The sequence below is a fragment of the Leptolyngbya sp. FACHB-671 genome (assembly GCF_014695745.1).
Taxonomy (GTDB): Bacteria; Cyanobacteriota; Cyanobacteriia; order Elainellales; family Elainellaceae; genus JAAUTN01.
This window is the reverse complement of the sequence record NZ_JACJOV010000165.1, coordinates 1-46,021: the sequence shown is the minus strand read 5'-3', so window position 1 is coordinate 46,021 and position 46,021 is coordinate 1. Positions and strand designations below refer to the sequence as shown.

Here is a 46,021-nt window from a genome sequence, read left to right as displayed (position 1 = left end):
GGGCAGAGCTTGGGCTGCTTGCTTGACCCAGTTGATTACCGTGTTGTGACACACGCCTGTGACTCGTTCAATCGCACGAAAGCCCATGCCATTGAGATAGAGGTTCAAGCAGTGTGCCTTGACTTCCAAGGAATAACCCTGAGGGGTGTGAGTTTCACGAAATTGACGATTGCAACTGCGGCACAGATAGTTCTGGATACCCTTGCGTCGTCCGTTCTTGACGGTTTGGTTGGATTGACAGTGTGAACATTGCATCATACTTCTATTTTGCAACGCCTAGAGAGGGAGCGATCGCTATTTCTTTGTAGCGATAGCTTGATAACCTATGGTTATTACCGTTTTTGCAAAGTGAGTTCTATGGAGTTTCGCCAACTTAAATATTTCATTGCAGTTGCTGAAGAGTTACACTGCGGACGGGCAGCCGAATCCCTACACTTAAGTCAGCCTGCACTGAGCAAACAAATTCAGGCATTGGAAGACAGCCTAGAAATCCAACTGTTGGAAAGGACAAAACACTGGGTTAAATTAACAGCGGCTGGACAAAAATTTCTAGAAACTGCCCGTCGGATTTTGCGCGACGTAGAGGAAGGCGTCCAAGTGACACGGCAGGTTGCCGACGGACAAATCGGTAAAGTGAGAATTGGCTTAACGGAAGCAACTCTGTTTTGTTTAGGGACAAGTATTCTAAAGCGTTGTCGACAATACCCGCAAGTTGATTTGATCCTCGTTAGCGGTGGAACCGAAGCACATGTTGAGTCTCTCCGCACCCACCAAATTGACATTGGATTTGTCTATCTCCCCATTCGTGAACCTGCTCTCCAGGTAGATTTGCTCTACGAGGAAAATTACGTTGCGGCGTTGCCTACCGCTCATCGACTAGCTAAACAAAAGCAAATTCCACTTCAGGCTTTGGCTGACGAACCACTCATTTTTTACCCGCGATCGCTTGCTCCTGTCCTCTATGCCAATTTCATCAAATCTTGTGAGCAAGCTGGATTTGTCCCCAATGTTGTACAAGAAGCCGAACTCGCTCAAACTCGACTGGGGTTAGCAGCGGCTGGAGCAGGAATTACATTTGTGCTGGAAGATATGCAAAATCTCACTGCAAAAGGTATAGTCTATCGACCGCTAACTGGTGATTTCCCAAGATTAAAATTGGCGATCGCACGACGACAGACAGAAACTTCTCCGGTTGTGCTTGAGTTTCTTAAAGTTCTCAAAACTATAGCCTTATCAACCCGGAAATAGATGTTGCCGAAAAAATTGTGACAGTTTTTCCCAGGAATCTTCTGCGGCTGCACGATTATAGGAAGACCGCTCATGACAGAAAAATCCGTGATCTGCTTCAGGATAAATTCTTAATGTGTATTCTTTGCCAATCTCTTGAAAACAAGACCCAATTTGTTGAATCCGTTCAAGTGGAATGAAGGGATCGATTCCTCCAAAAAACAGATATATTGGCGCTGTGATATTGGGTATTGCGTCAATCCACTCGTCTAGCACCATGCCATAAAAAGGAGCAGCAGCAGCAATTGCCCCTGAAAACTCACAGGCAGTAAAAAAAGTGAGTCCACCACCCAAACAGAACCCAGTTACCCCAATCCGGTCTGGATAAACCTGAGAGCAGAATTTAAGATAACTCAATGCTGCCCTGATATCTTCCTCCACTGGCTGACCAAAATCGAGGTTCCACATCATTGCCATTGCTTGCTCAACTTCGTCATATCCAAACTTGTTGAGGCAACTCACGATAGTATAAATCTGGCGTGAGTACCACATAGCCTTCGTTAGCAAGCCGAATCGCAATCTCTCGAATGTGTGAAGTGAGTCCAAATGATTCCATCAGCAGGAGAATAGCTGGATGGCGATCGCCTTCCGCTGGCTTCGCTAAAAATGCAGGCATTTGTCCGTCAGGTGTGGGAACCGTTACCTCTATTTGTTCAATCTGCATCTTTCTTCTCCATGAGAGTTTTGCTGTTGATAGCTTAAAAAGCCGTCTGTGCAGAACTCTAAAAAAAAGTTGCGGAGTTTTTGAATATTATTGCGATCGCCCCTGCCATTGCTTAGGAGTCATGCCAAGGGCACGTCTAAAGCATCGTGTGAAGTGGCTCTGATCGGAAAAACCGAGCCGAATTGCAATTTGGGCGATGCTAAGTTCACTATGTTGCAATAAAGATTTGGCTCTCTCAATCCGAAGCTGCAAAGTGTATTGATGGGGTGTGAGCGTTGTGCTTTGCTTAAACAGTCGCAGAAAGTGATAAGGACTGAGTTGGGCGATCGCTGCCATCTCACTCAGCTTCAGGTCTTGATGTAACTGTTCGTTGATGTAATCTGTTACCTGCCGCAGCTTTGCTTGGGATAGGCTACCAGAATTGTTAGAAAGGTTAGGTTTTGTGGTGCAATAGTGTCGCAACAGGTGAATTGCTAGTGTAGTTTTGAGACTATCCATCAATAAATGGCTACCTATACCCCCTATTTCTGCTTCTGCTTTTAAGGTATAAATAATACTTTGAATTAAAGCATCCGGCCCAGTTGCAAAACGTGGAGTTAATTCAATCTGATCCGGGTTAACCCAGTCCTGACCGACCTGTTGAAGTAGTGTAGGCTCCATCGCCAGAACAACGAATTGCACTGGAGTGTCCCAACTACAGCGATGGGCAGTTCCCGCTGGAATAATCGCAATGTCACCTACATGGCGGGGTTGTTGCTGACGTTTGCCATCCAACCATCTTGATCCCGCTCCGGTTAGTTCATTTTCACGTTCAGCCGAGTATAAATATTACCAGGGGCTACCAATCAGGGTAAATGCTGACCAGTAGTAGGGAGCAGATAAATCGAGGTTTTGAAACTGCTCCAGGTCTTCGGGCAAATGTAGTACTCCTGCTGAGGTGAAAATTTGTCCATCCTCAATTCTCACGTCTCCTCTTAGCATGGCAATTTGTGTTCTTCGTAGGGCTTCTGTTTTGGTCGTGACTTCTGAGTTCGCCAACTGCCAGTAAAACTCTCGCATCAATGCCAAGGTACCCAGATCGCTCACCTGCCACAGGCTTGCAACGGAAGACTTCACCCCTGCCTGAAACGCCAGTCCGGCAAATCCCAGCTCTGCCTGGCGATCGCCCAAGGCAGTCTGGCAAGCACTTAACACCAGTAGCTCAACGGGCAACTCACTCCAGTCTAACTGGCGCAGTTGATCTAAAGTGAGTTTATCATTTTGCCAAAGTTGAATGTATGAGTTTTCTGGTGTTCCGGGTCGAAACTGAGCATGAGTCGCCAGGTGAACGATGCCAAATTCCCCTGATTCAAGCTGCTCAGCCAGATTGCTCAACGTAAACTCTTGGTTCAAAAACACTTCACTTTGCCAGATATCTTGTGTGATAGTGGAAAGCTCTAAAGGAACAGCATGAAGTGTAGGCATTGCCTGAAACTCAGAGGCACCCATTGCCAGTACTTTCTCGTTCCTAAAGTTGCTGTGCTGCTGGTTGATCAGGTTGAAAGCTGGCACCAGTCCAAGATTGTATTTCTCTACTAAAAACTGTTGTCCATCATGGAGGGCTGCGAAGGGAAGCGATCGCAAAATTGCCCCACCACATAAAATTAGAGTATCAATATTTTGGGCTTGAAGCTGCGGTTCCAGAGGCGCAATCAGCCAATCATAAAGCTGTTTTGCAGAAGTTAAGTCCCTTCTTGCACCAGTTGGTCGAGAGACTGCTGTCTTAAATTCATTTGCCACTTCTAACAATTCTTGCTGTCCAGCTTCTGGCACTGTTACCCGCACGGATGGTGTTTCAGGAATGACTAATAACAGCTCTAACTCTTCAGGCTGGGGGAAGGCATAGATCAACGCGAAGTTTTTGTCCGTCTCACTGTTAAGTCGTCCTAACGTTGCTGAAATTTGCTCGGCTGTTAGAGGAGTACCAACAAGCTGATTGCCGAAATAAGTTTCGTACTGTCCGCGCCAAAGCTGCTCAACTTCTGCAATGCGATCGCCCGCTTCTGTAGAGTAAGCGGGTCGAGATTGACTGCTAATCCCAACGATTAAGATAAAGCCGAGTATAAACAGACATATTCTGCGGATGGAGACTTTCATGGTGCAGCGTGAAGTGGCGATCGATATTTACATCCACAGTAGATCACTCCTTCCCCTTGATCTGCATGAAAAAGTAGGAGAAAGTCAGGAGCTATAGAAAAGGTTACAAATAGAAGGGCAAACCGCGACGCGGCTTGCCCTTCTATTTGTAACCTTAATCTCTTGAAATGGAGCTGAGAGGGTTAAACGTTATCTGTGCTTGCCCATCCATTTTGCAGCAACCGCCCCCAGCGCAGCCCCAACAACGGGGTTACTGAGAAACTTAACGATTGCAGGTTGGTCTGCCAGAACCTCATGGAAAATATCCGGGTGGCTGTGGTAGGAAAACGCGATAAGACGACTCACATCATCAGCCGACATCTTGCTGGCGTGGTGAGTTGAGAGTCCTAACTGACGCTCTAGATCGCGGTCGTGCAAACCACGCTCTTTAAAGTGCTTAAGCAAGTCGCGTGCCACATCATCCCGCTCGTTTGGCTTGATCTGAGCGATCGCCTTTTGCAGTTCAGGTTCCATTTGGCTAGACGGAACCCGTTCCGAATTAAATGAACGGCTAAACAGTTGCCGTCGCTCATCCCGGGAAGAGCGCTGAGCAAAATCGTCAAAGCTTTGATAATTATCGGCAACTTTTTCGGAGTCACTGTCTAAGGGCTCTACATTGCCCTTCGCCAAATCATTCATGATCTGACGCTTATATTCATTGCTACTTGTCATGCAAATGACCTCTTTTTCAAAACCTGTTTGAACAATTCCTGAAGGATTGCCCTCTCAAATGGGTTGACCTAATGATCAACCCCTTAAACTACTGATACTCAATCTGATGAGATTGGTTATCGTACTTTGCAGTCAAGATCAACTGCTTGTCGGGGGCATACATCAAGACCGTCAAATTGCGATTGGGGAAGTTATTGTGGAACCCCTGCGCGAGCGATCGCGCTAAAGTACGAACTTCGTTGGGACGAACATCGGGCGAAATTACTGCGCCTAGCTTGTCGTTATCCCGCACATAGGCATCCCGGATCAAACCTTGACTGGTTTGGATTACCCAATCCCCAAAGCTCTGACCGGAGGTCGTATTGCCCCGCTCAAGCTGAGAATATGCCACGTTTGGCTGGGTAGCAGATGGGCTTTGGCGGGCTTGAGTTGCTGTTCCGCAGGCTGTCGTAAAAGTAAGTACTAGAGCGAGCACCAAAGCTGTAAAGACTTTCCGACCATGTTGAAGAAAGCTCATCAACATCTCCTATTAAAAACTGACTTCAATGTTGTTGTATGAAATTGCGTAAGAAGCTCAGATGATAGATTCAGAACTTAATTGGGTAGGCAGAGCACCTACCCAACGTCCTAAAGGCTAAGCTTCAAACTGATTAAATTCGCGTTTAGTCAATATTGCGCTTAACAGCGTCTTTTACATCTTCCACAGAGTGGCGAGCTTCGGATTCGGTTTGCTTTGCTTTACCTTCAGCTTGATCTTTGGGGTCGCCACTGATGTTTCCCATTGCTTCTTGGGCTTTACCCTCAATGTTTTTGCCAGTTGCTTTTGCTCTATCTTCTAAACTCATAACATTTCCTCGCTTTTTGTTATTTTGCCTGTGAAGTCAAGAACGCCTGCAATTAAATGCCTGGACATCTGAAACTTCTAGCTTGGTCAAGGCAACTTTATTTACCTTGTTACTTACTAACTTATCGGACGCGCTTCGTTTAACCCTCTACCCCAGGCCATAATTCAAAGTTTTAAGTCCTTCAAGAAATTTATTAGATTCAAGTATTTCTAAAGAGCTAATTAAATAGATGGACTTAATTAAAAGTAGTTCATATTAAAAATAGTAGAACCCAGATTGGCAAAGAGCTTTGCACTTCAACCCAATTCACCAAGCCCTTCACATATTGCAAGCTTTTTGTTAAAGAAGGATAAGGTGAAAATCAAAAACTAAAAGCTTTTATCTCACAGAAAATTTTGTTTCTCACAAAAAGAAGTTTGAAGAGACTAATAGGTTCCCCTCCTACGTGTAGAGGCATCCTAGCAGAGCAAGAATTATTGATTAATTAAACTGTTATCTCATTAGTTGTAGAGCTGCCGTTTTGAGCAGCAGGCTGGTTTCAAAATGAATTTAACTGAATGCAAATCTACAGATTTGTATAAAAATATTTCTTTCCTGAGAGCGATGAGGGCTCAGCATGAAACTCCTACCCTCTTTAATGAGGAACGGTTGGTAGTGTCTTAAACCCCGATAAAAACAATGTTTTCTACAAAAAAAGGGCAGATCGCTCTCATTTCTGTTCACGGCGATCCTGCTGTGAAGATTGGAAAAGAGGAAGCTGGTGGACAAAATGTCTACGTTAAACAAGTTGGAGAAGCATTAGCTAAACAGGGTTGGCAGGTAGACATGTTTACCCGTCGAGCTGAGCCAACCCAGGAAGCAATTGTTGAGCATAGCCCTGGCTGTCGCACAATTCGCCTGACGGCTGGGCCACAGAAATTTGTGGGACGTAATAAGTTATTTGATTATTTACCAGAGTTTGTAGAAGCGTTTTTGAGTTTTCAGCAGCAGGAGGGCATCGTTTATCCGCTGGTTCACACAAACTATTGGCTCTCTTCCTGGGTCGGAATGGAATTAAGGAAGCGGCAACCTATTAAACAGATTCACACTTACCACTCTCTAGGAGCGGTAAAGTATCAGGCTTCCACGACAGTTCCTTTAATTGCCAGCACTCGTTTATCCATTGAGAAAACTTGTCTAGAAACGGTGGATTGCGTGGTGGCAACCAGCCCTCAGGAGCGAGACCACATGCGATCGCTTGTTTCTACTAAAGGCAACATCGACATCATTCCCTGTGGAACAGACATTCGTCGCTTTGGTGCAGTCGATCGCCAAACTGCTCGACAACAGTTAGGCATTTCACCCGAAACTAAAGTAGTGCTTTATGTCGGACGCTTTGATCCGCGCAAAGGCATTGAAACCCTGGTAAGAGCGGTCAATTATCCTGAAGTCCGGCAGCACTCTGACTTTAAACTCATGATTGCAGGTGGCAGTCGCCCCGGACAAAGCGATGGAGATGAGCGGGAACGGATTGAGGGAATTGTGAATGAGTTGGAGTTGGGCGATCGCACTGAGTTTGTCGGTCGCCTTGACCATACTCAACTCCCCACCTACTATGCCGCCGCAGATGTCTGTGTGGTGCCCAGTCACTATGAACCATTTGGTTTAGTGGCGATCGAGGCAATGGCAAGCGGCACGCCCGTTGTTGCGAGTGATGTGGGTGGGCTACAGTTTACCGTTGTACCAGAGGAAACAGGATTGCTGGCTCCTGCTCAGGATGAAGCTGCGTTTGCAGCGGCGATCGGTCGCATTTTGGCTGACCCAACCTGGCGCGATCAGTTAAGCAAAGCCAGTCGGCAGCGGGTTGAGGCGCGCTTTAGCTGGGATGGAGTCGCCAGTCAGTTGAGTGAGCTTTATCTCTCTCATCTCAGCCAGCTTCACAATGAGTTCTTCTCAGCCAGCGTGAGCTAGAAAGCGTAGACAAACTGTAGGGGCACGGCAATGCCGTACCCCTACGAAAATCATTTGTCAAATATGAAAGGCGCAAATTCGTATCAAGCATCCTTTTATATGCAACAGTGACCTCAGCACCTCATGAATGCTACACAAGAGTGGACAACACCCATTGGATTATGTTTATCTAATCCTTTGAGTAGTATTCATGTTCTGATTCTGAAGTCGTACTCGTGCCAGACCTGCCTCTTCCTGACCTGACCTCATCGGCTCGCGCCCAATCTGCTCGTGCCAGACAGCCCCAGTCACAGGCGATTCGGGCGCTGCGGCGATGGCCCATTCCTCAGCAGCGATGGCAGATTGCAGCACAGCAGGCAGAGCAGGCGGCAAGGCTAGCTCAGATGACGCAACTCTCGCCCCTGCTGGCACAGGTTTTAATCAACCGGGGAATTAAGACAGCAGAGGCGGCTCAGACGTTTCTCAACCCGGAGGCCCAACTGTTGCCTTCACCGATTGAGGAGTTTCCCGACCTGACGATCGCCCTGGAACTGCTGATGTGGGCGATCGCCACCCAACAAAGAATCGCGATCTGTGGCGACTATGACGCAGATGGCATGACCAGTACAGCACTGTTGATGCGATCGCTCAAATTCCTCGGTGCCGACATAGACTATGCCATTCCCAGCCGAATGCAGGAAGGCTACGGCATCAACCAGCGCATCGTCGAGGAATTTCACGAGGAAGGAGTGAAGCTCGTTCTCACCGTAGACAACGGCATCGCTGCCTATGAGCCGATCGCTAGAGCCAGAGAACTGGGGCTAATCGTCATCGTTACCGACCACCACGACATTCCAGAACAACTGCCGCCCGCCAACGCTATTCTCAACCCCAAGCTGATCCACGAAGAGTCGCCCTATCGAGGCGTTGCAGGTGTGGGTGTGGCTTATATTTTGGCAGTTTGTCTAGCGCAATGCTTGAAAAAAACGCAGGACTTGACCACGCCACTGATTGAGCTTTTCACCCTGGGCACGATTGCTGACCTAGCTCCGCTAACGGGAGTGAATCGCCGCTGGGTGAAGCGAGGGCTAAAGCTATTGCCCAAATCTAAACTGACGGGCATCCGGGCGCTAATCCAAGTAGCAGGGCTGAGTAATGAGAAGGCACTGAAACCAGAAGCGATCGGGTTTCGGCTGGGACCCCGGATCAACGCGGTCGGGCGTATTTCTGATCCCCAGATGGTGATTGAGTTGCTGACTACGGACGATGAGGGGCGATCGCTCGAACTAGCGATGGCGTGTGAGCAGGTCAACCAACTGCGTCAACAGCTATGTGAACAAATTGAGCAGGAGGCGATCGCCTGGTGTGAGCAAAGCCAGTTTGAGCCGCAGCGCGATCGCGTACTGGTAGTTGTGCAACCTGACTGGCATCACGGCGTAATCGGCATCGTCGCATCACGGCTAGTTGAGCGCTATGGAGTGCCCGTCTTCATTGGCACCTATGAGGATGACGAGCGAGAAAAGATCCGGGGATCAGCCCGCAGTATTCCCGAGTTTCATGTGTTTGAGGCGCTTCAGTTTTGTGGGAATGTGCTGGAAAGGTTCGGTGGACATCGGGCAGCGGGTGGCTTTTCCATGAAGGCAGCGAACCTGGACGAGTGGCGATCGCGCCTGCAACTTTATGCCAGCCATCAGCTTCAGCCCGAACATCTAAAACCGCTAGTCTCTGTTGACGTACAGGCTGACCTGAGCCAGTTAAACCTGAGTCTGTATGAGCAAATTGACGCACTTCACCCGTGCGGCATTGAAAACCCTGACCCGATCTTCTGGACACCCAACTTGCGCGTGGTCGATCAGCAGACAATCGGGCGAGAGCAAGCGCACCTAAAGCTAACGGTTACTCAGGACGGACAAACTCAGGGAAAGAAGATGAAGGCGATCGCCTGGCGCTGGGGCGAATATTACCCACTGCCAGAGCGACTTGATGCCGCTTACCGACTGCGCCTAAATGAGTGGAATGGCGAAAAAAACGTTGAGCTAGAACTGGTTGGAATCAGGCTGCCTGAGGGTTCTGACTTGCCCCCAGTGCTGCCCCATAGAACAGAGGGAAATGGGACAGGGGGAAGTGGAAATGTAGGAAATGGAAATGGGGCGACCTCAGCAGTTTCTCCCGCCCAGGCACTTTCCAGGAAGCTAACCGAAGCTTTTTCTCGAAAGCAACAGCCCCATTCCAACAACCCCGAATCTCTAATTCGCTACACGATTGAGTCTCACATTCACAGGGAAGCTCAATACACGATTGAGCCGCTTGACCCAGCAGTTCCGTCAGGTTTTTTTCAACCTGCAAATGAAAATTCTACCGATTTAGACAGTGAGGCAGACTCAGAGTCGGATGAAGCAGATTCAGCTTTACCCAATCAGGTTGAGTTTTACTACAGCAAGCGCAAATATAGCTGCATCATTTCTCGCACTAGTGACTTCAAAGAGTTAAGAATCAAAAACTCCGAAGGTCAAGTATTAGCCGTTCAGCCCCGTCAAAGAATTGGATTATTAGGCAAAAGACGAGAGGAAGCAAAAGAAGTAGACGTTTCTTTACCGCACTATTTCAACTTAATTAGAGCCGCTTTAAGCGCATTAGAACTATCCGAAAAAAGCCAGTTAATTCAAGGAAAAGATCAGCTTTTGATTGAAAAGAATCGGCAAATCGAAACACTCCATCAGCAGGTCGAATTGCTCAACCAGGAACTTAGCCAGCTTTCCAGCGAGCAGCAGCACCAGTTTCAAACGTTGCAAGCCGACTTGCAGGCAAGGGAAGCAGCAATTCAAGCACACGAATCTCACATTGCTCGCTTGCAAACGGAACTGAGCCACTCCACACAGCTTGACCTGGAACACATTCGCCGTCAGGTTAAATCAAAAGTAGGAGAACTGATCTGGTCTTCTCTCGATCAGCGCAGCCAAAAAGATCTCTACTTTGCGTATAAGAATCACGAAATTATTCGCTCAGAAGGCTTCACTGCACAAATTGCCGATTACTCAGAAGCAGGATTGCGCTTAGGCTTTGCTGTGGAGCGAGAAATCATTCATCCCTTCTTCAAATCTCTACACCAGTTTCTCTTAACTAATGGTGGCTCAGATGAAATTGGTGGTGTGGTATTGGGTAATCGCAAAAAATACACATTGGGTATGTTACCCCCTCTAATTGCCGCTCAGTGGTACTCCTTTCGAGACGATGCACTAAAGCGCAGTAGTGAGTCTGAAGATGATGACTTGTACTGTATGGTGTCCTTTGGTAAACAAGTGAGTCAAAGCGATCGCCAAAAACTAACAACCTTTCTCACCCGCTGGAAACATCCTTTAGCAGAATGGTTCAATGCCGGGGCGATCGCTGCTGCATCTGCCATTGACCAGATCAACAAGTTGAGAAACATTGCTGCTCACGCTGAAAGCTCTCTCTATCAGTGGCAGTTTGAAATCTTGGACGCACTGGTGATCGGCAGCGAAACCAAGAACGGAATTTTTAGAGAAATCTATTCCAAAAACCAGAAGTAGTCGGCGATCGCCACTCCTTCTGCCGAGTCCTCATTCACCAGATCTTCGGGTGGGTGAAGTAGGAGCGATCGCTGGCTAAACTCCGCCCCTGCAAGCCGACGCGCCACCCGATCTGGAATCCCATAGCCGTAAACAATGTGTCCTCGCCCCGCCAACACTACCACCTGATGGTCTGGATTTTCTGCCACAAAGTCGGCAACTCCCTCCGCCATCGTCTCATCCCAAAGCACCTGCGCCAAAAAGAAGTTGTCAAAGCTGCCACCATTGCCGTGCCCATGATGAACGCCTGCAAAAACCTCCTGGAGCATTTGCCGATACTGATCATTGTCCGTCCGAATCTCTGACTCAGGCGGAATCCACTGGCGATCGCTTTCCAACAATCCACCCAAACCTTTGTCTGCAACACGACGCGTAATTTCGGTAGGCGTATTCAAAGCAATCACCGGCAACCCGTTAGCCCGAGCAAATTCCAGAATTGGCTCATAGTACCCCCAGGAGAACCCCCACCGCTGATCAAACTCACTCTGCTGCCGCAACTCCTCTGCTGAAATTTCTCCCGCTAGATACTGATTCAGCACCAATTGATAAGGACGCTGAAACATTTCCAGAGCGATCGCCATTCGCGGATTCTGCTCATGCAGCGATTGAATAATCTGCAACTGTGCTTCATGGTCTGCCGCACTATCATGCGTTTCCCCTAGATACACCACGTCTGCCTGAGACAGATCTTGCAAAACCGCCTGCACATCACAAGGCTGTGCCGCCGAAACAGTTTCCTCAGATACAAGCTGCGGACTCAAAACCCGCTGAGCATTAGCAGGCACCGCCAGAAACAGCAGCAGTCCCAAAGACCAGACGCAAACAGCAGTTTGTACAGATTGTTCAGTTCTCATGCTCACCATTATGACGAAACTTAGGCAACGGTACTAGATAACCTTCCTCAGATTACCTGTCATTAAGATAAACCCAGTCACACAAACGTTGTGGCTTGAGTAACGAACGTTGTGATGCCTGCAACTTTGATGTTGCTCTATGACAGCAAAGGAAACCATAGACGACTTAAAAGAATGCGCGATCGCACTAAAGGGTCGTCGAAGCAATGGAATGTTTGTGGCGATCGCACTAAAGGTCTGTCTCAGCAAACAAAAGGATTAGCTGCTGACAATAAAGGAGTGCCTCATGACAACAAAGGAGTGTCAGCAAACAGGAAAGGTTGAGCCTGACACAACAAAGCTGTGAAGAGACAACACAGCAAAATCGATCGCAAAATTAAAGAAATCAGCATGTGATGACGTTGGAGCAGAAGAATCCAACAGACTATCTGCTGCGATATCAACATTAAGCTGCTGCTGAAATAACCTGATGGGGAGAAGGGGCGATCGCTGCTAAAACTGAAGACAGGAGTATTTCGTACGCTTTCGACGCGGCGGCTATTGCTTTGAAATCGCTGCTTGAAAATCTTACGATCCTCGGAAGATGGCTTTGCTTTACGTTACCGATAGAAATGAAGCTGCAATAAAACGACACAGAAATTGGTGATTGGGTCGCTGAATTTGAAGAATCTGAACGCTGCGATCGTTCCATCCCCCTACGACGATAATGTGGGTGAAAATTCAAGCAAAACGACGTGAGCGATTAGCCACTGGCGATTGTCAGAGATCTAGGAGGGGATGTGGGCGGACAGAAGCGAATTGGTATTTTAACTAGCGGTGGCGACTGTGCTGGATTAAATGCAGTCATTCGAGCAGTGGTGCATCGAGCAATTTCGGCATACGACTGGGAGGTGGTAGGTATTTGCAAAGCCACACAGGGATTGATGCAGCGCCCGCTAGATGTGGTGATGCTAGACATTCCCCAGGTGGATTCGCTGCTGATGGTAGGAGGGACGGTGCTGGGCACTACCAATAAGGGCGACCCGTTTGCTTTTCCCACGTCAGAGGGAACGGTGTGCGATCGATCCGCCGAAATTGTCGAGGGCTATCACGAACTGAGACTGGATGCCATGATTGGCATTGGTGGAGACGGCAGCATGGCGATTTTGCGGCGATTGGCGCAACAGGGCGGCTGGAATTTGGTTGGTATTCCCAAAACTATTGACAATGACCTGGGAATCACAGAGCGCTCGATTGGCTTTGATACAGCGGTGAATATTGCCACAGAAGCGCTCGATCGGCTGCACTTTACCGCAACCAGCCACTCGCGAGTGATGATTCTGGAGGTGATGGGGCGCGATGCTGGACATATTGCAATGAGTGCTGGAATCGCAGGCGGCGCGGATGTGATTCTCATCCCAGAGATTCCCTACAGTATCGAAAGAATTTGCGAAAAGATCCGACAGCGGCAGGTGCGGGGACAAAACTTTTGCCTGATCGTCGTGGCAGAGTCGGTGAAAACAGAGACAGGTGAGCCGGTAACTAAACTAGAGTGCCTGGGGCAAAAGCGATATGGTGGCATTGGGCAATACCTTGCCGATCGCATTTCGGCGGGCAGCAATGCCGAAACCCGCGTAACGGTGCTGGGACATGTACAGCGGGGTGGGGTGCCGTCGCCACTCGATCGTCTGATTGCTGCTGCCTTTGGCGTGGCGGCAGTGGATTTGATCGCCGAGGGCAAATTCGATCACATCGTCACCTGGCAAAATCGTCAGGTGGTCAGCGTGCCCATTCTAGAAGCCATCAGCCAGTACGGCACAGTTGATCCCGACGGTACACTGGCGAAGACGGCACGAGGACTAGGAATCTGCCTGGGATCGTGAGAAAAAAGTGTTGGAGTAACGGACTGGCAGGTCTTGGTTTCGGGGTTTCTTCTTCGGTTGAACCGTTATTACTTCTGCTGGTTGATATCGCCTCAATGGAAACGACGGGAACCAGACAGAAGCGTCATGATTGACCGCTTGCTGTTAGAGAAAACTTCTCTGGCAGGCATTGCTCGTGTGCTTACGTTGTCACAATCGGGGTTGCAACAGTATGTCAAAGACGGCTATGACAAGGTGCTCCGAAGTGTGCAGGTGACTGCCAAACCCAAAGCATCGTTACTGCTTTGCCTTCTCACTAAAAATTAAATAAGCGACACCCGCCAGCAGCATGGCTGCCAGTCAATAGTTGTGGGTGACAGGCACTTTCATACAGCCAACGCTAAACCCAGCGAAGACCAACATCGTAATCACTTTCTGCAATACCTTGAGCTGGGCAGACTAAAATACTGCACGCTAATACAATTTTTTGGCATCTGAAAGCAGTATTCAAAAAAGGTGATCGCCCAACTTGCAGTGCGATCGCCATCTCGTACGATGCATCATGACGCACCTTTGATGATGTGCAGCCATAACTAGAATAATTGTCGAACATTCAAACACTATGAGTTGTTGCATTGGCTGTCAGCAATACACTCGCATAAGGGAGGAGCGATCGCATTAGATAAACTTCCTAGCGTACTTGCCATGAAGATAAACCCAGTCGCATGAATGTTGTGATTTCTGTAACTTTGATGTTGCTCTATGACAGAAAAGGGAACATAGACCACATTAAAGATTGTGCGATCGCACTGAAGGTTCGTTGAAGCAAAACAATGTTTGGAGCGATCGCACTAAGGGTTTGCGTCAGCAAACAAAAGGACTCACTCGTCAAAACAAAGGTGCGAATAAACAACACGACGGAATCAACCGCAAAATTAAAGGATCAGCATGTGATTACTTTGAAACAGAAAAATCCAACAGGCTATCTACTGCAATATCAACTGTTAGACTACTGTTGGACTAACCTGATAGGGAGAAGGGGCAATCGCACTAGGAGGATTTAGACAAATCTACAAAACCTCGCTGTAGATTCACTCGGATTGAGGGAGATAGACAGCAGCCTTACTGTAGATCCAAAGATCCAATTAAAGTCGATTAGAGCTACAGCAATGAATTCGTTGATCATGAATTCATTGATCCAACTGAACTTGAATGGATCAGCAGCAAAGCTCTGTACAATAAATTGCTAGGCCTCAAGTTGTCAAGAGGGACGATGTGTTCAGAGTATCTGTTGGTGTCAGATTCTAAATTTTTGTTTTATTGCGATGAAACGGCGATTCAAGGTTGTCTGTTAAAATTCAGCATCAACTTAGACAATGTTCATTTCGTAAAGTCCAAGTGTCATGAACACGACATTGCTATTCATCGAACTGCTGATTACGGGTCTACAGGGTAGCACCTGGGTCTTTTTGCTAGTTCTAAGTATTTCAGGATATGGTTGGTTACAGACTCAACAGCTACAAGACCTTGGTGATTGGTCTGCTTTGCTCACAGTGTTCGTACTTTCCTTTGCTTATGCAATTGGCATAATTATTGATAGACTTGCAGACACTATTTTTAATAATTGGAGTAAACAAATTGGTAAGCAGATACTTCCAGATATAGCTCGTCCTTCTATCAGAAGATTTGCATTAGGTAAGGAAAATGAGTATTTAAACAATCAGTTTGAGTACACACGCTCAAGAATAAGAATTGTCAGAGCTTCATCTCTCAATTTTGCTCTCATCGCCATGTTCGCGACTATATTTATCTGGATACAACTTCAATTTTTCAGCATTGGGCAGAAATTGATATATACACTAATTATTTTAGTAGGGGGAGGCTTACTTTCAGGTTTCTCTATATATGCTTGGCTTAAACTAACCCAAACTTACTACCGCTTGATACAGTCAAACTACAGGGAGTTAAGCTGAGGTTTATGCTCTGAGCAGAGGGCTAACATCCCTTTGCACGCCGACTATATCAAGGTTATGGTTGTGCCAAAAAGTTACTAGCGGCGGGTGAACGGGAACATTAAGCGGCTTTCCATTTATGAACGACCATACTCGCCAGTTAAATGGCAGGTTACGCGCTCTCAAGGTGCAGCCCCCTCCTGAACCTTGGGAGCGTGTATCCACTCATGCCGTTAATGGACTCACAGAGGTTGGGTACGCTGAAGGCTCGGACTGGCTGCTTGTGGTTTCTTCTCAAGGTAGAGGTCTGTTCGACTGCCTGAGCGGTGAGCGAACGGATAGGGATTATGCCGAGCCTGCCAGCGCCGTTGATTGGTATGATGATGTCCGCTTAGTAGCCTACGGCATCGGTGCTATCGAGAGGCAACTCGTGCGTTTGTCCGGGCTACATGGCGGCGGGCTACCGCGCTGCACGTCTGACAGATAGAGCTTAGAGTTGGTCGCACCGGATTGGCCGATTACCGGCGTTGTCCTTTCGCCTCCGCATCAATCGGTGTACATTGAGTCTCATTCAGCGGGGTGCGTTAAGGTGGCGGAGGACTACGAGATTCGGGCGTACGGGTTTTCTGACACGGGGCGTAGTTTCGCCGTGGCTATGAATCACACCCTAGAAATCTACGCCCGACCAGACGTTAGCCAGCTTAAGTTTCGAATTGAGACGTAATTGCAAAGTTACTTGTCGACATTTAGCAACAAGAAAGATATGAAAAAAGATATGTCAGTTTCAATGAGCCAGGGTAACCGTTATGTCCTAATTTCTGCTTTGCCGTTTGTAGTAGTGCTGTTTGCAATCTATATTTATAGGTGGGGATGGCAGCATTTTCTCGTTGGAATTAGTGACCTCTCTAGGCATCCTATTCTTTGCCTTATGGGTTATTTTGCAGGGCTTATCGTACATGAATTGATTCACGGATTGACTTGGAGGTTTTTGGGAAATAAGCCTTCAAGTGCAATCAAGTATGGTGTCAACTGGAAAGCACTCATGCTATACGCCCATTGTAAAGAGCCGATGGACGTAGGAGCTTATAAGCTAGGAGTAGCTATGCCGGGAGTACTCTTAGGTCTATTACCTGCATTTTTGGGAATATTGACAAGTAATAGTTTGTTCCTGTCCTTTGGCTTATTTTTTACGCTGGTAGCGGGTGGAGATGTTTTAATATTATGGCTATTAAGAAAAGTAGAAGCTGGGATGCTTGTTGAAGACCATCCAACGCGAATTGGCTGTTATGTTATTAATCCAAATGACCAATAGTAGTTCATATAAGCTAATAAATCGCTAAACCGGAACAGTGCGATCGCTATCTTGTAGGGTGCGTCATGACGCACCTTTAATTATGTGTAGTCATAACCAGGATAATTGTTGAATATTCAAACATGATGAACTAGTGCGTTTGCTTATCCGCAATGCACCCTACCCTAATTTGAATCTCGATTGTCTACCCAACCACCTGAACAGGCGTGTTATACAGGAAGTCCCTGCCTAATAGTAAGTAGCTTGCTGAATTGGCTATGGGACAATCACAGCAAGCTCAGTTGTCAGCATTCAAAGACAGAGTCCTTCCAGGATATGTAGGAGCGAGCGCATAATTCAATGCAACATACGATTAAAGGGTGGTTGTTTGAAGATATTCTTCTAGAGTTTTATCGCTATGCTCCGTGTCCTCCAGAGTGGTTGCCGGAACACTGTCACGACGAATACCAGTTTTGCTTGAGTCTTGACTGTCCTGGCGAGTATTACTATCGAGGCACTCACTATTGGGTGCCTACCAATAGTCTTAGCGTGATCCATCCAGGAGAAATGCACACAGGGCGTGACATCGAAGATCGTCAGACTGCTGCTACATTTCGAATGTTGTACATCAGCTCTAATGCTGCCACGTCGATCGCTTCAGACGTGGCAGAAAAGGAAATAAACACCCCCTTTTTCGCAGAGCCCATTATTCTGAATGTCGAGCTTGCACAGCACTATTTAGAGTTTCATAAAGCGACACAAGGGCTGACTTCAAGATTAGAACAGGATTCGTTGCTGCAATCGTTGATAGCGCAATTAGTTGTCAATCATACTAATGCTGCAGTGGAGTTAAGACCGACCGGCAGCGAACGGAAAGCTACCCAGCGAGTGCGCGAATATCTACAAAACCAGTATGGGGAAAATGTCACCCTCAATCGTTTAGCAGAAATTGCAGGTTTAAGTTCGTATTACCTCAGTCGCGTGTTTAAGGCTGAGGTTGGTATCTCTCTAAAACAATATCAGTCTCAAATTCGGATCAACCGTGCCAAGATTCTGATTTCCCAAGGAATTTCACTTCAGCAAGTTGCGACCGATACAGGGTTTGTCGATCAGAGCCACCTGACCCACCACTTTAAGCGTTTCGTTCAAACCACACCAGGGCAATATCGTTTACAAGATCGCAAAAATCTACAAGACAGGTCTGATTAGATTGAGTATCCTGCGAAAGGGAAAGTTTAGAAAAGCTTGGATATCTTGTAAAAATGGCAAACCAGTTTGTGAATTCTGATATTAATGCAGGCGATCGCCACCCAAAATCCACAGAAGGACTGACTCGCCGACAGATAGTAATCGGTGGTGCTGCCATTGCTGGGTGACAACAGCAGTGGTGAGCGGAAAAGCTCAGGCAAACACACAAACCCCACCTGAACCTGCATCAGCTACCAACCCTAACGGTAGGTTTGCAGGCAAGGTTGTGTTAATTACGGGAGCTACATCAGGAATCGGTGAAGGAACTGCCTATGCCTTTGCTAAAGAAGGTGCCAAAGTCTTCTTTTGTGGTCGGCGTGAGAATCTAGGAACCCAGGTTGAAACCCGCATCAGGGAGTTTGGTGGTGAGGCAACCTACATGCGGGCTGACGTGAGACGTGAGGAAGAAGTTAAAGCCTTTGTTGATAGCTGTGTCCAAACCTACGACCGTTTGGATATTGCATTTAATAACGCAGGCATTGTGAATCCAGAACTCGTTAGGTTGCATGAACAGTCAACCGCAGATTTCTTAGATACGCTGAATACAAATGCGGTTGGGGTATTCTACTCACTCAAATACGAAATTCCTTACATGCTGGAGCAGGGCGGCGGATGTATTATTAACACCGCTTCAGTTTCAGGTCACAAAGGGTTCACAGAAATTGGTCCTTACAGCGTGAGCAAACATGCTTTGCTGGGACTCACAAAAGTAGCAGCCTTAGAATATGCCAGAGACAACATTCGGATCACCTCCATTTCTCCTGGAGGCGTAGATACACCAATGTTGCGCTTTGCAAGAGAACAGCGTGGTATCTCGTTTGAAGAAGGATCAAGAGCAATTCCAATTGGACGCACTAATACGGTAGAAGAAATGTCCCGGGCAGTAATGTTTTTAGCATCTGATGACGCAACTGCATTTCACGGCTCACTGGTTGATGTGACGGGTGGATTCTTAGATTAGTGCGATCGCCTTCCTGCAAGAATATTGCTATCAGCAGTAACGCTTATATTTCTTTAGAGAGTCTCCATAAGTATTAACAGTTGTTACGATTTTGAAGTCGGTGAGTAACGAGCAGCACATGTTCAACCAGGCTTCAACGTCACAATCTCTACTGAGCAATCATCACGTTGATTTGAATGATTGCAGAATTTCCTATACACAAGGTGGGTTAAAGTCGAATTCAACACCCATCGTGTTTTTGCACGGTTGGGGAATCTCCGCTGAGCCTTATCACGAAATTCTACAACTGCTGGCGCAGCAACACGCCGTGATAGCTCCTGACCTGCCTAGTTTTGCCCGCTCATCCTATTCAAAGCTTATTCCAGATTATGACAGCTACGCTCAATTGCTGCTTTCGTTTCTTGACGCCCTAAATCTTCAACAAGTGCATTTAGTAGGACACTCACTTGGAGGAGGAATTTCAATTACTTTATCTACTCTTATTCCCAATCGGGTAAAAAGTTTGGTTCTTGTGGATAGCACAGGTGTTCCCTCTGTATCTATCCTAGAAATCATACCGCGTAGAGCTTTTGAAATGACCGCTCAGTTCCTTCTGCCAAAGCTAGAATTGAAACTGTTTGACATTCCTCAAGTCTTTTCACACAATCTTCTGTTCAATACAGGCAACGTAATTCAAGCATTACTCCTTTCATTACACGGAGATCTCAAACATCTGTTGCCGAAAGTTCAAGCGCCTTGTCTGTTGTTGTGGTCGGAGAAAGACTTAACTACACCACTTGATGGAGCCCGAGAGATGGCTGCAACGATTCCAGATGCCAGCCTCACTGTTGTAGAAGAAGGTTTTCATGAATGGGGACTCTGGTATCCTGAAAAATTTACATCGATTGTGCTTGATTTTATTCATCAGGTTGAGCATAAAGAGGCGATCGCAACTAGCCCTATGTGAAAATTCTCAGCCAACATAGGTTGTGTTACAGCAGTGTAGGAGAGACCCCTTAACTAGAATCTTTCTACATCTGGAAACTGCCCCTGCGCCTGTACTCTTGCCGCTTCGCCACAGGTGCGAGGAGTGGGGAAGATTTTCTCAGGGTTTGCCAGTCCTTGCGGGTTGAATACTTGACGTACCCACTGCATTGTTTCTAGATCGGTCGCGCTGAACATATTCGGCATATAGCACCGCTTGTCGGCTCCAATACCGTGTTCTCCAGAGATGCTGCCGCCGACTTCTACACAAAGTTTAAGAATATCGCCGCCCAATTCTTCTACCGTTTCTAGCTGACCGGGGATTGAGTTGTTGTAAAGAATTAGCGGATGTAGATTGCCGTCGCCCGCATGAAACACGTTTGCCACCTTGTAACCATGTTTCTCGCTCAACTCCTCAATTCGCTTGAGCACATACTGCAATTTGGTGCGCGGAATTACGCCATCCTGAACGTAATAATCAGGGCTGATTTTACCCATCGCAGCGAAAGCGGCTTTGCGCCCTTTCCACAGCGTTAGGCGTTCTGCTGGGTCAGTGGCAGTGCGAATGCTGCGAGCTCCGTTGTGGCGGCAGATAGCTTCGACTCGTTCACTGTTTGCAGCGACTTCTACCTCTAACCCATCTATTTCGATTAACAGAATCGCTTCGGCATCGCGGGGATAGCAGTTTGTGGCGACGACATCTTCTACCGCGTTGATGCTGAAGTTGTCCATCATCTCCATCCCAGCGGGAATAATTCCGGCGCTGATGATGTCCGAAACGGCTTGTCCAGCAGCTTCAACACTGGTGAAGTCTGCTAGCAAGACGTGAATGGCTTCGGGTGCTTTGAGAATTCTCAGGGTAATTTCGGTGGCGATGCCTAGTGTGCCTTCGGAGCCAACGAATAGTCCTGTCAGGTCATACCCCGGCATTTCAGGAATTTTGCTGCCCGTATCGATGATGGAGCCGTCAGGCAGGACAACTTTGAGTCCCAGTACATGGTTGGTCGTAACGCCATATTTGAGGCAGTGAACGCCACCAGAATTTTCAGCAACGTTGCCGCCAATCGAGCAGACAATTTGGCTGGAGGGATCGGGGGCGTAGTAAAAGCCGGAGCCGCTAACTGCCTGCGTCACCCAGTTGTTGATCACACCGGGTTGAACGACAACGCGCTGGTTTTCCAGGTCGATGTCGAGAATTTGGCGCATCAGGGCGGTGACGATGAGGACGCAGTTTTCGATGGGCAGAGCACCACCTGATAGTCCTGTGCCAGCACCTCGCGCAATGAAGGGAACGTTGTACTGAGTGCAAATTTTTACGGCGGCGGCGACTTGCTCGGTGGTGCGAGGCAGGACGACCACGGCAGGGCGCTGGCGATAGCTGGTTAGCCCGTCACATTCGTAGACCAGCAGTTCTTCACGCTTCTGAATTACGCCGCTTTTACCGATCGCCTGCTCAAAGGCTTTAATGATCGGTCGCCAATCTTGGGACGTGACTTGAGTAACCATGACCTACACCTCTAGAGGATCTGACAGCTTTTCAGGTCCCTATTCAGATTGTAGGCTTACATTTGCGCCTAATTCATATCGTTTAACGCGATCGCCCCATCGCAGCGATACCAATTCCAGCCCAAATGCCGCCTAACAGCATCCAGGTGCCGTCAAACCCGACATTGATTCGATGAGTGTTTTCTCGATGCGCTGCGACAAACAATTCTTCCTGAGTAGCTGATTGACGAACCAGCCGATCGAACTGCTGGTTTGCTTCCGTCAAAGCTATAAAATCGTTAACGCCCCACCAAGCCCCCAGACCAAAGCTGGCAACTCCAGGAACGACCAGAAGCAACAGCAAGTTTCGGACATTCACGCGATCGCTTTCCATTGAAAAAGCCCCCGGACGTCTTGCCATGTTTCGACTCCAGGGGCTTCGTCATTCAGTTCACTCCTCACAGTTACTAATATAGAACCCTGCTACGGGGAGAATGGCGATCGCGTGACACTTTGTTCAAGTGTCCCTTAAGCGATGACACTTGAAAGACACACACTGTCGCCGCAAAGCCATATTGCAGTAAGAGAAACAGCAGATTTGTCTCAGAGCTGTCACACTGTTTTCACACCTACGGACTAAGCTCTGGGAATAGTTGAGGGGCAAAAAGGTTTAGAAATTCTGCTCAATCACCCGATCAGATGAGACGGAGGAGGGAGGTGCGATCACCCTTACCCCATTTAATCTGATAGCATCCTGCACTCCGACTCAGGGAGTCGAGCTAAAGCGATGAAACCGACGTTGCGAAACCGATTGATTCAGTTCCTCCAGGAAGAGTTGGCAATTCCTGCGAATGGAATTGCGATCGCGCTGCGCCACGACGAGGAAATTCCTAACCTGTTGCCAATGGTGCTGTGGCAATATGGGCTAGTGACGCTAGAGCAGCTCGACAAAATTTTTGACTGGCTGGAGACAGCATCGACGACGGTGTAGGGAGTCAGGGGGCACTCATCCTTTTGAAAGCCGCTGCAATTCGCTAATCTGCTGAAGATCGACATTGCCACCGCTGATAATTACGCCAATACGAGAATCTTTTGCTTTGACAATGCCTTCTAACAGAGCAGTGGTGGCTAAGGCTCCGGTGGGTTCGATGACGATTTTGAGCCGTTCCCAAAGGAAAAACATAGTTCGTAGGAGCGCTTCGTCAGGCACAGAAACGATATCGTGAACGTAGCGCATCACTAACGGAAAGGTAATTTTGCCGAGGGAAGGAGTTCTTGCTCCGTCCGCGATCGTGGCGGGGTTGTGAACAGTTTGCAAGGTTTTGCTGTGAAAGGAACGGACGGCATCGTCGCCCAAGGCTGGTTCAACCCCAATCACTCGACAGTTGGGAGAGAGGGTATGAGCCGCGATCGCCGATCCCGACAGCAAGCCACCTCCCCCACAGCAGACCAGTAGCAGATCCAGTTCGCTAACGGTTTCAAGCAATTCTTTGGTGGCAGTGCCCTGTCCAGCAACAACGTGAGGATGGTCAAAGGGAGGGATGATGGTGAGTTGGCGATCGCCTGCTATTTGTTGAGACAGTGCCTCTCGTGTTGTTTCATTTCGGTCGTAGAGAATCACTTCTGCGCCATAGCCACGAGTAGCAGCTTGCTTCACGGCAGGAGCATCCTGAGGCATCACGATAGTTGTGGGAATTCCCAGAAGTTTGCCAGAGAGGGCGATCGCTTGAGCATGATTGCCAGATGAGTAGGCTAGAACCCCTCGCTGCTGTTGCTCTGCGGGAAGCTGCGACAGAGCAGTGTAGGCTCCCCGAAACTTGAAAGAACCCGTCCGCTGGAAGTTTTCGCACTTAAAGAAAACCTGATTTCCGGTAAGTTGGTTAACTGTTCTAGAAGTTAGCACGGGAGTTTTATTGGCTGTGCCCTGCAAACAACTGGAAGCCTTTTCGATATTGGCGTAAGAAACTTCACTGATATCTGGCATCTCAATCACGATCCTCAAATGAGTGGTCGGCTTATCGAATTTGTGACAACACACTTGCAGGAATCAATACCTGATCAATGACGTGGATGACTCCATTGGAAGCTTCAATATTTGCCTCAATGACATCAACGCCGTTCACTGAAAGGCTGCGTCCTCTTCTGCTCACGGTGATTTCGCTGCGTTCCAACGTTCTAAGTGACTGTGAGCCAGAGAAGTCATCCATATAATAAGGCTCTCTTTCCGCCACAACGTGATAAGTCAAAACCTGTGCCAACAGTTCGCGATCGCCTGCCAATGCTTGCAAAACGTCATCAGGAATTGCCTCAAAGGCAGCATCGGTGGGCGCAAACACAGTGAATCGTCCGTAGCCTCTTAAATCTTCTGCCATGCCCAGTTCTGTCAGCAATCCTATTAAGGTGCTAAACGAGCCGCTAGCTGTAGCTACATCAACAATGTCATTGCTAGACTGAGCTACTTGTATTTCAGACTGAAGTGTAATCTCAGAATAGTGATCGGGTTGGGGAGAGTGGGCGATCGCTGGGGTCACCAGCGCTACACTTATTCCGGCAAACCCAACTAGACCGATCGCACCCAGACAAAACCTGCGATTGTTGGCTTTCATCACATTCCCTCTGTTGAAGTTGCAAAACCTGCCTCATTCAATCAGATATTTCTGTCGCTAGACCTCCTCCAATTGGGGCTATAGCAATCTGTTGAAATAAAAAATCAGCCGTATTCATAACCGAATAAGCTACTTTTTCTTTTTACCTTTTTTGTTAGATTTTGCCTGCCCAAATCCCTGAACTGGTTTAGCGCTTAGTTTTAGCACTTCTAAAAATCCCTCACCGAATTTAGCAGGTGCTTCTGATGGAACTCCCCAATTTGCAGGGGCTCTGAATGGACCTGAATCTTCATAGGAGTCATATTCAGGATTCCGAATCAAGGCAGCCGCATGGATATTTTTGACAAATTGAGGGCGAAAGTCTTCTTCTGAGAAATCTGCTTTTGACTTCAGCCCCAAATCAACCTGAACTCTTGCCCAAGTGCCTGCCACCATATCATCAATCTTTTTGTCTGCGTAAACCTGCTCCATCAAAGGAGCTGCCTCTACTGCCTTTAACTTGATCAATGCCGACACCAGCATACCGTTCAAGGATTGCCCGTTATCAGCATACTGTTCGAGTTGTTTAACCAACACATCAATACAGTTCTCCCGGCATTCGGGATAATGTTCCGCAATATGCCCGATCCCTTCGGCGATCGCAAAGCGAGTCCACTCCTGATATGAAGCATCGGCTAAAGATTCCGTTAACTTAGGTAATGCCGCTTCACCCATGAGTTCAAATACTTTGGGTGCATCAGCGTGTAGCCAATCGTCATCCTCATATTTCTCTAATAAAGATAGAAAAGGGGCGATCGCCTCTACTGCCTTAAGCTGCGCCAATGCTCGCCAAGCATGAGCAACACCCCAAGACTCGAAACCCTCAAAGTCGCTCTCCCAAAGCTCAGCATCTGTCATCATCCGAATCAGCTCAGCAATGTGGGTTTCGGTTAATCCGAGGTCTGCCACATAATCTGCCCAGGGCTGATTGGCTGGTTTGAGTTCCCCATAGCTAAGCAAATTGGCAACAGGGGGCTGGTAAACGCTGGCGGTTTTCTCTGGCATAGCGATAACGATAACTCTCCTGACTTCAGCCTATAACAACATACAAAGCTAAGGCTGAGCAATTGATGATGGAATGGGATCAGGAGGTGCAACCTGAAGCAGCGATCGCATTTTCCGAAAGCCAGTCTCAGGAGTCAAAACCAGCCCTACAGATACAGCAGCCATGCTGCTATAGATTTTTGAGCTATTGCGATCGCCCCTGGTCCACAAAACACCTCTACAAAAATGGTTATTTTACTGCCTCTGCCATGTTGTGCTCGTCACTACTTTCGAGCGTAGTGCAGTCTCACTCTTTGGCGGGATAACTGCCTGAAACTACAGACAGACCGCAACTATAAAACGCCTGACTAGGATGAGAAGCATAACAAGCTATGAAAGAGGTCATTGGTCATTGGTTGCGGGTCAATGGCTATTGGTTATGAGTTGACGACCGATAGTTCTTGATGTGACGGATGACTTGTGTTTCAACTTATGTTTCAACAATCTGAAATCACTCATTTAATCGTTAACCTGTCTTTAGCACAGGTGGTTACTCCAGATGAGTACTCGGCGCTCACATTTCTTTCAGGATCACAGTTTTTCATTGCCCTGATTGCAGGCGTGGTCATGGCGTTTGCCTTTCAATTTTTGCTCAGCAACCTCTCTATTGCGGCTGGAATTTCTGCTGGCATCAATCCAGCGGATACAGATGACGATCAGAAAAGTTGGGGAAAGAAGATTCGCAAAGTTGAAGCAAAGGTTGGCAGCGCCACAGTTTTTATTGTCAATACAGCTCTGTTTGCTGCCTGCTTTTTAGCGGTGAAGCTGACGTTAATTCATCAAGCAGGGTTAGGGGCGATCGTTGCAGTGGTGATCTGGTCGGTCTACTTTTTACTGCTGCTGTGGTTGAGTTCGCAGGCGATCGCCTCTCTCTTAGGAACCGTGGGAAACACTGCCAGTGCTGGTGTACAGGGTGTAATGGCAACTGTGGCGACTGCCTTGAGTGGTCAGGCAGCGAGTAGCCAGATCACCAATACGGTACAAGCCTCGGTCGATGCCGTTAGTAAGGAGTTGCGATCGACCTTGTCTTCCAATCAGCTACGCGAAAACTTGGAGAACTATATCTCGACACTACAGCTACCTCAGCCCAATCTGAAGAACCCACCCAATCAGGCATTGAGTTTATTAGGTGGCTCAGGTTTGTTATCCGGTGCAAGTTCAGAATTAGTTGATTTAATCCAATCGGCAAGCTCAGAAGATTTGGCATCAGGTAAGTTGCGCGATCGCCTGACACAGATTCTAGGACTCAAACCTGCCGAAAACGGCAATGGACACCAGAGTGATGAATCAACCTCTGAGCAACAGTCTCATAGAAATGAGCAACCTGAAACTCAGCAAGGTGCTCAGCAAGGTGTAGGCTTACGGGAACGCACTTTAGAACTGGGAATGAGTGCGTTGGTAACAATGCTGACGGGACGAGGTGGTGTTTCGGGTCTGAGTTCTGAAGCCTTGAAAAAGTCGCTGAGTTCTCTTAGTCAGCAGGTGGGTAATCAGGCTCAGCAGGTAGCTGCTCAAGTGACTCAATCCACCCCTTCCCTGGTGATTCGGTCAGATGTGGAACACTACTTGCTCCATTCTCCAACCTGGTATCTCCAGCCGGACAGCCTCGATCGCGGTTTCCGAGAAGTGTTGTTTGATCCAGAGGCAGATGCAGAACTGGTGCATCAACAGCTTGCTCAGCTCAACCGCCCTTACTTTGTGGAAGTGTTGAATCGTCGAGAAGAGCTAAATCCTGAGCAAATTAATAGCATCGCTGATGGGCTAGAACTAATTCGTCGAGAAGTTTTGGATCAGGTTCAGGTAGCAGAAGAACAGGAGCGATCGCAAGCATTGCGCCATCAGGTTGAAACCTATCTCAGTTCTGCTCCGAAGGAAGCGCTGAATTCAGATCAGATTCAACAGGACTTTACAGCACTGTTGGCAGATCCAGATGTAACTTATGAAATGCTTGGCAATCGGCTGCTTCAGTTTGACCGAGATACGCTAACACAACTGTTGTTAGCAAATCGGCAAGATCTGAATCCAGACGAAACTGAACAGATTCTAAATGACCTGGAAGGGGCACGCGATCGCTTCTTAAATCAATCCCAGGAAACCTGGAATCAGTTGCAAGCGCAAGCTGGTGAGTTTCGTCAACAGGTTGAGTCCTATCTGCGAGAAACTAATTCAGCAGAGTTGTCGCCTGAGTCCATTCAGCAAACGTTCCAGATGTTACTGGAATCTCCTGGTGGTGGTTTGCTAGCCCTGCGAACCGGACTGAGACAGCTTAATCGCAGTTCGTTAGAGCAGATCCTTTCTCAGCGGCAAGACCTGAATCCGCAACAGGTCAATCAACTGGTTGATCAGATTGAAACCATTCGAGATGGCATTCTACACGCTCCACAAGCGCTAACTGAGCAAGCAAGAAAACAGGTTGATCACATTACTCATCAACTTGCAGATTACTTGCGCGGCGTTTCGCAAAATACAGGTTTAGGAGAACTCGACCCAGAACAGCTACAGCAGCAGCTACAGCAGCTTTTGGACGACCCACAGGCAGGAATTTCAGCCTTAAGAACCTGGCTTTCTCACTTTGATCGAGAGACATTGGTGAGACTGCTCAGCCAGCAGCAAGGAGTGAGTGAAGAGCAAATTAATAGAAGGATTGATCAAGTCCTGAATGGAGTGCGAGGGATCGCTCGTTCTCCGCGTGAACTCGTCAATCGTGCCCGCGATTGCGTTCAGGATGTATCTCGTGATGTTTCTGATAACACTCGAAATTATCTCAACTCACTAGAGCAGCCAGAGCTCAACTATGAGGGAATCCAGCGCGATATTCGCAAATTGTTTGACGACCCCGAAGCAGGACTAGAAGCACTGCGCGATCGCCTCAGCCAGTTTGATCGCGACACACTGGTTGCTCTGCTCAGTTCCCGACGAGATATCTCTGAGGAAAAGGCTAACAAGATTGTTGACCAGATTGAGGCGGCACGAGATAGCGCACTGAGCCGGGCTGAACAAGTGCAAACAAAAGTTCAAGAGCGAATCAGTGCTCTCAAACATCAGGCAAAAGAACAGGCAGAAGAAGTCCAAAAAACAACGGCTGCTGCCGCCTGGTGGGTGTTTGGTACTGCCATTACCTCTGTCGCAACAGCGGCGATCGCAGGTGTCATCGCCTCTAGCGGATTTCACCTGATCGATTAAACATCGAAGTGCTGCGTAGGATGCGTTACCGACAGCGTAACGCATCTCCCTTTCCTCCAACACAAGCAAACTTATCACTCACAAAGCAAAGTAAATCATGGAACCACAACAGCTTAGTAAAGAGCTTCGCGAAGGCACCAGTCCCGATCTAGAACGCCGTCGCTGGATTGTTGGACTCTCAATGCTGGGAGGAACAATGGCCCAAATCGTCACCCTCTATCAGAGTGGCGTACTGAAAGAACTCCCCGATCTGCCCATTCCATTTGTAGATTCCGATCGCGTTGATGCTTCTAACTATGCCTACAGCCGGCTAAACACTCCCGACGGTCCACTCATGATGATTAACTACGGCATCACAGCTTGGTTAGCTACAACTGGTGGCGAAAACCGTGCCAAAGAAAATCCGCTTATACCGATCGCGATGGGTGCCAAAATTTTGGTTGATGCGATCGCATCGGCTGAGTTAGCGCGTGAAGAATGGAGTGAAAACAAAGCTTTTTGTGAGTATTGCCAAGTTGCAACCCTCTGCTCCTTTGCCTCTTTAGCACTAGCAATGCCTGAAATAACAACCGCCGTTCAGACATTAATGGGGCAACCTGAAATAGAGCCATCTAAATAGATTGTTGTTGTAGGGGCGGTTCGCGAACCGCCTCTACCTACTAGGATTACTACCCAACCTTGGTGGCTTCAAACTGAGCATAACGTTCAATGTAGAAGTTTTGGGGCTGGGCGATCGCTCGTACCGAGTCACGAGCGGCAATAGCTTTCCACCATTGCTTTAAGCGATCGAGTCCCGTAGGAAATTCAAATCCTCGGTACTGTTCCAGCACAGTCCATTGCTCAAACCAGGGATAATAAGTCAAATCAACCAAACTCACCTCTGACCCTAGCCAGTAAGGTCCTGTCGATGCCATTGTTTGTAGTCCAGCTTCAATAAACTGTAGGTGCTTAGTGAGTTCCTGTAGTGCTTCTGTTGGCGGTTGCGAAGCATGGGTATATAGTACTTTGCCAGTAGTAGCAAACAATCGGGTATCGGCAAAATTAATCCAAATCCTTGCTTGGGCGCGCTGAATCGGTGCTTGGGGTAACAAAGGACGCTCTGGAAAGGTTTCCTCCAAATACTCGTTAATGATGGCAGATTCCCAGACGCGATTCTTACCATGCTTGAGTACAGGCACCTTACCATAAGGAGAAATTTCCTTGAAGTTTTCAGGTTTATTGCGCAAGTCGATCTCGATTAGCTTAAACGGCAATCCTTTTTCGATTAGAGCCAAGCGTGTTCGATGGGCAAACGGGCATAGAGCCGCGCTATAAAGTTCAATTTCAGTCATGGAAGAAGCCCCTTTTGATTGAGGGTTGGATAATTGTTGTTTGAAAGTTGGGCTAGGGAATGTGGCGATCGCTCCCCTCATTCCTAAACTGCCACAGGTTGAATCGGCTGACCTAAAATTTGCTCAATCACTTCGGGTTGCATCGTTTGCAAATATTGGGGTTCAAACCCTGGTGGCAAAAACTCAAACAGGATGCGATTCTCTACCCAAAACTCGACTAGCCGGAAAGGACCATCTCCCTGCTCACGAGTCAAAACACGCCATCCTTCCCGTTGTCCAATCTGCTCAATCTGCTGCTGGGTTGTAGGAACTGAGATCGCAGCATGAACTGCAACTAAGTCAGTGACTAAGTCGGTGACTAAGTCAGTAGATACAGCGGGGAGCAGGTGAGCTGACTGAGTATCAGCACCGGGAACCCATACCGTTCCTTTTGGGAACACTACGATACCAGTACCATAGCGATCGCAGGGCATCACGTGATAACTGTTGGGATAAAAGAATTGATAGGCTTTGCCATTCCAGATTTCTGCAAGAACACTAGCAACCCGTAGTGAATCGTGAGCATCGATCGAAATATGGTGGATCATGAAAGTTACTCCGTTGAATTAAACAATCAACTAAATAGTGGGTGAGAATGCTTGCATCAGCATCATGAGTGTGAGAAAGGCAGAACCCATGATGCTAAAGGTGCGGGGCCAGTTGTAGCGAATCAATTCTCGGATCACGTCTTCCTGTTTGCCACCTTTTTCCAGGCGATTATGACGCGGTATTTCTAATGCCACTGTTACAACAAGGGATAATAGTCCACAAGCGGCATTAGCCAGAGCAAGTCCCAGTGATACAGGCTCAGGACGATAGAAAATTAGGGCGATCGGTAACAGAAAGTGAGCGAATCCTGGAAGAATCACCGGAAGTGGTATTTGGCTTGAGTAAAATGTGTGATAAGTGATATATTCCTCTGCACCGACTTTAGCAAAGAGAGGATAAACTACAATTTGCCCAAACCAGATGATACCGAGGTTGTAGAAGGCGAGTAATGTACAAAACAATAACAACCAGTGGGAAAAGTCCATAAATGTGATTCCAATTTTCAACGAATTGCTGAGACACTCTATTTAGCGGCGAGGATAGCCTGCAAGTTTTCTGGACGGGTTGCAGTCAGGTATTGCTCACTCATAGTTGGCGGCAGTAGCTCCAACAAAACTTCGTTTTCCACCCAAAATTCAATGAGTTCAAAATCGTCAGATCGCTTGCACCGAACGGCACGCCAGCCTTCTCGTTCGGCGATCGCATAAATTTGCGCCTCACTGATTGGCACCATAAGGTTTGCATGGGTTGCAGTGTGAACTGGCACCTCGGAGGACAGATCAGCGAACTGTACACCTTTACCAACTGAATTCGGCTGGAGAACAGTCTTTTTGGGTAAAAACTCAATCAAACTACCAAAGGAATCCATCGCAAAGGTAATGTAATAGCCAGGGTGATTGGGGAATGGAACCGCTTGTCCCTGCCATAATTCTGCAACGACTTCAGCAACGTGAGAGGGATTATGGACTGCAAGTGAGATGTGATTAATCATGATAGAAGTTTCTCAAAAATAGGGTTTTGAACGTATTCAAGCTGACGAACAATTTCTCCTGAATGATAAAGATAATGATGTCTGCACTCTATTTAAGGAGTCGGTCAGACATCATCATTACAAGTGATAATTGTTTGACACAGCGAAATAAGTTGTCTTTACCTATCACTAGAATAAATAGTGATTCCAAGATTGCCAGCCAGAAAAAGTCAGAAAAAGTCTGGAGCTGATATCGTTTCTGCATGAAGTTACACAGTTTGGAGCTTACCCGTGTATGTGGGGTAGGCTCCAAACTGTATAACCTTAAAGAGAGTTGGTGTCAGTTAGAAAAGATTTAGAGTTGGCGATCGCCCTTACATCAGGTTGCTCCAGCCTTTTCTTTCAAAGGTTTTAACTACAATTGCAGCGATGTATCGAGCATTGTCTGCTTTATCCATTTGGTTAAAAACACTAACCATTCTTCAAGAGCCTAGTTGTAAGAATAAATTATGAGAGGCGCACCCTGAAGGGTGCGCCTCTCATAATTTATTTAGATTGCCACATCTACAAGGATTCTGGTTCTTGTCCTGCTACGACGGGGGCGATCGCATTCAGCTTCAACTCCGGATGTTCACCCTCAACCTGCTGACAGTTCCACTCATTGCGGAACAGCAGCACCGGACGACCCCAACTGTCTTTTACTGTCACCGTGTTGAATAGGCGACCGACTTTTTGCAGCGCCTCCCAACCACCATCCACCCAACGGGCAACGCTGTATGGCAACAGTTCTATCGTGGTTTCTACACCATACTCATTCTGTAGGCGAAACTGGACGACTTCAAATTGCAGTTGCCCTACCGCTGCCAAGATTGGGTCACGTTTGGCTTCGTCCGCCGAGTACATGATTTGCACTGCACCTTCTTCGCGTAGCTCCGTTACACCCTTGCGAAACTGCTTGAACTTGGAAGGGTTAGGATTTCTCAAATAGGCAAACAGTTCTGGCGAAAAGCAGGGAATGCCTTCATATTCCAGCTTTTGACCATTGTAGATCGTGTCACCGATCGCAAATACGCCAGGATTGTTCAAACCAATCACATCACCAGGGAAGGCTTCGGTCATCGACTCGCGCCCCTGCCCAAACAGCTTTTGCGGGTGCGAAAGGCGCACGGTCTTACCAGAACGGGCATGGCTCACCACCATGTCTTTCTCAAATTTGCCAGAGCAGACGCGGATAAAGGCAACGCGATCGCGATGCTTTGGGTCCATGTTCGCCTGTAGCTTAAACACGAATCCAGAAAACTCTGGATGGGTTGGGTCGATGTCTCCCTGGGTGCTGCGCCGCGCCCCAGGCTTGAGCGCATAGTCCAGAAACGCATCCAAAAACGGCTCTACGCCAAAGTTGGTCATGGCGCTGCCAAAGAAAACTGGGGTCATTTTTCCCTGATGCACCAGATCCAGGTCCAGCTCAGTGCCAACACCTTCCAGCAGTTCCAGGTCTTCCTTGAGCTGGTAGTACAAATCCTGGTCAAGCAGGTCTTCGATGCGGGGATCACCCAATTCCACAACCGTATCGAGGGCTTCGCGACTACCGTGAGCGCTGCGCTCAAACAGGTGAATTTGCCGTTTGCGGCGATCGAATACGCCTTTGAAGCGATCGCCCATGCCAATCGGCCAGTTCACCGGGTAAGTCTGTAAGCCCAATTCCTGTTCAATCTCGTCTAAAAGCTCCAGCGGATCGCGCCCCGGTCGGTCGAGCTTGTTGAAGAAGGTGAAAATCGGAATGCCGCGCATCCGGCAAACCTCAAACAGTTTGCGCGTCTGCGGTTCTAGACCTTTTGCCGCGTCTTCCAGCATCACCGCATTGTCTGCAGCCGCCAGCGTGCGGTAGGTGTCTTCACTAAAGTCTTGGTGCCCCGGCGTGTCGAGCAGGTTAATCCAGTAATCGTCGTACTCAAATTGCAGCACTGTCGAGGTAATGGAGATGCCCCGCTGTTGCTCCATTGCCATCCAGTCCGAAGTGGCATGACGCTGTGCCCGTCGCGCCTTGACCGCACCTGCCTCGTGAATTGCGCCTCCGTACAGCAACAGCTTTTCGGTTAGCGTCGTCTTACCCGCGTCCGGGTGCGAAATAATCGCGAAATTCCGTCGCTTTTCAACCGCTGTTTGCAATTCTGCTTGAATTTCTGTGGACATGCGAGGATTTGGTGAATAGTCTCAGTATTCTATGGTAACGGGTATTGGGGGTTGGGGGTTGCGGGAAGTACCCGATTCTAGAGTCTGATTCCCGTACTGCTTCACGAAAGCTTCCTGGTTCCTAAGCTGCCCCTACGAAAACCATTCGTCAAATGTACAACGCCTAACTAACGTTCTAAAAATTCTTGGATGAAGCTTGCTGTAAAAATTTAAGTTTCCATAGTTTTAAAGCCTTAAAGAAAAACTTGAACCTGTTTGGAGTTACTCCTCGCTGGCAAACGAATACTAAAAACACTGCCTTTGCCCGTTTCACTTTGTACCTGAATTGTGCCTTGATGAGATTGCACAATTGCCTGTGCGATCGCTAAACCTAAACCTGCTCCTCCAGTTTGACGAGAGCGATCGCTATTGACGCGATAAAAGCGATCGAAGATACGCGCTTGTTCTTTAGGTAGAATGCCGATTCCAGTATCTTCGACCTGAATCAGTGCATGATGATCGTCTCGCTTGAAATGAACGATGACCTTGCCGCCACTAGGAGTGTATTGAATGGCATTCGTGATGAGATTCGCAACGAGGCGATAAAGTTGCTCCTCGCTGCCGAATACCGTAATCGGTGTGTTTGTCTGAACGTCTGCAATGAGTGAGATATGTGAAGCAAGCGCGAGTGCCGAGAACTCTTCCACTAAATCATTCACTAAATCATTGAGATTACAAGGCTCCTGTTTAGCAGAAAATCCTTGTAAATCCATACGCGAGAGGAGCAACAGATCATGAACAAGCCCAGATAAGCGATTGTTTTGGCGTTCAACAGTACGCAGCGTATCCCAGGCATCCGCATCAGTTGCATCGGGTGTGAGAATTGATTCTAAATTTGCCTGGATCGCTGCTAGTGGTGTTCGGAGTTCATGAGCAGCATCGGCGGTGAACTGCTGCATTTGACGGTAAGACCGATAGACGGGTTGCATCGCTTGTCCAGCAATCCACCAACTGGCAACAACAACAAGAAACATCGCACCGGGCAAGCCAATTAGCAGAATCAACCGAACCCAAACCATATGTCCATCAATGTCAGAGAGCGATCGCCCGACCTGCATATATCCCCATGCATCTTGGTTAACCGTTTTCAGCAGCAAAGATAATTGCTTATAGCGAGTCCCGTCAGAAGCTTCTAATGTTTGCCAGGGTTCCGTTTCGACGCGCACAGGTAAGTCAGTTGTGATCTCACCGGCACTGGCTAACAACTGCCCAGATAGGGTGACAAATCGAATGTAATATCCATGTTCTTGAAAGACCCCCAAATAGTGAACGGCTGTGGATTCATAGGCACAAGTTGTTCCAGCGACACAAAGCAATGGAATAAACTTTTGCACAATCGGTTCTAGCTTGCCCGGTTGTTGCAACGAGGCTTCTAGCCCATCATGCAGTGTGCCAGCTACTGACTCAATTCGGTGGCTTAACTCAGAGACATGGCTATGTGCCATCGCTTCGTAGAAACCTACAGCACAAAGGGTGAGAATAAACCCCATCGTTCCGGCATATAGCCCTGCTAAGCGCAGTCGAGTGGTATGAAAGACTCGGCTATGTTTCATAGGTGTTGAGCTTGTAGCCCATGCCGTATACGGTTTCAATTAGGTGATCGTAACCATACTCAGTTAACTTCCGTCGCAGTAGACGCATTTGAGCCGCGACTACATTACTGTTAAAGTCTGCTTCTGTTTGCCAGATACGGCTAATAATCTGGTCACGCGAAAGAATTTGGTTGGGGTGCTGCATAAAGTATTCCAATAGTTGAAATTCTTTGGCAGTGAGAGGAATGTTTTGCAGTTTTCCTGTATTTGTAGAAATTGAAACGGTTGATGTGGCGTAATCAAGAAGGAGATTGCTAACCTGAAGTTGAGGAGGTTGAATCTGAAGCGATCGCCGCTGCAATGCTCTGAGCCGTGCTAATAATTCTGCTATACCAAAGGGTTTGATCAAATAATCATCGGCTCCGGTATCCAGTCCCATTACGCGATCTTCCATGCGATCGCGGGCTGTTAACATCAAGATGGGAAGAGGATTTTGCTTTGCTCGAAGCCGTTGGCAGAGTTCAATCCCTGACAATCCTGGAAGTAGCCAGTCAAAGATGGCAACCGTGTATTGGTTCCAGCCGTTTTCTAGGAATTGCCACGCTTCCGTCCCATCCTTCACCCAATCCACGACATATTTTTCGCGCTTGAGCGATCGCTCCAGTGCAGCACCCAGATCAGGCTCATCTTCAACTAATAGAACGCGCATGAGGTGTCAGTTCCTCTGGGGCAACGGGTGGAACAGATTGCGATGGATGCAATTTGGGCATTAACATCTTACCGAATCGGGCATAGAGAGCGGGCAGCACAACCAGCGTCAGAGCTGTGGAGGTGAACAATCCACCTAAAACGACGATCGAGAGAGGCTGCAAAATTTCTTTTCCGGGTCCTCCGGCAATGACGAGTGGCAGTAATCCTAATGCTGAAGTAAAGGCAGTCATGAGAATTGCGTTCAATCGCTCCATTGAGCCTTTAACCAATGCTTGTCGGAAGGGCACTCCTTGAGCAAATTTGTTGTTGTAGTTATCGACTAACAACAAGCCATTGCGCGTCGCAACACCAAACAGGGTGACAAATCCGACTAACGAAGCGACAGAAATAACCCCGCCTGTTAACGCAACAGAGAAGACTCCACCCACCAGTGCCAACGGCAAATTGATCATGATCATGGCAGTGGAGGCGACGGATTTCACTGAGAGATACATGATCACGGTGATGACCACAAAGGCGATCGCACTAAACACCAAAATGTTTTGCGTTGCCCGTTGCTCTGCCTCAAACTGCCCACCATAGTTCGGAAAGTATCCAGCAGGAAATTGGACTTGCTCTGCCACTTTCGAGCGGATTTCATTGACCACCGATCGCACATCTCGCCCATCCGTATTAGCGGCAACCACGATCAGTCGAGACACGTTCTCTCGATTGATCGTATTTGGTCCTGTTCCTGTGCGAATTTGAGCGACCTGCGCCAAAGGGATTTTCTGCCCTGTAGGGGTGTCAATAAGTAAATTGCTGATCGTATCAAGATTGTTCCTGGCTTCTGGTTCCAGCCAAACCACCAGATCGAAGGTTTGTTGCTGCTCTAAGACCTGGGAAACGACTTTGCCGTTGAGTGCTGTTTCGATCGTATTGGAGAGTTCACCCACGGTTAGCCCATAGCGACCCGCAGCAGCGCGATCGAACTGAATTTGAATTTGCTCGATGGGAATTTGGGGTTCCAGTTGCAGATCCACTACTCCTTCAACGGTTTGCATGATCCGCTCTACCTCTTGTCCAAGGGCATGGAGTTGCTCCAGGTCAGGACCAAAGATTTTGACGGCGATCGCGCTACGAACGCCCGACAACACTTCATCCATCCGATGTGAAATAAAGCCACCAATGTTTGGGGCTACGCCTGGCAGCTTGGCAAATTCTTCCCGCAGTTTCTCAATACTGCCCTCTCGGTCTTTTAGCCCTTCTTCGCTTAAATCCACATCCAGGTGGGCTGTATTCACCGCAGCCGCATCACTGTCTCCGGGGGCACGTCCCGATCGCAACTGCACATACCGAAAGCGAGGATCGTCTTTGAGAGCATCTTGAATCGCAAACCCGGCACTATTGGTTGCCTGCAAGGATGAACCGGGATAGAGCATCAACGTGTTGACCAGATTTTCTTCCTGAAACTCTGGCAAAAACTCTCGTCCTAGCGAGGGTACGATGACCAATGCCGCAACGAGAGTCGCCGCCGCGACGGTCAGAATCAGGCTAGAACGACGTAGGGAGAAGTCGATCAACGGTTGATAGATCCGCTTGAAAAAACGGGCAACCCAGGGTTCTGTTTCTGGTAAACGACCATAGGGCAGCAAAATCGCACACAAGGCAGGCGTAACGGTGAGGGCAGTCACGCTGGATGCCAACACTGCCACCATGTAGCCCAATCCCATCGGGATAAAAATGCTGCCTTCCACACCGCCCAGCGCAAACACAGGAGAGAAAACAACAATGGTAATGATCGTCGCTCCGAAAACGGAGTCCCGAACTTCCTGGCACCCTTCCAGAACGACCTCTAACACTGGACGGGGATGGGCAGAATGCTTGTTTTCTCGTAAAGCACGGTAGACGTTTTCTGCATCAACGATCGCATCATCCACAGCAGACCCGATCGCAACGGCTAGTCCACCTAGTGTCATGGTGTTAAGTCCCTGACCTAACCAATTCAACGCTAGTACACCGATCAGCAGAGACAGTGGTAGTGCCACCAGACATACCAGCAAATTCCGCCAGTTCATCAAGAAGGGAATCAGAATCAGGGCAACAATGATGCTGCCTTCAATCAGTGCGGCTCGAACATTTTCGATCGACGCATCAATGTATTTGTCCTGACTAAAAGTGATATCCGCTTTGATATCTTGGGGCAACCCTGCCTGAATCTCCTGCATTGCAGACTCAATTCCACGAGCAACCGTGGGGGTATCGGCAAGCGGCTGTTTGTTCACCATCACGACGACAGCCGGTTTGCCATTCAGACTGCTATCGCCTCGTTGAAGAGCTGCCCCAATCTGCACCGTCGCCACATCTGACAGCCGAATCGGTGTACCATTGCGAGCCGTGATCGCAGATTGTCCCAAATCATCAATGGTTTCTAACCGTCCAATACCCCGAATTAGGGTTTCTTTGTCTGGTGTGGTCAGGAATCCTCCAGGTGCGTTGACATTCGCTGCTTCAACGGCTTCTGTCACGTCTTGCAACGACACATCAAATGCTTGCAGCCTTTTGGGCTCAACTAACACCTGATATTGCTGTACCTCGCCGCCATACACAACGACCTGAGACACACCGGGAACTGCCAATAGCCGATTTGTAACTTGCCAATCTGCAATTCGTCGCAATTCCATTAAAGAAGTGCGGGATTCCTCTGGTGCTGTTTCATCCACCGTCTCGTCCACTGTAAAGGCAACCATCATCACGGTGCTAATCGGTGATGTGATTGGAGAAATTTGAGGCGTTTCAACGTTTTCAGGAATTTTGTCCTGCGCCTGCTGCAAGCGTTCAGTTACAAGCTGTCGTGCTTGGTAGATGTCGGTATTCCAGGTAAAGATGACTTTGACAACCGAAATTCCAGCGGCAGAGGCAGAGCGAACATCAGTCACGCCAGGAGTGCCATTAATTGCGCTTTCAATCGGCAGCGTCACCAGAGATTCCACTTCCTCTGGAGCTAATCCAGGCGCTTCGGTTTGAATTTCGACCTGGGGTGGAGCAAAGCTGGGAAACACATCCAGCGGCATCTGCATCACGGTACGAACGATCCAAATCGTTAGCACCATTGCGCCTAAGATGACTAGCCACCGACGCGCGATCGCCCACTTGATAATGGCATTGAGCATAGCAGTTTAATTTTTAATAGCGGTAGCAACCATCAATCCCCACACCCATCCAAATCGCAGTTTCTTTGCAGCCTGAATGTTGAATTGGGATGAGGTGAGAAAGTTGTGAAACTCTTGTTGCGTGTAACACTGTTTGTGGGCTGGATCAAACACCTTCAGTGCAACATCACAAAAGCGACACAGCAGAAAGTCTTTGCACCAATCTAGGATGATTAATTTGCCCCCTGGTTTGAGAACTCGGTTCATTTCTGCTAGCGCATCTAAGGGAGCGTCAAAATAGTGGAAAGAACTGGCACAAACGACAACATCAAAGGATTCGTTAGCTGAGGGAATCGCTGTTGCGCTGCCCTGATGAAAGGAAACAGAAGAATAAGATTGGAGCTTTCTTTTGGCAATGGCTAGCATTGCTGCTGAAATATCGATTCCCACAATCTGCTGATTTGGGTGATCTTGTAGCAGCAATCGCTCAAACTCCCCTGTTCCACACGCTACATCAAGAACGATCGCCTGCGGAGAAATCTGCGCCCACTGCTTTAAGAAATTGAGAGTGTTTGTAACGTAGCCACGCCAACGTTGATCATAGATTTTGGCAAGGTGATCATATTGCTGCTGAACAACTGCTTCAATCATGTCATTCGTTCCTGTTTAACTGGCGATCGCCTCTCTAGCCCAACTATTGATTGAAGTTGAAACGCCCGTTTACCTTTTCACCATTGATATCCGTCAAAACGGCAACGTTGTACTCTCCAGGTGCTGTATCAGGCAAGGTCGCAACGTAATGTTGTCCCGCAGCATCGTATTCAAACTCAACTGTTTTTTGTGTTCCATCGGGTAGTTGAACCTGTCCCGTTACAGTCGCATCTGGAATCGCTTCGTGAGTATCTCCCTTTTGTAAATAGAAATCGAGATGTACGCCACTGGATTCTTTTAGAGTGACCAGTTCCAGGTGATACGGACCTGCTTCAACCACCTGTCCACCTTGTGAAGCACTTGTATCGTGAGCGGTGTCAGCTTGAGCCGTTGTTGTAGGGCTGGAGGATTCAGCAGCAGGAGACGTTTCTGGGGAAGCAGCAGGACTCTCTGAAGTTGTCGTTTGCTCTCCGCCACTGGCACAAGCTCCTAGGACTAATCCCAGGCTAATTAGAGCGATCGCAAGAGATTTGTTGAGTTTCACGGTTTGATTCCTCTCAAATAATTGGTTGGTGAAATAGAAGGCGACTTAATGATGCTGGTGCGGCGGTGCAGGTACTTCAGCATCTCGATAGTGTGGGTCTGCCGAATGCAGCAGTGCAGACTGGTTGTCAGGTGTGGCATGATGCCCGTTGTGGGAATTTTCTAGATGTTCCAGGGCAGTGATTGTCGATGGGAGTTGTCTGCAGTTTCGCCGATTTGACCAAAAAGCTCCTGCAGCAAAGGTGCCGATCGCCAGCAATCCCCCTGCCGGCACAACAACCCACCAGGGTAATGCTCCACCTGTAGCACTGGCTTCTGTAACTTCCGTTGCTACTGCCTCCTCTGTTGCACCTCCTCCACGCAACGATTGAGCATAGAGTTGATTGGCCCGTTGAGTGACGACGCGATCGCCTTCAAACAATCCACTTTTGACTTCGACTAAATCCCCGGCTTGCCGACCCAGCACTACCTCAACAGGTTGAAATGTATTGCCATTTTGGACAAAAACAAGTTGCTGACCATTTGCCTCAACAAGTGCTGACTGAGGAATCACAACAATGGGTTCTGGGGTGCGATCAGTGAGCACTTCCAGTTCGGCAAACATTCCCGGTTTGAGTGTTCCATCCCCATTGTCTAGCTCTGCTTTAACAGGCACGACTCGGCTCTCTCCTTCCACAACTGAGCCAATGGTAATGATGCGTCCTTCAAAGACTTGCTCCGGAAGGCTCGATATCGTCACCCGTACTCGCTGACCCTGAGAAACCTGACTCAAATCTTTTTCATAAATGTTGGCAGTTGCGAGGACGGTGCGATCGTCCACAATGGTCATCAGGGTTGCCCCTGCGTCTTCAGCCGATTGCCCTAATGTGACTTCGCGATCGGCGATCGTTCCTGCGATGGGAGCCTTGATAGTAATCGTGCCGTCTGAATTAGGAGATGCTCCTAGCTGTTGCAATCGAGTTCTGTACGTTCCTGCACTGAGTTGAGCGCGAGATTGAGCCACTTGAAGAGCAGTTTGGGTACGCTCTACTTCGGTTCGAGCCTCCAACACTTCTAAGCGACTTTCGGCTTCGGTTAAGGCTTGTCGTGCCGATGCTAAATGTGCTTCTGACTCTAAGAACTCTCGTCTGGGGATGGCTCCTTGCTCTGTCAGTTCTTGATCGCGATCGTATTGCTCCTGAGCAACTCTCAGTTCGGTTCTTGCCTGATCGATGGCAGTCTGGGCAATCTGCTGCTGGCGATCGTAGCTTTGTTGAGCCAAGCGTAAATTGGCTTGAGCCTGCTGCACATCTCCCTGTCGCTCTGCGGAATTTTCTAACGCTGTAACGCGCAATTCTGCCAGTTCACCGCTTGTAATCACTGCCAGAGGTTGTCCTGCTTCAACCGTATCTCCTGGCTCTACAAGTAGCTTGACAACTGTTCCACCCACAGGATTCGTGACCTCTACTCTGCGGCTCGGAGAGGCTTCAATTTGCCCAGTTGCTTGCACACCAAATGCTAGAGATTGACGAGCGACAGGCTCTACTTTCAGCTCGATCCGTTCTGCGGTTGCATTATCGACCTCGATCGCACCTGCGGATTGAGCCGACTGATTTTGGTGGAACTCGTCACCATGACCTGTATGAGCCAATACTTCGGCTGGGGTCATTAGCAGCAGCAGTCCAAGGCACGTTCCAGCGACGCGGTCTCTTGCTAATCGATTAGAGCATTTCAAAGTAGGAGCCATCGATAGTTCTGGGGCAGGGATAATGGTGCAAGCCTAGGACTTAACAAAAGTTGAAGAGCAGTATTGCAGGCAAATATAAAATGAGGATGAAATTTCTAGCACAAAACTCTCCCTGCTAGCGGTTAGGCTGAGGTATAAGGCTTTTATTTCCCGCTAGATTCAGATTTAGACCGAGATCAACAGAGCGATTCAAGGATAGCGAAACGTAAGACAAGCCTCATTTCTATTTCACTTTTGGATATCGTCAACTTAACCTTTTCAGGATTGGCAAGAGATTATTGGGTTGAAACCTGCCGCATAATCTGAGCAACCCTCACTGCACAGGCATTAGTTGTGCTTATTGTTTCATCTGCTGTTTTAAGTCGACAGTACCGTTGACAACATCTGATTTACCTGCCGTGAAAATTCCTGGTGTTTATTCTTTGCCTGAACTGGTACAGGCGATCGCCCTTCACCCCGACCACTGGCGGCCGCTGGTGTTTACCAATGGCTGCTTTGACCTGATTCATCCAGGGCACGTGCGCTATTTGCGGGCAGCGAAGGAATTGGGGCGATCGCTCGTCGTTGGCTTGAACAGCGATCAGTCAATCAGAGCCATTAAACCCCAGACTCCAGGGCGACCTGCCCGTCCAATTGTGCCAGAAATGCAGCGGGCAGAGGTGCTGGCTGCGCTCAAGCCCGTGGATGGCGTGGTAATCTTTGCTGAAACAACTGCCTGTCAACTAATTCAGACCCTTCAACCTGACATTTACGTCAAAGGTGGCGACTACAATTTAGAAACTTTGCCCGAAGTGCCTGACGTTTGGGACTATGGAGGAGACGTTAAACTGATCACGATCGAAATTTCAAGCTCCACGACTGCCATCATTCAAAGCATTTTGCAATCTGTCTGGGAGTAGAATAGTTCTGATGGATGAACCGCAGCCGCTAACATGAGTCGCTCAACTACCGATCCCACTTCCGCCCCACTACCCGGTTCAGACCTTGTGACTGATCTGCGTCGTCTCAACACTGAGTCGGAGAAAACCCAATTGCAATTGGTTCAACAACTGGCTGATTCAGGCGATTCAGGCTTAGAGACGTTGATGGAATTTTTGCTAGAGCGATCTCAGCAGCCCTCTGCGACGGTAGGAAAGGCCTATCGGCTGTTGCGAACTGCCGACACAGCAAAAGCTAAGGAATTTTGCCAGACTCACTTTCCTCAAGGCGTTGTGCCTTTGCAGTCTGCCCAGGCGATCGACTATTCCCCCCTTCAGGATTTGCTCATTCGGCAAGACTTTCAGGCAGCCGATCGCCTCACGCTGGAGAAGCTCTGTGAATTGGCAGGCGAGACGGCAATTCAAAGGAAATGGATTTACTTTACCGAAGTCGACGGTTTTCCCGCAGTTGACCTAAAAACGATCAACTCGCTCTGGCTAGTCTATTCAGAAGGCAAGTTTGGGTACTCGGTGCAGCGAGAGCTTTGGCTGGGCACGGGCAAAAATTGGGAGAAGCTATGGCCGATGATTGGCTGGAAGTCAGGAAACAACTGGACACGCTATCCGCAGGAGTTTACCTGGGATTTGTCTGCTCCCAAAGGTCATCTACCGCTGTCAAATCAACTGCGGGGAGTACGGGTGATTGCTGCAATGCTGATGCATCCAGCTTGGACAGAAAAGTAAGGGCGAATGGGCGTTTGCCCTTACTTGGGGGGTCTTTGAATCAAGCTGTTTGTGGCGATCGCTTTCTAACAGCAAATGCTTTAATCCAAAGACTTCTTCTGATCGTTCAACACCTAAGTTCTGTAAATTTAACCTGTTTGAAGGTTTAATCCATTGAATTGATCTATCTAAGTAGACAGATTTTGCATCTTTTAATCGTGTCTAAGATGGGTTTACGTATCATTTAATCCCGACTGGAGTTCGTTAATGCAAGCGTATGATGTCGTGATCATCGGTGCCGGACACAATGGTTTGGTCTGCGCCTCATATTTGCTGAAGGCAGGATACAGCGTGTTGCTGTTAGAAAAGCGATCGGTGCCTGGTGGAGCGGCAACGACCGAGGAAATTATGCCTGAGGAAGCTCCTGGGTTTAAGTTCAATCTTTGTGCGATCGACCACGAGTTCATTCACTTGGGTCCAGTCATCGAGGAATTAGAGCTAGGCAAGTACGGGCTGGAATACCTCTTTTGCGATCCAGTTGTGTTTTGCCCTCACCCAGACGGCAAATATTTTTTGGCGCACCGTTCGGTCGAGCAGACTTGCGCTGAAATCGCCCGATATAGCGATCGCGATGCCCAAAAATACGCTGAATTCACTGCATTCTGGCAGCAACTCACCAACGCGATCACGCCGATTTTTAACGCTCCTCCCAAATCCATTCCTGACATCGCAGGCAACTACAACATCAAAAGCTTGCAGGATCTCTTCTCAGTGGTGGGTGGAATCGACCAAAGCCTGGACATGCTGCACATGATGCTGACCAGTCCAGAAGACCACTTGAACGAGTGGTTTGACTCGGAATTTCTCAAAGCACCGCTGGCAAGACTCGCTTCAGAACTGGGTGCGCCACCTTCACAAAAAACGATCGCCATCGGCGGCATGATGATGTCGATGCGCCACAACCCCGGTATGGCAAGACCCAAAGGAGGCACAGGCGCATTGACCCAAGCATTGCTCAACCTGGTCAAGCATGAGGGTGGAGAGGTGCTAACGGATCAGCACGTTAGCCAGGTCCTAATTGACGATGGACGAGCCGTCGGGGTGCGAGTAGCAAACGGTACGGAGTATCGCGCCAAGCATGCTGTAATTTCTAACATTGATGCGAAACGGCTATTTTTGCAGTGCATGGATTCAGCCGATGTGGATTCAGCCGATCCAAAATTGCGTGAGCGTTTGGAGCGCCGCATCGTCAACAACAACGAAACGATTCTCAAAATCGACTGCGCCCTTTCAGAAGCTCCTCGATTTGAGCATCACAACCACCAGGACAGCAACCTGATTGGCTCCGTACTGATTGCCGACTCTGTGCGTCATGTGGAACTCGCCCACAGCCAACCCACCGCTGGCGACATCCCTGACTCTGATCCATCCATGTATGCGGTCGTGCCCACGATGCTCGACCCCTCAATGGCACCTGATGGCAAACATACCTTGTGGATTGAGTTCTTTGCACCCTACCAAATTGCTGGAGCTGAAGGAACCGGGTTAAACGGTACTGGTTGGACGGATGACTTGAAAAACAAAGTCGCCGATCGCGTCATCGACAAACTAGCAGACTACGCTCCCAATCTAAAAAACTCCATTATCGCCCGTCGCGTTGAAAGCCCAGCAGAGCTAGGTGAACGTCTGGGAGCCTACAAAGGCAACTACTATCACATTGACATGACGCTCGATCAAATGATCTTTTTGCGTCCGCTACCCGAATTGGCAAACTACAAAACACCCATTCAGGGACTCTATCTCACGGGTGCAGGGACTCACCCAGGTGGCTCGATTTCTGGAATGCCAGGACGCAACTGTGCTCGGGTTTTCCTTAGTTCACAGCGACCGATCGCCCAGGCAGTCAACAAGGTTAAAGACTCTTTTGCGGCTGTAACTCGATCTGTTCTGGGGACTACCTAACCTATCCCTTCACCAGTTTTCACAAGGTGTTTGAGAACTGGTGAGGGAGGGGCGATCGCCAGCTATCTAGAATACTGTAAGGACAAGAGTATTAGTCAACCCTCACCGGTTTTTGCTTAGGTTGCTTGATGAGGGGCGATCTTCCTATTTGTTTCATGTTACGAATGGCGATCGCGGCTTCTACTGTTGCAGGCCTTTCCTTCAATGAAGCTTGGTTGTCATATCTATTGTTCTTTTTGTTATGTCCACTGGCCTTGACGAGTATAGCTCTACGGGAGCACGTTAGGACAGGTTTTGAAAGCTGCATCTATACAATTGTGAAAACTCTCAAACTCACTCCATCGTTGTCGCATCCAGTTCTTGAGCACAAACCAC

General features: G+C 48.3%; 44 protein-coding genes and 2 pseudogenes. 18 read left to right on the top strand and 28 right to left on the bottom strand.

Translation table 11 applies throughout. The annotated features are described in order from the left end of the window. Positions 1-255, bottom strand: a 255-nt coding sequence (locus H6F93_RS31920; protein WP_524537875.1) for an IS1/IS1595 family N-terminal zinc-binding domain-containing protein, incomplete at its 3' end; no start/stop codon positions are given. Positions 256-357: 102 nt separating this feature from the next. Between H6F93_RS31920 and H6F93_RS31915 the strand changes: the two genes are divergently transcribed. After that, positions 358-1,248 (top strand): LysR family transcriptional regulator, encoded by an 891-nt coding sequence (locus H6F93_RS31915; RefSeq protein ID WP_190690000.1) that lies wholly within the window; start codon positions 358-360, stop codon positions 1,246-1,248. Here the strand turns inward: H6F93_RS31915 and H6F93_RS35540 are convergent. The 7 genes from H6F93_RS35540 to H6F93_RS31885 all read right to left on the bottom strand — a co-directional run bounded on the left by H6F93_RS35540 (position 1,234) and on the right by H6F93_RS31885 (position 5,643). Further along, positions 1,234-1,749: a dienelactone hydrolase family protein gene (locus H6F93_RS35540; RefSeq protein ID WP_199314276.1), complete on the bottom strand. Its 516-nt coding sequence runs from the start codon at positions 1,747-1,749 to the stop codon at positions 1,234-1,236. The two genes, H6F93_RS31915 and H6F93_RS35540, sit on opposite strands and share 15 nt — an antisense overlap. Continuing rightward, positions 1,721-1,951, bottom strand: coding sequence for a dienelactone hydrolase family protein (locus H6F93_RS36020; RefSeq protein ID WP_199314274.1), 231 nt, complete (start codon positions 1,949-1,951; stop codon positions 1,721-1,723). The genes H6F93_RS35540 and H6F93_RS36020 overlap by 29 nt, the downstream gene beginning before the upstream one ends. Positions 1,952-2,038: 87 nt before the next feature. After that, complete coding sequence (locus H6F93_RS31905) at positions 2,039-2,725, bottom strand: helix-turn-helix domain-containing protein (protein WP_190689998.1); 687 nt, start codon at positions 2,723-2,725, stop codon at positions 2,039-2,041. A gap of 54 nt (positions 2,726-2,779) precedes the next feature. After that, positions 2,780-4,087, bottom strand: a complete 1,308-nt coding sequence (locus H6F93_RS31900; protein WP_190689995.1) for a CHAT domain-containing protein — start codon at positions 4,085-4,087, stop codon at positions 2,780-2,782. Positions 4,088-4,276: 189 nt separating this feature from the next. Then, positions 4,277-4,798, bottom strand: a complete 522-nt coding sequence (locus H6F93_RS31895) for a hypothetical protein (RefSeq protein ID WP_190643866.1) — start codon at positions 4,796-4,798, stop codon at positions 4,277-4,279. Between the two features lie 88 nt (positions 4,799-4,886). After that, on the bottom strand, positions 4,887-5,315 hold the full coding sequence (locus H6F93_RS31890; RefSeq protein ID WP_190689992.1) for a hypothetical protein: 429 nt from the start codon (positions 5,313-5,315) through the stop codon (positions 4,887-4,889). A gap of 145 nt (positions 5,316-5,460) precedes the next feature. Then, a complete protein-coding gene (locus H6F93_RS31885) occupies positions 5,461-5,643 on the bottom strand; it encodes a CsbD family protein (RefSeq protein ID WP_190643864.1) in 183 nt (60 codons plus the stop codon). A 678-nt stretch (positions 5,644-6,321) separates the two neighbouring features. On the opposite strand from H6F93_RS31885, the gene H6F93_RS31880 reads away from it, so the two are divergent. Together H6F93_RS31880 and recJ are read left to right on the top strand one after the other, a co-directional pair. Further along, the gene (locus tag H6F93_RS31880) at positions 6,322-7,593 is read left to right on the top strand and encodes a glycosyltransferase family 4 protein (RefSeq protein WP_190689989.1); all 1,272 of its coding nucleotides are present in this window, start codon (positions 6,322-6,324) and stop codon (positions 7,591-7,593) included. A gap of 215 nt (positions 7,594-7,808) precedes the next feature. Further along, complete coding sequence (gene recJ / locus H6F93_RS36015) at positions 7,809-11,123, top strand: single-stranded-DNA-specific exonuclease RecJ (protein ID WP_524538051.1); 3,315 nt, start codon at positions 7,809-7,811, stop codon at positions 11,121-11,123. On the opposite strand, the gene H6F93_RS31870 is transcribed toward recJ, so the two are convergent. Further along, the gene (locus H6F93_RS31870) at positions 11,102-12,016 is read right to left on the bottom strand and encodes a ChaN family lipoprotein (protein WP_190689986.1); all 915 of its coding nucleotides are present in this window, start codon (positions 12,014-12,016) and stop codon (positions 11,102-11,104) included. The two genes, recJ and H6F93_RS31870, sit on opposite strands and share 22 nt — an antisense overlap. A 111-nt stretch (positions 12,017-12,127) precedes the next feature. Here H6F93_RS31870 and H6F93_RS31865 point away from each other — a divergent pair, with 111 nt between their 5' ends. From H6F93_RS31865 to H6F93_RS31855, 3 genes are all read left to right on the top strand, one after another. Further along, positions 12,128-12,340: a hypothetical protein gene (locus H6F93_RS31865; RefSeq protein WP_206755798.1), complete on the top strand. Its 213-nt coding sequence runs from the start codon at positions 12,128-12,130 to the stop codon at positions 12,338-12,340. Positions 12,341-12,795: 455 nt separating this feature from the next. Then, a complete protein-coding gene (locus H6F93_RS31860) occupies positions 12,796-13,878 on the top strand; it encodes an ATP-dependent 6-phosphofructokinase (RefSeq protein WP_190643858.1) in 1,083 nt (360 codons plus the stop codon). A gap of 126 nt (positions 13,879-14,004) precedes the next feature. After that, positions 14,005-14,184, top strand: a complete 180-nt coding sequence (locus tag H6F93_RS31855; RefSeq protein ID WP_190689980.1) for a hypothetical protein — start codon at positions 14,005-14,007, stop codon at positions 14,182-14,184. Positions 14,185-14,217: 33 nt separating this feature from the next. Here the strand turns inward: H6F93_RS31855 and H6F93_RS36010 are convergent. Both H6F93_RS36010 and H6F93_RS33715 read right to left on the bottom strand, forming a co-directional pair. After that, a pseudogene (locus tag H6F93_RS36010) lies at positions 14,218-14,378 on the bottom strand (DMT family protein). 239 nt (positions 14,379-14,617) lie between these two features. Beyond that, positions 14,618-14,773: a hypothetical protein gene (locus tag H6F93_RS33715; RefSeq protein WP_206755797.1), complete on the bottom strand. Its 156-nt coding sequence runs from the start codon at positions 14,771-14,773 to the stop codon at positions 14,618-14,620. 487 nt (positions 14,774-15,260) lie between these two features. Here H6F93_RS33715 and H6F93_RS31845 point away from each other — a divergent pair, with 487 nt between their 5' ends. The 6 genes from H6F93_RS31845 to H6F93_RS31820 all read left to right on the top strand — a co-directional run bounded on the left by H6F93_RS31845 (position 15,261) and on the right by H6F93_RS31820 (position 20,255). Continuing rightward, positions 15,261-15,830: a hypothetical protein gene (locus tag H6F93_RS31845; RefSeq protein WP_190689977.1), complete on the top strand. Its 570-nt coding sequence runs from the start codon at positions 15,261-15,263 to the stop codon at positions 15,828-15,830. A gap of 118 nt (positions 15,831-15,948) precedes the next feature. After that, a complete protein-coding gene (locus H6F93_RS31840) occupies positions 15,949-16,296 on the top strand; it encodes a hypothetical protein (protein ID WP_190689974.1) in 348 nt (115 codons plus the stop codon). A 276-nt stretch (positions 16,297-16,572) separates the two neighbouring features. Further along, positions 16,573-17,121 carry a DUF3267 domain-containing protein gene (locus H6F93_RS31835; RefSeq protein WP_190689971.1) on the top strand — a complete coding sequence of 183 codons (549 nt, stop codon included), beginning with the start codon at positions 16,573-16,575 and terminating at the stop codon, positions 17,119-17,121. A gap of 339 nt (positions 17,122-17,460) precedes the next feature. Further along, on the top strand, positions 17,461-18,309 hold the full coding sequence (locus tag H6F93_RS31830; protein WP_190689968.1) for an AraC family transcriptional regulator: 849 nt from the start codon (positions 17,461-17,463) through the stop codon (positions 18,307-18,309). A 178-nt stretch (positions 18,310-18,487) separates the two neighbouring features. Beyond that, positions 18,488-19,309, top strand: coding sequence for an SDR family oxidoreductase (locus H6F93_RS31825; RefSeq protein WP_190689965.1), 822 nt, complete (start codon positions 18,488-18,490; stop codon positions 19,307-19,309). A gap of 118 nt (positions 19,310-19,427) precedes the next feature. After that, a complete protein-coding gene (locus H6F93_RS31820; RefSeq protein ID WP_190689962.1) occupies positions 19,428-20,255 on the top strand; it encodes an alpha/beta fold hydrolase in 828 nt (275 codons plus the stop codon). Positions 20,256-20,308: 53 nt separating this feature from the next. On the opposite strand, the gene glcD is transcribed toward H6F93_RS31820, so the two are convergent. After that, positions 20,309-21,778, bottom strand: coding sequence for a glycolate oxidase subunit GlcD (glcD, locus tag H6F93_RS31815; protein WP_190689959.1), 1,470 nt, complete (start codon positions 21,776-21,778; stop codon positions 20,309-20,311). An 82-nt stretch (positions 21,779-21,860) separates the two neighbouring features. Beyond that, on the bottom strand, positions 21,861-22,178 hold the full coding sequence (locus H6F93_RS31810; protein ID WP_190689956.1) for a hypothetical protein: 318 nt from the start codon (positions 22,176-22,178) through the stop codon (positions 21,861-21,863). 366 nt (positions 22,179-22,544) lie between these two features. On the opposite strand from H6F93_RS31810, the gene H6F93_RS31805 reads away from it, so the two are divergent. Further along, the gene (locus H6F93_RS31805) at positions 22,545-22,748 is read left to right on the top strand and encodes a DUF2949 domain-containing protein (RefSeq protein WP_190643849.1); all 204 of its coding nucleotides are present in this window, start codon (positions 22,545-22,547) and stop codon (positions 22,746-22,748) included. Positions 22,749-22,763: 15 nt separating this feature from the next. Here the strand turns inward: H6F93_RS31805 and H6F93_RS31800 are convergent, their stop codons facing one another. The 3 genes from H6F93_RS31800 to H6F93_RS31790 form a co-directional block, all read right to left on the bottom strand. Further along, positions 22,764-23,741: a threo-3-hydroxy-L-aspartate ammonia-lyase gene (locus H6F93_RS31800; RefSeq protein ID WP_190689953.1), complete on the bottom strand. Its 978-nt coding sequence runs from the start codon at positions 23,739-23,741 to the stop codon at positions 22,764-22,766. 31 nt (positions 23,742-23,772) lie between these two features. Beyond that, the gene (locus H6F93_RS31795) at positions 23,773-24,363 is read right to left on the bottom strand and encodes a fasciclin domain-containing protein (RefSeq protein WP_190689951.1); all 591 of its coding nucleotides are present in this window, start codon (positions 24,361-24,363) and stop codon (positions 23,773-23,775) included. 129 nt (positions 24,364-24,492) lie between these two features. Beyond that, on the bottom strand, positions 24,493-25,407 hold the full coding sequence (locus tag H6F93_RS31790) for a hypothetical protein (RefSeq protein ID WP_190689948.1): 915 nt from the start codon (positions 25,405-25,407) through the stop codon (positions 24,493-24,495). Between the two features lie 471 nt (positions 25,408-25,878). On the opposite strand from H6F93_RS31790, the gene H6F93_RS31785 reads away from it, so the two are divergent. Both H6F93_RS31785 and H6F93_RS31780 read left to right on the top strand, forming a co-directional pair. Then, on the top strand, positions 25,879-28,629 hold the full coding sequence (locus H6F93_RS31785; protein ID WP_190689944.1) for a serine--tRNA ligase: 2,751 nt from the start codon (positions 25,879-25,881) through the stop codon (positions 28,627-28,629). Between the two features lie 97 nt (positions 28,630-28,726). Further along, positions 28,727-29,248: a vitamin K epoxide reductase family protein gene (locus H6F93_RS31780; protein WP_190689941.1), complete on the top strand. Its 522-nt coding sequence runs from the start codon at positions 28,727-28,729 to the stop codon at positions 29,246-29,248. Positions 29,249-29,297: 49 nt separating this feature from the next. On the opposite strand, the gene H6F93_RS31775 is transcribed toward H6F93_RS31780, so the two are convergent. The 11 genes from H6F93_RS31775 to H6F93_RS31725 all read right to left on the bottom strand — a co-directional run bounded on the left by H6F93_RS31775 (position 29,298) and on the right by H6F93_RS31725 (position 42,044). Beyond that, positions 29,298-29,960: a glutathione S-transferase family protein gene (locus H6F93_RS31775; RefSeq protein ID WP_190689938.1), complete on the bottom strand. Its 663-nt coding sequence runs from the start codon at positions 29,958-29,960 to the stop codon at positions 29,298-29,300. An 83-nt stretch (positions 29,961-30,043) separates the two neighbouring features. Further along, positions 30,044-30,547, bottom strand: coding sequence for a hypothetical protein (locus tag H6F93_RS31770; protein ID WP_190689935.1), 504 nt, complete (start codon positions 30,545-30,547; stop codon positions 30,044-30,046). A gap of 30 nt (positions 30,548-30,577) precedes the next feature. After that, a complete protein-coding gene (locus tag H6F93_RS31765) occupies positions 30,578-31,033 on the bottom strand; it encodes a hypothetical protein (RefSeq protein ID WP_190689932.1) in 456 nt (151 codons plus the stop codon). Between the two features lie 38 nt (positions 31,034-31,071). Next, complete coding sequence (locus H6F93_RS31760) at positions 31,072-31,539, bottom strand: hypothetical protein (protein WP_190689929.1); 468 nt, start codon at positions 31,537-31,539, stop codon at positions 31,072-31,074. A 543-nt stretch (positions 31,540-32,082) separates the two neighbouring features. Next, complete coding sequence (gene prfC, locus H6F93_RS31755) at positions 32,083-33,711, bottom strand: peptide chain release factor 3 (protein WP_190643841.1); 1,629 nt, start codon at positions 33,709-33,711, stop codon at positions 32,083-32,085. Between the two features lie 233 nt (positions 33,712-33,944). Then, entirely contained in the window at positions 33,945-35,303 is a 1,359-nt protein-coding gene (rppB, locus tag H6F93_RS31750; RefSeq protein ID WP_190689926.1) for a two-component system sensor histidine kinase RppB, read from the bottom strand. Next, on the bottom strand, positions 35,293-35,991 hold the full coding sequence (rppA, locus tag H6F93_RS31745; RefSeq protein WP_190689922.1) for a two-component system response regulator RppA: 699 nt from the start codon (positions 35,989-35,991) through the stop codon (positions 35,293-35,295). The genes rppB and rppA overlap by 11 nt, the downstream gene beginning before the upstream one ends. Continuing rightward, on the bottom strand, positions 35,972-39,145 hold the full coding sequence (locus H6F93_RS31740; RefSeq protein ID WP_190689919.1) for an efflux RND transporter permease subunit: 3,174 nt from the start codon (positions 39,143-39,145) through the stop codon (positions 35,972-35,974). Before H6F93_RS31740 ends, rppA begins: the two co-directional genes overlap by 20 nt. Before the next feature lie 6 nt (positions 39,146-39,151). Then, a complete protein-coding gene (locus H6F93_RS31735) occupies positions 39,152-39,775 on the bottom strand; it encodes a class I SAM-dependent methyltransferase (RefSeq protein WP_190643837.1) in 624 nt (207 codons plus the stop codon). Positions 39,776-39,818: 43 nt separating this feature from the next. Further along, a complete protein-coding gene (locus tag H6F93_RS31730) occupies positions 39,819-40,319 on the bottom strand; it encodes a hypothetical protein (protein ID WP_190643836.1) in 501 nt (166 codons plus the stop codon). A gap of 45 nt (positions 40,320-40,364) precedes the next feature. Next, on the bottom strand, positions 40,365-42,044 hold the full coding sequence (locus H6F93_RS31725; RefSeq protein WP_190689916.1) for an efflux RND transporter periplasmic adaptor subunit: 1,680 nt from the start codon (positions 42,042-42,044) through the stop codon (positions 40,365-40,367). A gap of 374 nt (positions 42,045-42,418) precedes the next feature. On the opposite strand from H6F93_RS31725, the gene H6F93_RS31720 reads away from it, so the two are divergent. The 3 genes from H6F93_RS31720 (at position 42,419) to crtO (ending at position 45,646) form a co-directional block, all read left to right on the top strand. Continuing rightward, positions 42,419-42,943, top strand: coding sequence for an adenylyltransferase/cytidyltransferase family protein (locus H6F93_RS31720; RefSeq protein ID WP_199314272.1), 525 nt, complete (start codon positions 42,419-42,421; stop codon positions 42,941-42,943). Positions 42,944-42,976: 33 nt separating this feature from the next. Beyond that, positions 42,977-43,705, top strand: a complete 729-nt coding sequence (locus H6F93_RS31715) for a GUN4 domain-containing protein (protein ID WP_190689913.1) — start codon at positions 42,977-42,979, stop codon at positions 43,703-43,705. A gap of 246 nt (positions 43,706-43,951) precedes the next feature. Further along, positions 43,952-45,646 (top strand): beta-carotene ketolase CrtO, encoded by a 1,695-nt coding sequence (gene crtO / locus H6F93_RS31710; RefSeq protein ID WP_190689910.1) that lies wholly within the window; start codon positions 43,952-43,954, stop codon positions 45,644-45,646. Positions 45,647-45,915: 269 nt separating this feature from the next. Here crtO and H6F93_RS31705 read toward each other — a convergent pair. Then, a pseudogene (locus tag H6F93_RS31705) lies at positions 45,916-46,021 on the bottom strand (IS630 family transposase); the annotation flags it as partial.

Excerpts from the sequence above, each read along its gene's own strand:
- H6F93_RS31915 (WP_190690000.1), top strand. The coding sequence starts at position 358 with ATGGAGTTTCGCCAACTTAAATATTTCATTGCAGTTGCTGAAGAGTTA.
- H6F93_RS36020 (WP_199314274.1), bottom strand. The coding sequence starts at position 1,951 with ATGCAGATTGAACAAATAGAGGTAACGGTTCCCACACCTGACGGACAA.
- H6F93_RS31900 (WP_190689995.1), bottom strand. The coding sequence starts at position 4,087 with ATGAAAGTCTCCATCCGCAGAATATGTCTGTTTATACTCGGCTTTATC.
- H6F93_RS31895 (WP_190643866.1), bottom strand. The coding sequence starts at position 4,798 with ATGACAAGTAGCAATGAATATAAGCGTCAGATCATGAATGATTTGGCG.
- H6F93_RS31890 (WP_190689992.1), bottom strand. The coding sequence starts at position 5,315 with ATGAGCTTTCTTCAACATGGTCGGAAAGTCTTTACAGCTTTGGTGCTC.
- H6F93_RS31885 (WP_190643864.1), bottom strand. The coding sequence starts at position 5,643 with ATGAGTTTAGAAGATAGAGCAAAAGCAACTGGCAAAAACATTGAGGGT.
- H6F93_RS31880 (WP_190689989.1), top strand. The coding sequence starts at position 6,322 with ATGTTTTCTACAAAAAAAGGGCAGATCGCTCTCATTTCTGTTCACGGC.
- H6F93_RS31870 (WP_190689986.1), bottom strand. The coding sequence starts at position 12,016 with ATGAGAACTGAACAATCTGTACAAACTGCTGTTTGCGTCTGGTCTTTG.
- H6F93_RS31855 (WP_190689980.1), top strand. The coding sequence starts at position 14,005 with ATGATTGACCGCTTGCTGTTAGAGAAAACTTCTCTGGCAGGCATTGCT.
- H6F93_RS31845 (WP_190689977.1), top strand. The coding sequence starts at position 15,261 with ATGAACACGACATTGCTATTCATCGAACTGCTGATTACGGGTCTACAG.
- H6F93_RS31840 (WP_190689974.1), top strand. The coding sequence starts at position 15,949 with ATGAACGACCATACTCGCCAGTTAAATGGCAGGTTACGCGCTCTCAAG.
- H6F93_RS31835 (WP_190689971.1), top strand. The coding sequence starts at position 16,573 with ATGAAAAAAGATATGTCAGTTTCAATGAGCCAGGGTAACCGTTATGTC.
- H6F93_RS31830 (WP_190689968.1), top strand. The coding sequence starts at position 17,461 with ATGCAACATACGATTAAAGGGTGGTTGTTTGAAGATATTCTTCTAGAG.
- H6F93_RS31820 (WP_190689962.1), top strand. The coding sequence starts at position 19,428 with ATGTTCAACCAGGCTTCAACGTCACAATCTCTACTGAGCAATCATCAC.
- glcD (WP_190689959.1), bottom strand. The coding sequence starts at position 21,778 with ATGGTTACTCAAGTCACGTCCCAAGATTGGCGACCGATCATTAAAGCC.
- H6F93_RS31810 (WP_190689956.1), bottom strand. The coding sequence starts at position 22,178 with ATGGCAAGACGTCCGGGGGCTTTTTCAATGGAAAGCGATCGCGTGAAT.
- H6F93_RS31805 (WP_190643849.1), top strand. The coding sequence starts at position 22,545 with ATGAAACCGACGTTGCGAAACCGATTGATTCAGTTCCTCCAGGAAGAG.
- H6F93_RS31800 (WP_190689953.1), bottom strand. The coding sequence starts at position 23,741 with ATGCCAGATATCAGTGAAGTTTCTTACGCCAATATCGAAAAGGCTTCC.
- H6F93_RS31795 (WP_190689951.1), bottom strand. The coding sequence starts at position 24,363 with ATGAAAGCCAACAATCGCAGGTTTTGTCTGGGTGCGATCGGTCTAGTT.
- H6F93_RS31790 (WP_190689948.1), bottom strand. The coding sequence starts at position 25,407 with ATGCCAGAGAAAACCGCCAGCGTTTACCAGCCCCCTGTTGCCAATTTG.
- H6F93_RS31785 (WP_190689944.1), top strand. The coding sequence starts at position 25,879 with ATGTTTCAACAATCTGAAATCACTCATTTAATCGTTAACCTGTCTTTA.
- H6F93_RS31780 (WP_190689941.1), top strand. The coding sequence starts at position 28,727 with ATGGAACCACAACAGCTTAGTAAAGAGCTTCGCGAAGGCACCAGTCCC.
- H6F93_RS31775 (WP_190689938.1), bottom strand. The coding sequence starts at position 29,960 with ATGACTGAAATTGAACTTTATAGCGCGGCTCTATGCCCGTTTGCCCAT.
- H6F93_RS31770 (WP_190689935.1), bottom strand. The coding sequence starts at position 30,547 with ATGATCCACCATATTTCGATCGATGCTCACGATTCACTACGGGTTGCT.
- H6F93_RS31765 (WP_190689932.1), bottom strand. The coding sequence starts at position 31,033 with ATGGACTTTTCCCACTGGTTGTTATTGTTTTGTACATTACTCGCCTTC.
- H6F93_RS31760 (WP_190689929.1), bottom strand. The coding sequence starts at position 31,539 with ATGATTAATCACATCTCACTTGCAGTCCATAATCCCTCTCACGTTGCT.
- prfC (WP_190643841.1), bottom strand. The coding sequence starts at position 33,711 with ATGTCCACAGAAATTCAAGCAGAATTGCAAACAGCGGTTGAAAAGCGA.
- rppB (WP_190689926.1), bottom strand. The coding sequence starts at position 35,303 with ATGAAACATAGCCGAGTCTTTCATACCACTCGACTGCGCTTAGCAGGG.
- rppA (WP_190689922.1), bottom strand. The coding sequence starts at position 35,991 with ATGCGCGTTCTATTAGTTGAAGATGAGCCTGATCTGGGTGCTGCACTG.
- H6F93_RS31740 (WP_190689919.1), bottom strand. The coding sequence starts at position 39,145 with ATGCTCAATGCCATTATCAAGTGGGCGATCGCGCGTCGGTGGCTAGTC.
- H6F93_RS31735 (WP_190643837.1), bottom strand. The coding sequence starts at position 39,775 with ATGATTGAAGCAGTTGTTCAGCAGCAATATGATCACCTTGCCAAAATC.
- H6F93_RS31725 (WP_190689916.1), bottom strand. The coding sequence starts at position 42,044 with ATGGCTCCTACTTTGAAATGCTCTAATCGATTAGCAAGAGACCGCGTC.
- H6F93_RS31715 (WP_190689913.1), top strand. The coding sequence starts at position 42,977 with ATGAGTCGCTCAACTACCGATCCCACTTCCGCCCCACTACCCGGTTCA.
- crtO (WP_190689910.1), top strand. The coding sequence starts at position 43,952 with ATGCAAGCGTATGATGTCGTGATCATCGGTGCCGGACACAATGGTTTG.